A 57671-nucleotide genomic window follows, 5' to 3' on the forward strand; every position below is an offset into this window, starting at 1 on the left:
AGGACAAATGACAAAGGACAAAGGACTAACAACTAATTTAACTTTATTGTGCCATCCGATTAGTTTCGTTGCCCCAGTTTTGATTTGGAGAACCTGTAGGACGAGAGGGACGTACTGGTGGTTGCGGTACTTCATGAAGAACACCACCTTGAGTACTAACTTGGACACAGCTTGGCGTAAACAAGAATATGCTTTCACCAATGCGCTCTTGATGTCCATCTAGTGCGTAAGTACCACCTGCAACAAAATCTACTGCTCGTTGAGCTTGATCTGGATCCATTATTGTCAGATTTAATACCACTGACTTGCGTTCTCGCAACGCTTGAATTGCCTGGGGCATTTCTTCAAAAGTGCGTGGTTCGAGGACTAAAACTTCCGAAATTCCGTTAATTGCTCCTGGCATACCAATCACATTCCCCATTGGCTTTGAACCTGCTGCTATCTCATCTCCCATTGTAGGCACTGGTTCCCGCCAGCGTCGATTTTGAGCAGTTGCGCTCTCCTGTGGTGCAGGTGGTTGGGGATTTTCTTGCTGATACAGGTTTTGGTAATTATTATCTGTTTCTGGTTCTTCTTCGTAATATTCGTATTCCACTTGCTCATTTAGACCCACAAAGTCTCTGAGTTTGGAAAATATGTTGTTCATTGTGTGTGTACTCTCCTGGTGCGAATAGCCAGCATTGACTTGGCTTAGGATAAATTGAGCTAGGAGCGATGCCTACTTAAGTAAACTACGCTACATCCGTGGATACTTCAGCAAGCCTCTTGCTATTTGTAACCCATACTACTGCTTTTGGCGATGAACTAGCACTTCTTGGAAAGTTTTGTGCATCGTCTAAACCTAATAATGAGTCAAGATTATATCCTAAGGTTTGTCCGAAGGAAAGCTCCTTTTACCCCATTTTTCCTTGACGATTGCTCTTGTCAATACTATATCCTTTGTTTCCAATTGCACCAGTCTGTTACAAAATTGTTGTCATCAAATCCTGATCTGTATTAATACTGACCTACAAAGTTGATGAACAATAGGCTAAGAGCGATCGCCAAACAAAATTGTTCCTAATCGTACCATCGTTGCGCCTGCTTGCACTGCCAGTTCGTAGTCGCCTGACATACCCATAGACAAGTGCTGCATTTTAATGTGCGACCAGTTTTGCTGCTGGATTTCTTTTGCCAGTTCACGATTGAGATTAAACACATTTAGAATTTCGGGATCATTTAATCCTGAAGGCGGAATTGTCATCAAACCTTGAATTTGTAAATTTTTGTATTGATCGAGTGTGGGTAAATCAGCCAAAAGTTCTGGCACACTCCAACCAGACTTGTTGGGATCGGGGAGAATTTTCACTTGCAGGCAAACCTGGGGACTTACTCCTAGCTGTTGCGCCAATTGATCTAAGCGCTGTGCCAGCTTCAAATTATCCACGGAGTGAATCCAATGGAATTGTTCAATGGCTTTTTTGGCTTTATTGCTTTGCAAATGTCCAATAAAGTGCCAGGTAATATCCGGTAAGTCTTGCAACTCGGCTTGTTTGCTGGCGGCTTCTTGGATGCGACTCTCCCCAAAATCACGAATTCCTGCGGCATAGGCAGACCGAATGGCCTGGGCAGAAGCTTGCTTGCTAACAGCAATCAATCGGACTGAAGTTGGCAGTGAGGAGCGAATGGTAACAATACGTTCGGAAATCGAACTATTCATTGGAAGGTGCGTTGGAAAACACTCTGAAGCTGATCGTACTCCTGGGAATGTCCACTGCGCCGCAGGGTACGTAAGCGATTTTCCAACATCATTCTAGCCTCAGTACGTCCTAGAGACTGGAATCTAACACCTTTAACGTCATTTGCAACCAAAAAAAACAAGCGCTGGGCATAAAGTGTGGTGAACAAATCCTGGTTCTCATCAACCATACAGATTTTGTAAAGTAAACCCCAAGTTGGATGGTTTATGTAAGTTTCTGCGTTTTCTGGATTCATTTAAGAGTCAAGGTGTAGTCAAGGTGGGAGTATATATATCTTTTCGCAGTGAATTCCAAACATTCAGACGATAATACCAACATTCGCCAGAATATTTGCTTAAAATGCAAAACTGCGGTTGCGAAGACCTTGATCTAGTTTCTAATGGGCAGATGAAGCTAGTGGTAGTGAGGCGAAATGGTACAATATGACCCGCGAAGCGTAGACTCGAAGAGTAGAGGCTTATCGATAGATATCCCTATGTGCTTTGGTAACTCAAATTCACCAACTTGGCGGCACAAGGCATAAAACAGTCCTGATCCTCTTGTTGAAAGTTTGAAGCGGCAAGGGAAAACACCCTTTGAAGTTCCCAACGGCAACAGCCAACTTTTCAACTTCTTTCCATACTGCCACAACTGTGGCTGAATGGCACAAAATTGGGGATTGGGGAGTGGGGAGTGGGGAGATGAGGGAGCAGGGGGAGCAGGGCGAGCAGGGGGAGAAAGAATAACTAATAACCTATTCCCTACTCCCTACTCCCTATTGATTATCTAACATTTTCAGAGCTTCTAGTTGTGCCTGGGCTTTGTGCAGAGATTCATACCATTCTTTCTCAGGATCGCTGTCTGCGACAATTCCCGCGCCAACTTGTCCCCAGACGGTGTTGAGCGCTGAGTGGGGAGATGAGAAAGAATTTGCTCCCCCTGCTCCCCCTGCTCTTCCTGCTTTCCTTGCCTCTCCTTCTTCAGACACGGGAGCTAGTAGCAGGGTGCGGATTAAGATATTTAAATCTAAATGACCACGCCAATCTAAATAGCCACAAGAACCGTAGAATAAGCTGCGCCGCACGGGTTCTAGTTCTTCAATAATTTCCATGCAACGGACTTTGGGACAACCTGTGATTGTGCCACCTGGAAACGTGGCGCGGATTAAATCAATGGTGGTGTATTCGGCTTTTAAAGTCCCTTTGATGTTACTAACAAGATGCATCACATGGCTATATCGCTCAATTGTCAGCAATTCGTCAACAGTAACCGTTCCCCATTCACAGACTCGCCCTAAATCATTACGTTCCAAGTCCACCAGCATGATGTGTTCTGCACGTTCTTTGGTGTTGCTGAGTAAATCCTGTGCTAGTTGCATATCCTGTTCTGGAGTGACACCGCGCGATCGCGTCCCGGCGATCGGTCTGGTTTCGGCTTGTCGGTTTTGCAACATTACTAACCGTTCCGGCGAACAACTGCTCACTTCCCCCCAAGGCGTTTGCCAATAGCTGGCAAAAGGAGAAGGATTGATTTTTTGCAAAGCTTGATAAATTTCCCAACCAGAAGCGGATGTGGACGCTTGAAATCGCAATGAAAGATTTGCCTGAAAGATATCTCCAGCTTGAATATATTTTTTCGCTTGGTTTACTGCTGTTTCGTAATCTGCTTGCGATGTCAAAAAGAGAGGAAGCGAAGAAGACACGGGGACGCGGGGACTTTCCTTTGCGTCTTTCTTTACTAACTTCTTCTGTAACTCATCGAGTCCATTTGCATCACTGGCGGCTAGCCAAAGAGTTTGTTGCGCGTGATCCAAAACAGCAAAACAGTTTGGTTCATACCAAAAAGCTACGGGAAATGGCAGGGGATCAATTTTATGACGAGGTAGCTGTTCAATTTCCCATGCCACATCATAGCCTAGCCAACCCAACCAACCACCTGTGAAGGGGAGATGAGGAGGTGGGGGAGCAGAAGAAGCAGAGGAAGAAAATACTACCTCATCCTTCTCATCTTGGTATAACAACTTTTCTAGAAAGGGAAGAACCTCTCCTACTTCTGGTGTCCACATCTGGGGGATGCCATCGACTAGGCGAGGAGCGCCTGCACAGATAGAATATCGGCTGAGTTGGGGATGATCGATTGGCGTTGGGTAGGGGCTTTCCAGTAGGGTAGCAATTCCCGGTGCGGAGGTGGGGCGAAAAAGAGCAGCAAAAACTTCCGAGCCTGTGCGCTTTTCTAAGGGTAGCGATCGCCAATACCAAGCCTTGATCATACTGTTTAAAAGCGTTGTCAATAGTTAGTTAACAATTTTCAGCAGTGAGTAGAAATAACTACAACTACTGACCAATGACAAAATATAATTACCTCTTACCATTTTTTCGGTGCAAAATTAGACCTGAGTTCCTATAGCTATGCGTATTCCCCAGAATAAAATTAAACTAGCAATAGCAAGCCAGTCACGCCCTTTGAATCGTAAGTCGTGCCACTGCACTCGATGCTCGTTGGGACTGGTAAAACCCCGCACCATCATTGCATTTGCCATTTGATCGGCTCGTAAGAGCAGATTTTCCAAAAGTCTCTCTGCAACTGTCATCCAAACCTTGAACCCTCCTTTCAATCCCAGCTTTTTCCAATTTATTGCCCTTGTCATTACAGAGCGAAATAAGTTTTGCACTTCTTCTAAAACCAGGGGAATAAAGCGCAAGGACAAGGTTAAAGTTAAAGCAATTTCGGTGACAGGCCACTTGAAGCGTCGCAGGGGTTGCATCAGGCTTTCTATACCAGATGTAATTTCTTCTGGCGCGGTTGTCAGCAGATACAGGTTTGTGCTGTAAATTACGGTAAATATAATTGTACTCAGACGTACAGCTAAATCCAAGGAGCGGCGAGTTACTTTGACTGGGCCTTTGTGAAATAGCACGTAGCTATATTTGTTATTACTTGCTGGCTCTTGAACAATATTATTTGAGTTTGCTGGCTGGGTTAATATTTGTTCATTAGCTGGGAGGCGTGGCTGATAATCTACTCCCATTGCATCAGGGCTGATAGCTCCGATCGCTAAGACAAAAAATGATAGCATTAATAGCCAACCCATTTGCTGCTGCCATACTCGTCGGGGAATCCTAGCAATCAAGGTGGCAAGAATCAATACCACTACCAGCAGCACCCGCCAATAGTTGTTAGCTAAAACATAGCTTGTTAAAAAGCTCATCAACCAGGCGAACTTGACTCGCGGGTCGATTTTATGCAGCCAAGTTTGGGGTTGTTCTAAATAAAGTCCAAGTGGCAGCGATCGCAATAAATCCATTTGAAAGTTAAGAGTTAGGGGTTACGAGTTTTGGCTTGAAAAGGACTTACATATTGAAAAGCATCTGTCTAACCTACTATGTTGACATAGGCTTAAAAAAGGGCTTGGGGGATCTCTTCTGCGTAAGTCCTATTTAACTCATAACTTTTACCTTCTGCCGCTATCAAACTCAAGTCGATAGGGTTCTATAATTAGCAATTTTGGCTTTAACTCATAACAGACGCGATTAATCGCGTCTCTACTCCTAACTTATTTTGACGCGAGTTGCTCGATTAACATTGCCAATTTCGGCATCACGGACTTTTTTGCTCCGCCATAGCAAAATAATTGGCGTGCCTTTAAATCCTAGTTGTTGCCGGAATTGGCGTTCAATGTAGCGGCGGTAGTTGTCGTTGAATCGTTTGGAATCATTGACAAATAGTGCGATCGTTGGTGGTTGGCTACTTACTTGTGTTCCATAGTAAATCTTGCCCTGACGGCCACCACGGGATGCTGGCGGTGAATGCCAACTCACAGCGTCTGTTAAGACTTCGTTAATAACTGATGTACTGACACGGCGTTTGTGTGATTCAGCCGCAGTTTTCACCAATTCGAGAATCTTTTCTACCCGTTGCCCTGACAAGGCACTCACAAAAATTGTTTCTGCCCATTCGGTAAAATGTAACCGTGATTGCAGAGTTTTTTCATAGTCGTAGATTGTGTAAGAGTCTTTTTCGACAGCATCCCACTTATTAACGACGATGATGCAAGCTCGACCTTCTTCGATAATCCGCCCAGCTAATTTTTGGTCTTGCTCAGTGACTCCATCTACGGCATCTAGTACTAATAAAACCACGTCAGCACGGCGAATCGCTTTGAAAGCACGGTTAATACTAAAGAATTCTGTGCCGTATTCTATGTGTTTCTTTTTGCGAATACCGGCAGTGTCAATCAAACGGTAGGTTTGTCCTTCCCGTTCAATGACGGTATCAATAGCATCGCGGGTTGTGCCAGAAATTGGGCTGACAATTGCCCTTTCTTCCCCGACAAAAGAATTCAGTAAGCTCGATTTACCGACATTCGGCCGTCCCACAATTGCTACTTTGATTTCATTAGTTTCTGGGATGTCTTCAACAGCAGGGATGTGGTTAACTAACTCGTCGAGTAACTCTCCTGTGCCACTGCCATGAATTGCGGAGATGGGGTAAGGTTCGCCCAATCCCAATTCCCAAAACTCGGCAGCTTGCATTAAGCCTTGTTCTGGAGATTCACATTTATTTACAGCCAGTAGAACGGGTACGGTTTGTTGGCGCATCCATTCGGCGATTTCTAAATCTGCCGATGTGGGGCCTGTTTGACCATCTACGACAAAAATAGCGCTACATGCTTCTGCAAGGGCTGTCATTGCCTGTTGGCGAATCAGTGGCAAAAATTCGGTATCATCATTAAAAACTAAACCACCAGTGTCTACCACCAAAAATTCACGACCATTCCAGAAAGCTGGTAGATAAGTGCGATCGCGTGTCACTCCCGGTTCATCATGGACAATCGCCGTTTGTTCCCCGGCGAGTCGATTAACCAGGGTGGATTTGCCCACATTTGGGCGTCCGATAATTGCAACAATTGGCAGTGCCATAAAACCAGGGTAAGTGAGAGACGTAGTATATCACGTACTTACATTTTACTCGCTTTAAACTAGAAGTTTTAATAACTTTCTAATCATCTGAGGCGATGTCAAAGAAACCTCTCCCTGGTTTTACTACGTAAAACCGTCCCTCTCCGAATCTGAGAGGGAAAGACTTGAACTTTAGTTCAAGGCAGGGAGAGGTTTATTGAACTCACATTAATTTAAAAAATAAAAAAGGTAGGATTTCCTACCTTTTACCCAAAAAAAGCATTTTGTAACCAAATACCAAATTAAATATCACACAAGCTTTTGACGAATCTATTGCAAAGCTATGACGAAGCTATGAAGTTTAATTTATGATTGACTTCGCTATTGCTCCCAGTTGCAACCCAGGCGGATAGCTACCTTCTTCTTTGGCCCGCTTAATTTCATCATCTGCTACCCGCAAATTTAACTTTTGTACCAACGCCCGTACAATATCTCCCCGGTCAATTACACCAGCTACAGCGCCAGCCGGAGAAAGGACTGTAATTCGAGGTAACTGCTCATTTTCCAGTTTGTTAATTACCTCAGCTATCGTTGTAGCTTCAGAAACAGTCGGTATTTCTGTTAAGGGATGCACAATTCTGTGTAAGGTTTGGGTTTCCCATTCACTTCTTTGGGTTAAACGAAAATCGTCAATGGAAACTAGACCCCGGTAACGTCCATCAGATGCAGCAAAATAAATCTGTGAGGGAACGGTTTCCAACAGGTATAAATCGGCAAACGATCGCAATGTCTGATCAGCATCAATTACTCGAAAGTCACGAGTCATCGCATCAGCCGCCACAACTTTGAGTAGGCTTTCTTGCAACGTAGTCATGTTGTCATAGGTGTTAGCGTTGCGGACAGCAAACCAACCTAACAGCGCAATCCACAAACCAGCTACTAACTCCCTGGTCACAAAATCTACAACAAATCCTAAAGCGATCGCACTGTAACCCAAAATTTGCCCAGCCTTTGCAGCCCAGTGTACGGCTTGAAAACGATTACCTGTTATTTGCCATAGTGCTGCTTTTAACACTTGCCCTCCATCTAGAGGTAAGCCTGGAATCATGTTAAATAGAGCCACCACCAAGTTAATTCTCGCCAAATCTCCGACCATGACACTGAGTGGACTAGTATCAGGTATCACAATGCTTCCTAGACTTAGCAGGAAAAATAGTCCGATACTTACCAAAGGCCCAGCGATCGCTACTTGAAAGGCTTTGCCCGGAGTTTTAGATTCTTCTTCAATAGCAGCAATTCCGCCAAACAGAAATAGGGTAATTGAATTAACTTTAATGCCTTGCGATCGGGCTACCAAACTGTGACCCAACTCATGTAGCAACACTGAACCAAATAGCAACAGTGCCATAACTATTCCAGCACTCCAAGCTATAACAGGCCCCCATTCCTGATAAGCTACCCCAAAGTTGAGAGTTGCCAACCCTAAAATCACAAACCATAACGGGTCTAAAAACAGGGGAATTCCAAATAAAGACCCAATTTTCCAATTTGTTTGCATTACATTGTCCTAAAACTAGATATCGCCAATAGTTCCTCTACTGCAATATTTGCGTATATCCTTATACATATATTTCTGAGCATCAATTCGGTAATGCCGAGTTACAAGATGCTCTTATTTCTAGAATAGACAATTAGTGCCTGTGAGCAAAACTCTGAAGTGGGGGATTGGGCATTGGGCATTGGGCATTGGTTATTCTCCTGCTTCCCCTGCCCCTGCTCCTTGCCCCCTACCCCTTGCTTCTTCTCCCCCTGCCCGTCGTCTTGAGTGTGTTAGATAGAAATCAAATTTAGATAACGCCGAGATTACTCAATCCTAAAACGGTACCAGTACCGATTAGGTGACCAGCACTCATTGCAGCGAGGAATGTAGCGGCACTAGGATTATTGAACAGCGAGGGAAAGGGCAAAGGCATCTTAGGGCCAACGTGAGGATAGCGAATTGTCCGAGGAATAATCAAAAGACATAATAGACAAATGCCAGTAATAATTCCAGCTTCAGTCAAGCTCCACTCTGTGCCAGTTTTGGGTAAAGTGGCTTGGGCTGCTAATAAAATTGATGACATCATAGTTCTTTCTCCTGCATGAGTTAACTGAATAAGCTTTACAGAGGGGATTAATCCCGTCTCTAGAGCCATATAAATCCTCCGTTGATGAAGTAGTTAGAATCGTCCCTCAAGGGGAAGGTTAATCTCTCTCCCCTTAGTTAGACTTACTACACAGAGGCTGGCTGATGCTTATGAGTTTTCTTGCTGGAGAAAGAACTAAAATCCTTTTTAGGAGTTTTGTATGGATCGCGGCGTTACAAGCAATGCCTTTAGCGCCTTTATCATTGCAAAACTACAGACGACCGATGTTAGTCAGTCCTAAAACGATGCCAACGCCGATAATATGACCAAAAGCCATTGCTGCAACGAATGTTGGAATACTAATCGGCAGGATGGGGAACTTGGGGCCAACTAAGGGTTTTTCAATCCTAGTACTTAGCAAAACAATTACTAAGCTACTGATGCTGATGATGATGCCTACTGTAGGATTCCACGCAGGTGTTGTGGGAACAGTTGGGGCGGCTGCTAGTAAGATAGATGAAATCAAGCTTTTGTCTCCTAAATCGAAAAGTTAATGTAGACCTACAAAATTATAAAATTACCAAGGCACAAAAGTTTTTCGGATAGTTTAGACTTTTTTGATAATTATTTTAAATTTGCTAAATTTCCATGCGCGTTAAAATTTGCGGCATCACTCAGCCACAGCAGTCTATAGCGATCGCCTCTCTGGGCGCAACGGCACTAGGATTTATTTGTGTGCCAACCTCAACTCGCTATGTAACCACATCCCAAATTCAGGCAGCAGTAGCAGAACTCCCGGCTAATATTGACACAATTGGTGTTTTTGCCAACGCTAGTATCCCCGAAATCTGTCAGATAGTTGTTGATTCTGGGTTGACTGGTGTCCAGTTACACGGGGATGAATTACCAGATTTTTGCTACCAATTGCGTCAAGTTTTACCCAATGTCGAAATTATTAAAGCCCTAAGAATTCAGAGTATTGAGCATCTTGACACAGCAATTGATTACGTAGACTACGTAGACACTTTATTACTGGATGCCTACCATCCGCAACAACTGGGTGGTACAGGCAAAACCTTAGATTGGACAATGCTAGAGCAATTTAATCCCAATTGCCCTTGGTTTTTAGCTGGGGGATTAACAGCAGATAATATTGTGGAAGCTCTAAGTCAGGCTAATCCCAGTGGCGTTGATTTATCTAGTGGAGTGGAACGCGCACCTGGAAATAAAGATTTAGATAAAGTAGCCAAGTTGTTTGAGAAATTAGGGAGTAGGGAGTAGGGAGTGGAGAGTGGGGGAGACAAAGGGACAAGGGGACAAGGGGACAAAACGTGAGAACTTGAAACAAGTCTTTCTCCTTGTCCCCAAGTCCTCTTACCCATGCCCCATGCCCAATTTCTTAAAAGAATGCTGGTTGATGGCGAATCAAGTTAAAAAATTCTTCGCGGGTTTTGTGTTCGTCTTGGAACGCACCAACCATTGCACTAGTGACAGTCCAAGAGCCTGGTTTTTGAACGCCGCGCATCACCATACACATATGGCTAGCTTCCATCACAACGGCTACCCCTTGAGGTTCCAAAATGGTTTGGATTGCTTCGGCAATTTGGCGGGTTAATCTCTCCTGCACTTGCAAGCGACGGGAATACATCTCAACAATGCGGGCCAGCTTACTCAGTCCCACAACTTTTTGGTTGGGGATATAAGCAACGTGCGCTCTACCCATAAATGGCAGCATATGGTGTTCGCACAGACTAAAGAAATTAATATCTCGCACTAGTACCATCTCGTTATGCCCTTCATCAAAGATGGCATCGTTAACGAGTTCTTCAAGGGATTGGGTGTAGCCACTGGTAAGAAACCGCATTGCCTCAGCCACTCGCTTGGGTGTTTTGAGGAGTCCTTCGCGTTCGGGGTCTTCGCCGACTCCCAATATTAGTGTCCGCACGGCGTCCTTCATTTCCTCCAGATGTTCCTCTTTTGGGGGGGACACATCCGCTTGTCGCCCGTTGTGGGTGTTGCGATCGGGTCTAGGAGTTATGGCTTCTGCCAAATCAGGGATCAGAGGTGATTGAGAGAAATTGGAACCGTTGGAACTACCGGTAGTCATGATTCAATCTTGGTTATGGTTTTGTCATTAGTTATGAGTTATGAGTTATGAGTTATGAGTTAAAAATTCTAATTCCTAACTCCTAACTACTAACTCCTAACTTTGCAATTAGAGTGCGCCAGCACTGGGCATCAGGAGCAATTCATCAATAACTGCCTGTTGTGGTAATAGAACAGTGTGGAGAATTGACTGAGCCACAATTTCTGGGGTTAACATCTTGGAACGGTCTAAGTTGGCATGGACTGTTTCTGTGTCCCAAAGTTCGGTATTGACTGCGCCAGGACAAATAGTTGTGACACGAATGCCGTGGGTGCGTTCTTCTTGTGCCAGGGTTTGAGAAAGGGCAATCAAACCAGCTTTGCTGACGCTGTATGCTCCCCAACCGGGAAAGGGCTGCTTGGCGGCAATTGAGGCAACGTTAATAATTGTGCCTATGCCTCGATCGCGCATTGAAGGCAAAATTCCCACAATGCACTGAAACACGCTGGTAAGATTCAAGTCAATTACCTGCTGCCAGCCCTCTAGAGGGATTTCACTCAAAGTAGCTGTATAGGCCATGCCAGCATTGTTTACCAGAATGTCTATATCACCAAAGTCAAGAGCGATCGCTTGGATCTTTTCTTTTACTTCGGAGATCCGCGCTAAATCTACAGCGTAAGCTTTCGCTTCGACCCCAGTATGCTCTACAGCTTCTCTTACCGCCTCCAACTTATGCAAAGAACGGCTGACTAAAGCAACATCTATTCCTGCTTTCGCAAAGGCTAAAGCCGTTGCTTTCCCAATTCCACTACTTGCCCCAGTAATCAGGGCGCGTCGTTTTTGCTCAACACTCATGGTGTCTCCCAATTTTTTGGCAGTTCCCAAAGCCTATTACCACCCAATTATTTACACTTCTCGGTTTAGATAGATTAAAGGAATCTAAAAATCTGATGATTTCTATTAAACAACTGCTATGATGCAGTGCAATAGTGGCTGTATTTTGAGTTTTACCAGTGAAGACAACAAATCATCGCCTGGAAAACCATGCCGTACACTCAAATTAGATTACTTAGATAACATAAAACTTACTCAATAAAATTGAGTAGATTTACCAAACATGGAAATGCCTATGGCTAGATTGTTAAAAATCTTTAAGCACATAGGCAATTATAGCATTGCTGCTCGGCTAATCAATCACTATGTAGTGCTGTTAGTGGGCAACTTCTGTAAAAACACCAATTTTGCGGAATTTTTCGTAACGCAGTTGACGGCGTTCTGGAGCGGTTAAACGATTGAGTTCGTCTAAATTTTCCAATAGCACTTGCTTGAGAATGGTAGCGGCTTTTAAAGGATCGGAATGAGCGCCACCGGTGGGTTCAGGCAGTATTTGGTCGATAATTCCCAACTTTTTCAGGTCGTGGGAAATAATTTTTAGAGCAACAGCTGCTTGGGGAGCCTTAGCAGCATCTTTCCACAAAATAGCGGCACAGGCTTCGGGAGTAGCGACAGTATAAACTGAGTGTTCAAACATGAGTAGGCGATCGCCTACACCAATACCGAGTGCGCCACCCGAACCGCCTTCACCAATAACTGTGCAGATAATTGGTACATCTAAGCAAAACATTTCTCGCAAGTTGTAGGCGATCGCTTCTCCTTGACCTTGGTGTTCTGCTTCTACTCCAGACCAAGCTCCTGGTGTGTCGATAAAAGTTAGTATTGGCATACTAAACTTGTTGGCGTGTTCCATCAACCGCATTGCTTTGCGGTAGCCACCAGGGTAAGGCATTCCAAAGTTACGAGCAATATTATCTTTGGTATCACGGCCTTTTTGATGACCCAACATCACCACAGGTTGCCCACTTAGACGACCAACACCACCAACTAAAGCCGGATCGTCACCACCACAGCGATCGCCATGCAATTCCATCCATTCATCACTAATAGCCTGAATGTAATCGAGAGTACTGGGGCGACGCGGATGACGAGCGACTTGCAGTCGCTGAGACGGGGATAGACTACTGAAAATTTCCTCACGCAGTTGCATAGCGCGTGCTTCTAGTTGACGAATTTGACCAGAAACATCGACACCATTTTCTTCTGCAAGTTGCCGAATTTGATCAATCCGGGTTGCGAGTTCTGCTAAGGGCTTTTCAAAATCTAACAGTAGCGGTTTACGCTCGGTAGTTGCCATCGTAGGGGTTATCAATTACGAGTTATAGGTTTTTCAGAGTGAGGAGTGAGGAGTTAGGAGTGAGGAGTTAGGTATTAAAAGGAGTGTACTGGTGAAAGTTTTTAAATTTTAACTCTTAAACTTTTAACTCCTAACTTTTAACTCCTAACTCTTACAGTTAAACCAGCAGTGGTCTAAATCCATGTTTTACTGATACTCGACCAATCTGCTCCATTTTATCTACGGTAATCTGATTCCGTCCCCACGAAAAGTTCGTGTATAACTTCTCAAATTCCAGCAGCATTGATTCGGCAAAACAAGCAAACAACTGGCGGGCTGGAACGTCCATATTGACGATTTTCATAATTTTCCAGTCAATATCCAGGGAATGCTCGACAATCCCACCGTTTAATACGTGTACACCAGGATGCTGAATTTTAGTCCCTAAGTTTTTAGGATAACCTCCATCAATCAACAAACAGGGTTGTTTCAGAGTGGTGGGGTCAATTTCCACGCCTTTGGGCATACTAGCAACCCAAACCACAACATCGGCTAGGGGTAGTGCTTCTGTCAAACCCATGATTTTCCCTCGCCCTAGTTCGCCTTGCAACTCTTTGAGGCGTTCTTGATCACGGGCTATCAGCAGGAGTTCTTGGACATCTGTTTTCGCATCTAGCCAGCGTGTAACTGCACTACCAATATCGCCAGTTGCTCCACATATAGCGACAGTTGCTGTTGATAAATCAATGCCTAATTGTTTTGACGCTTCTTCCACCTGCTTACAAATAATGTACGCAGTATGCGTGTTTCCTGTGGTGAATCGTTCAAACTCTAGTTTAATGTTGCGGACTTGGCTAAACTGCTCTAACTTAAAGTTTTCAAAAATAATTGAGGAAAATCCGCCTAAAGCTGTGATGTTAATGCCATGCTTCTGTGCATGGGCCATGGCGTTGAGGATTTTGCGAGTTGCGGCTTTGATGCGGCGACTCGCTAGCATTTCTGGCAAAAAGCAAGATTCTACATACCTTCCTTCGATTTGTTGTCCAGTTACACTGGTGACAATAATGCTATCGACAATTTGCGGCGGGGCGCTACACCAAAAGTCTAGCCCTTGATCGGCATATTCTGGGTATCCCAATTCTTGAGCTACCGATTGAGCGTGTTCCAAACTAGTCAGATGTCCAATTAGACCAAACATGTAGTGATTATTAGGCTTATGCTGTCTTGAGGCGTGGAATTTAGGAGAGTTAGGAGTTAGGAGTTAGGAGTTCTGAGTTCTGAATTTAAACTACTCAGCACTCAGCACTCGTTACTCGGCACTTTGTTAGGCGGCTATGAGTCCGTAGGCTGACAAGCGCATAATATCGCGAGTCGTAAAACCGATGTTACTTAATGCTTCACCGTACTGAATCATAAAGTCTTCTACTAAAGCATCTTTTTCCATTGCCATTGTTTGGGCATCATCTGCTACTTGGTTAAGCATTTTCCAGACGATGGGTAGGTTCTGGCGATTTGCAAGTTCAAGTTCAGCTTTGGATTCTGCAAAGTGTTCTTTCAACCAAACTTCTCCAAAGTTGAGGTGGCTATACTCATCTTTTACTACTCCCTCAGTAATTTTGCGGGCAAAATCGTCGGCGACGGGGATGTAAATGTTGTATGCTGCGATCGCAAAACATTCAATAATCAAAGACTGAATTAACAAGCAAGTAACAACTTTTCCTTCTGCGGCGGCTGTTTGGAAATTTTGGTGTAGTCCAGAGAAAAACTCCTTGGCAAATTGCAAATCTGGGGTTACTTGCAAATTGCGTCCACAAGCTTCAAATCCTTTCTTGTGACGACTTTCCATCTTGGATAGGCGAATCAATTCATCATGAGATTCTGGCAGCAGTTGAGCTAGTGTGATGTAATTTTCATGGGCTTCTTGTTCCCCTTCAATCACGATCGCATTAATCCGGCTATAAGCATCTTTGTATGTTTCGCTCTTGAAATCTAATTCTTTAAATTCGTCTGTAAGCTGCTGCATGGTATCTTTACTCCTGTAAACCTGATTATTTGACACCAGGATTCAATTTACCCCATGAACTGAGGGTAATAATCACTGTGGTTTAATTTAACTTAACAAGTAACTATGTTTATAGATTAACTGTTGCTGGGTGAGATGCTCTAGTACTAGCGAAACAAATGCTTTGCAGCTCAAGTTATGTTTAAACTAAACCCGAATCTGAAATCTGGTGATTTTTTGAGCCTAGTAGTCTTACTGCTAGGGGCATTTATCGTTCTACTACCATTGTTTGTGGTCTTTCTCACCTCCTTTGAACCGACGGCCGCCAGCCCAGAAAATTTGTGCAAAAATAACTGGTCTTTAGCTAATTACCGGGTTGCATGGCAACAGGGAAAATTTTTACTGGCGTTTGCTAATTCTACCTTGGTAGCGATCGCTGTGACGGCGTTTCAGATTGTCACTTCCGCTTCAGCGGGTTACGCCTTAGCACGGCTGAAGTTTCGGGGACGTCAAGCACTGCTATTGGTCGTGTTAGCAACTTTAGTGATTCCTTTTCAGTTATTAGTGATTCCCATCTTTTTGGTTTTGAAATGGGGACACCTGATAAATACATACGGGGCGCTCATTTTACCTACTGCTGTCAACGGATTTGGGATTTTTTTGTTACGTCAATATTTCCAGACAATTCCCGTGGAGTTAGAGGAAGCCGCAGCCATAGATGGGGCGAACCGACTGCAAATTTTGTGGCGGGTAATGTTACCTTTAGCCCGTCCAGCGTTGGTGACGTTGTTTTTGTTCACCTTCATCGGCGAATGGAATGATTTATTTAAACCTCTGGTATTTACAACACGACCAGAATTAAGAACGGTGCAGCTAGCGTTGGCAGAGTTTCAAGAGCAATTTACGAATAATTGGCCCTTAATGATGGCAGCGGTAACAATAGCGACTGTGCCAGTGATGGTATTATTTCTCATCGGTCAACGTCAGTTTATCCAAGGTATTGCTGCGACGGGAATTAAGAATTAGCCAGAGAAGGTGTCAGAATTTTAGATTTTGGTGAGGTACACCCGTAGGGGCACGGCAGTGCCGTGCCCTTAGACTTCTCAGTATAATTTTATACCGAATTATGAATGAGAATCGCTATAGTTCATCAATGCTTAAAGTAAATCTAGCAGAAAAATATTAATTTTTATAACACTAGTCGTAATTATTACTAGCCAAGTTGAAGTAAAAATCATACATACCTTATAAGTAGTGGCAACAGTTATGGACTCTAAAACATTACAGCAGTTAAAAGATGAAATTCAACAGAAACTGCTTGAAAGTGTTCAAAATGCTGGCTTAGACAGCGTGCTTGAAAAGTACGGAGTATTAGATGATAAAACTCTGAAAGTTCAGTGGCAGTGCAATCTTGACCCAAATGAAATTAAATCTGGTGATGCAGTTGATGAACAGGGAATTGTGCTAACGCAAATGGCATGGTGTATCCCTTGCCCGTCAACTGGAAACCCTTTCGGCTGTAACTGCTAAATAATTTACTCTTCAGACTGCAAAGAGTTTATTCTAGTGAGTATAAAAAGGCTGAACCTTGAATTTACTAGTTAGGTTAAAAAGATAATCTCAAGTATCACTATACTTAACTTAATTAACAAGGAACAGTATTTCAATATACTCTTATTTTCTGGGTGTAAGTTAGTGATGTCTCGATACCAAAGCAGTTGGTGCTGGGAATTAGGGATAGTGAGTACTTTAGCAATTGCTGGAGTGCTCACTTTGTTTGAGAATTTTGCCTTAGCCCAAATACAAAAGGATGGCACACTTGGATCTGAAAGTTCAATCATTACACCAAAGCCAATTGATGGTCAGCCTATAGACCAGATTGATGGTGGGGCAGTTCGTGGGACAAACTTGTTCCACAGCTTTGAACAATTTTCCGTCCCTGCGGGAAGGACAGCCCACTTTAACAATGCAACAGATATTCAAAACATCATCAGTCGGGTGAGTGGGAATTCGATTTCTAATATAGATGGCATTCTGAAAGCTAACGGCACAGCCAACCTGTTTCTAATTAATCCTAACGGCATTGTTTTTGGGCCCAATGCTTCTTTAAATATCGGCGGTTCGTTTGTGGCTAGTACGGCGAGTAGCTTGAACTTTGCTGATGGTACAAAGTTTAGTGCTACATCTCCTCAAACTACACCTTTACTAACAGTAAGCGTTCCCATTGGTTTACAATTCGGAGCAACTGCGGCTCCCATCCGCAATCAATCCCAAGCAGCACCAGATGACGCAATTAATCTCTTTGGCCAAGGCGTTGGTCTACAGGTGCAGGAAGGCAAAACCTTGGCACTTATAGGCGGTGATATAACGCTAGAAGGGGGGAATATAACAGCCAAGGACGGAAGAGTTGAGTTAGGAAGCGTCGCTAGTAATAGTCTGGTCAGTTTAAGTCCAACGAACCAAGGTTGGGCATTTGGATATGAAGGTGTTCAAAATTTTCAAAATATCGAACTCATCCAGTTAAATGGAATTTCATCTACCGTAGATACTCATGGAGAGGGTGGCAGCAATATCTATACGCAAGGCAAGGTTGTGCGAATAGCTGGCAGTTTCCTAGTTCTAGTTAATCCTTTGGAAGAACAATCATCAGGGAATTTGACAGTGAACGCCTCAGAGTCTGTAGTAGTTGAACAAGATACGCAACTTTTTACTCAGAGTTTCTCCACTGCAAACCCTGGAAATATAAATATCACTACTAAGAAGTTAGTGGTCAGAGATGGAGCACAATTGCAGGGGCAATTGACCATAAACGCCTCAGATTCCGTGGAACTAATCGGTGGTACTCCCATTTCTACCCTCCAAGATGGTAGTGATTTAATATCCAGTGGATTATTTAGTGCAAGTTATGGCGATAAAAACGCTGGCGGTATAACAATTAATACTAAAAAGCTGCTTATCCAAGGAGGGGCAAGAATATCAACAAGTTCTGAGAGCATATATAGCTATATTTTTAACCAACTTATACCAGCTACAGGAAAAGCAGGAAACTTAACAGTGAACGCTTCTGAGTCGGTAGAACTAATTGGAACCTCACCAAATGGTTCTATACTCAGTGGCTTGTCTTCTGGAACTGAAGGGCCTGGAGATGGTGGAAACTTGAATCTAACTACAGGGCAATTGATTATCAAGGATGGGGCTGCAATAACTGTGAGCAGCCAAGCTCGAAAAAATGTAATCAATATCGGAGATTCAAATAAGTTAGGGGAAGCAGGCTATTTAAATATAATCGCTCGCTCCATACTTCTGGACAACAAAGGAAAACTTACATCTAATAGTGAGTCGGGTAAAGGCGGAGATATTACGCTACAGGTGCGAGAGTTATTATTGATGCGCAACCAAAGTATAATAACCGCTAATGCAGGTACGGCAGGGCTTAGTGGAAATGGCGGTAATATCATTATTAATGTACCTAACGGCTTCATTGTCACGCCTTCCTTAGAAAATAGCGATATCACTGCCAATGCCTTCTCTGGCTCAGGTGGTAAAATCACAATCAACGCTAAGAATATCTTTGGTTTTGTGCCCCGTACCCGTGCAGGCGTAGAGAAGCTTGACCCAGAAGAAATAAACCCGAAGAACTTGCAAACAAGTGACATCACGGCATTTTCTAACCAAAACGCTTCATTAAATGGCACTGTACAAATAAACATACCAGATGCTGACCCCAGTAAAAGCTTACTTGAACTGCCTGTAAATTTGGTTGAAGCTTCGCAGGAAATTGTTGCTGGTTGTGATTCTGGTGGAAACATAGGAAGGAGTTCATTTATTGCTACTGGGCGTGGAGGGCTAGCACCCGATCCCACAGAGCCATTGATGGCTGATGCGGTGCTAGCAGATTGGATCACACTTCCTCCAGAGAGTCAGGATCGTGCTGGCGGTATTCAGAAAAGAGCGGTTGTTCAGGCGCAGCAAGACACAGGAAAAAAATTACAGAAATTTAATTCTGTCAATGAACCTACTCAAATTGTGGAAGCCCAAGGGTGGGTAAGGGATGCCAATGGGAACGTGGTTTTGGTTGCTCAAGTACCCACTGCCTCGCCTCGTAGCTCCTCACTCGTCGCTTCATCTTGCACTGGTAATTAATAATCTAGATTCTCGTTTTGTTGGTGCGATCGCTCTTTTGGCTGAATTCAAATGTCAGGGCGTTGGCGTAGCCTGTCGTAGACATCCCTTTTTCGCAATGACCTTGATATAAGCGATCGCCTTTTGTACCGTGCTCTAAGGAAATTCCGCAAAAAAATATAAAGTTTAGTTACACAATGCGTAATTGTTACTAGCCAAGCTGAAGTCATAATTATGGGAGTTCGCAAGAGCTTTAGAAACTTAATGCTTTCGTGCCGTTTTAGACTATTTATTCTTGATTCCTTTGTTACCAAGCTGTACTAATCGAAGTCAGCTTAATTCACTACGTTACAAGATAAGTTCACACATCTACCAATCTGCAAGAAGAGCAAAATTATGAATTCTCAAAATACACAGCAGTTAACAAACGATATTCAAAACGAATCGAGTGAAGAACTGAAGAACTCTGAAGTGGGTATTGCAAGCGAAAATAACACTATATCAGAAGACAATTCCTTAGACTTGCAGAGCAGTATCGATCCTAATCAAATTGAATCTAATAATGCTGGTCTTTACCAGCAAGCTAAAGATTTGTCACAAGTAATGCCAGGTAACCGTAACTTGCTAGCCACTTGTTGGTCGGAGAAGCTACAAGATTGGGTTCGTTGTCCGTAATAGTTATACTCTTGTCAACGTAATGGCTATCTTTATTCTCAATCAAATGAGAATAAAAGTAATAGTTTACGATGCAAGGTTAATTATTTTTTATACCAATTTGCAATGAAGATGCACTTGACTATTAAACAAACCGCCAAGCGCGGCAAGAGAAAATGAGTAATAGTTGAGTGCGATTTTACGTAGAATTGGTATTAGCAATTTTAGATAAACTTACCCTTGTTTTCAATAGGCAAATTTAGCGGTAGTTAGTTTATAAATACGGATAATGATGTCATAGATTAGCAATATTTATGTAACATAATTAGAATTTTTGGAAAATAGGTGTGTCATCTATATGTATTATTTAAATATACAAAAATCTATAATTTTTTGTATAGCGTGAAACATAGATTACTAGTTGTAATTATAGATAACCTAATTAGCAATGACCAGTAATTTATTAAGGAATTGTTTTTTTTGTGTGAATTATTTAGCTCAAAGCCGAGGCATTTGGTACTGGAAGTTAATATTAGTGAGTGCTTTAGCAACTACTGGAGCACTCACCTTCCCGGGTAGTTCCGCCTTGGCCCAGATTATCAAAGATGACACTTTAGGAGCAGAAAATTCAGTTATCACAACCAAACAAATCAATGATCTGCTTACTGATCAAATTGATGGTGGGGCAATTCGTGGCACAAATCTGTTTCACAGCTTTGAACAGTTTTCTGTACTTCCTGGACATACAGCCTACTTTAACAATGCGGCAAACATTCAAAACATCATTAGCCGAGTAACAGGTAAGTCTATTTCTAATATTGATGGCATTATTAAAGCTAACAACAAAGCCAACCTGTTTCTGATTAATCCCAACGGGATTATTTTTGGTCGCAATGCTTCTTTAAACATTGGTGGTTCATTTATAGCAAGTACAGCGAGTAGTCTTAACTTTGCCGATGGTACTAAATTTAGCGCCACAGATTCCCAAACCCCACCACTACTGATAGTAAGTGCTCCTACTGGTTTACAATTCGGAGCAATTGCTGCTCCTATTCGTAATCAATCCCAAGCTAGTCCTAATGATGCAACTAATAGCTTCAATCAACCCGTAGGTCTACAAGTGCAACCAGGTAAAACCTTGGCACTTGTAGGTGGTGACATCACTCTAGAAGGCGGAAATTTAACAGCAGCGTCAGGACGAATTGAGCTAGGAAGCGTTGCTAGTAATAGTTTAGTTAGTCTGAAACCAACAGACCAAGCCTGGAGTGTGGGATATGAAGGTGTCCAAAATTTCCACAACATTCGACTAATCCAACGAATTGATAACGGTTCTGCAATTTCATCTACTGTAGATGCTAGTAGCAAAGTTGGCAGCGGCGGTCGTATCCAAGTGCAGAGCAATACTGTGGAACTAATTGGTCCTCGTGTGCGGTTGACAACTCGAACTGGAGGTGACGGAAATGGCGAAGACTTAACTATTACCACTAGAAAATTAATTGTTCAGGATGGCGCACAAGTATTCACTTCTACTATAGGTAAGGGAAGATCAGGAGATTTGATTGTGAACGCCTCCGAGTCCGTAGAGATAATTGGTAGCGTTACCTTACCAGATAGCATTACTGGATTGCTTAGTTCAACTGTTGATCAAGGAAATGCTGGTGATATTACAATCAATACTAAGATATTGCGTATCCAAGAGGGAGCAAAGGTATCAGCAGAGTCTGCGGGAAGAATATTACCAAACTCACAAGTTAGTGTAGCAGAAGGAAAAGGAGGAAATTTGACTGTGAATGCCTCCGAGTCAGTAGAGGTAATTGGAACTTCGGCAACAGGTAACCCCAGTGAATTGTCCGCTACGACTCTAACTTTTGGAAAGTCTGGAACAGTGACAATTACTACAGGGCAATTGATTGTTAGAGACGGTGCTGCAATAGTTGTGAATGTTGAGATTCCAGCAAATGCAATTTCCCCAGAAGATAAAAGCATCACACAAACACCAGGTGCATTAAATATAACTGCCCGCTCTATCCTGTTAGAAAACCAAGGAGAAATCACATCCAATAGTAAGTCAGGTCGAGGCGGTAATATTACACTCAACGTGCGGGACTTATTACTGATGCGGCGCAATAGTCAAATATCCACTAATGCAATAGGTGATGGAGATGGTGGTAATATCACCATCAAAGCACCTAATGGCTTCCTCGTCACCACTCCCTTTGGAAACAATGATATCACCGCCAACGGCTTCTCTGGCTCTGGTGGTAAAATCACAATCACCGCTAAGAGTATCTTTGGTTTTGTGCCGCGCACCCGTGCAGAGGTAGAAAGGCTGTTGAACCCTAAACAGCCACTAGATCCAAGTAGACTGCTAACAAGTGACATCACCGCCTTTTCTCAGCAAAACCCTACATTAAATGGCACTGTACAAATCAACTCACCAGATGTTGACCCCAGTAAAGGATTAGTTGAACTGCCGGTAAATCTGGTTGATGCTTCGCAGCAAATTGCTGCTGGTTGTTATTCTAGTGGAAAAATAGCCAGGAGTTCATTTATTGCTACCGGGCGCGGAGGGCTAGTAGCCGATCCTACACAGCCATTGATATCTGATGATGCGGTGCTGGCAGATTGGATCGCACTCTCTCCAGAGAGTCAGAATCTTGCTGGTGGTATTCAGAAAAGAGTAGCTGTTAAGGCGCAGCGAAACACAGAAGGAAAATTACAGAAAGTTAATTCTGTCAATGAACCTAATGAAATAGTGGAAGCCCAAGGATGGGTTATGGATGCCAATGGGAATGTGGTTTTAGTTGCTCAAGTTCCTACTGCCTCGCCCCATAACTCTGCGCTCACCGCTACATCTTGCGCTGCTAAATAAACAGTCAAACTAGAACCAAGGCAATGGAATTCGCTGCTACACAAACGTAGGCGTTCGCGTAGCGTCTCGTAGAGAAGCCTTCCCGTAAAGCCTGCGGCATAGCTACGCTTAGGGCGTAGCCTCTCAAAAAGAAGTGTAGTTCACCTCCGCAGACTAAGGAAAAATTAAGGTTTTGAAACCCACGGAGGTGAGTTTTGTCTGTATAGACGCGGTTTCTAACCGCCCGTTTGACTGTTTAATTCTCGTAACTTCGCGGCCATGGACGATGCCTATTCTTTAACTCGTTTCCTGAATTTGCAGACGTACAGTGTGTTCAGTCGCACCACTAAGTTGCAATTCCATGATTTCACCTCCTAGAGGTTCCAAGCAAGTGAGGAGCGATCGCAAGTTGGGTGTACTTGCGCCAGTATCTACATATAATCGATCTGCTAGATTACCGATTCGTTTCCAAGTCATATAGAGTTTAGCGATCGTTTGTTCAATCTGGGATGCTTGATTTACCAAATCAGCAGCAATACTCAAACAGCCGACTCTTTGCGCTTCTTCTAAGGCTGTTTCAATGTCAATATTTTCCTGCGTTAGCGCCTGAACTTGAGCTGCCCCTTTGAGATATTTGGCCAAGTTACGCGCTTCGGTAGTTACCTGTTTGAGGGTATCCATATCAGGATTAGCAGCAATTTCCTTTTGGATAAACTTTTGGTGCGATTCTGGCAGTTTTTCCATTTCCTTCACCAGTGGGGCAATGTAGCGCGGTGGAAGGGTGTTATCTGCTGCTTTTTCTTTGACTGCTTCAGGTAATAAATCTGAGGACATGGCTGTCCATTCATCGCTGAGTTGACGCACTTCCCGCCTAGTGATGCGATCGCCTTTTTGGGCGGCTTCACTCACCATCTGTTGCACTTCTGGGACTGCTTTGGAAGTTTCAACAAATGCCCGTTTGCTGAAGTTGTTCACAGTACCGGGATCAAGTTTACCGTCTTCGATGAGAGTATCGGCACTATTCGCCAGTTGAATCCAGGAATATGCTTGACTTTTGCTGATTTCCCGCTCTTTTAGCCATCGCAGAAAGCCAGTACCACGTCCGTCACCACCCACTTTCTCTCTGTCGCGGATAGCCCGTAAAATTCGCCCCCGCCAGATTTCAGTTTGCAAATCAAAGCGATCGCATACCTGCCAAGCTACTTCTAGCTGCTGTTGAAAATCTGACTCTAGAATCTGTTCATCTTCTGGATCGGGCAGTTCAAAGCTGATATCTGCTGGCTGTAGTAAAGCCGCAGCAAGGTCGTTTATGGAGTCGGTGTCTTGCACGATTGATGACTAACGAGTGGATGCGATCGGCTTATTATGCCACAATCTGTGGACCCTCACTTAAGGGGGAGTACGGTATCTTGAGCTACAACAAATATAGTAGGAAGAAATAAACCACCTTTGTAAAGTCTTTAATTAATCAGAGAGAATAAAAATAAAACGATGAACCAGGTAGACTACCTCCGCATTAGCTTAATCGATCGCTGCAATTTTCGTTGTCAATACTGTATGCCAGAGGGAGTAGAACTGGATTATATCCTCAAGCAACAGCTGTTGACTGATGAAGAACTGCTCACCCTAATTGAAGAGGTATTTATTCCGGTAGGCTTTAATCGGTTTCGGTTGACTGGGGGTGAACCCTTATTGCGTCCGCGTGTGGTAGATTTGGTAAGCGCGATCGCCTCTTTTCCTCAAACTCAAGACCTCTCAATGACCACCAACGGTTTTTTGCTAGCTCCGATGGCACAAAACCTTTACAATGCTGGTTTGCGACGAATTAATATTAGTCTGGACTCTCTTGATCCCGACATTTTTGATCAAATTATTGGTAATCAGGGCCGTTCTCGTTGGCAGCAAGTTTGGCATGGGATTCAAGCTGCCCATCAGGTCGGATTTGACCCCCTAAAGCTGAATGTAGTGGTGATTCCTGGCGTTAATGACCATGAAGTTCTAGATTTAGCTGCCTTGACCATTGACAAACAATGGCACGTTCGATTTATTGAATTCATGCCTATTGGTAATACGCATTTATTTGGCGATCGCGGTTGGGTATCTTCAGCCGATTTACGGCAACAAATCCGCGATCGCTGGGGCTTGACAGATTCACAAGTTCGTGGTGCAGGGCCTGCTGATGTCTTTCAAATTCCCGGTGCGAAAGGAACACTGGGATTTATTAGTCAGATGTCAGAATGTTTTTGCGATCGTTGTAACCGGATGCGTCTGAGTGCCGATGGCTGGCTGCGTCCCTGTTTATTGAATGAAACTGGTCAAATAGATTTAAAAACTGCTTTACGTTCTGGCACTACCACCGCTCAATTACAAGAGCAGGTAAGGCATTTACTGGGAATCAAGCCAGAAATTAACTTTAAAGGGCGCGATTCCGGCATTTTAGGTACATATACTCGCACCATGTCGCAAATTGGCGGATAAAAAATAGTGAGGAGTTAGGAATTATTGTCTTACAACTCATAACTCATAACTCCTAACTATTAACTGTTTAAGCTTGTCGTGAGTAGTATTCCACCACAAGTAGTTCATTAACTTGTAGTGCCACCCATTCGCGCTCAACAACGCTGTTGACTCTACCAACCAACTTATTTTTGTCAAACTCCAAATGACTGGGGAGGTTGGCCAAACCGGGATATTGTAAGTTAGCTTCCACCAACTTCCGTGATTGTGCCCGATCCCTGACGGCAATTTCTTCTCCAGGACGGCATTGATAGCTGGCAATATTAACCACACGACCGTTGACAGTTACGTGACCGTGATTTACCAGTTGACGAGCTGCTGGGATAGTCGGGGCTATACCTAAGCGGAAAACGGTATTATCTAGGCGCATTTCTAGCAATTGCAACAGTACTTGTCCGGTAGAACCAGTAACACGTCTGGCTTTTCGCACATAGCGCAGCAATTGCTTTTCAGTCAAACCGTAGTTGAAGCGGAGCTTTTGCTTTTCCTCTAGACGGATAGCATACTCAGAGCGCTTCTTGCGGTTCTGACCATGCTGCCCAGGTGGGTAAGCGCGTCTAGCGCTTTTACGAGTTAATCCTGGTAAATCGCCCAAGCGGCGTACAATTCTGAGGCGTGGCCCTCTGTATCGGGACATGAGTTTCCTTAATCTAATCCTGTTTAAACTTTAGCCAAACATATTTAGCCAAACATACTATGATGACATACTATGTTGACATATCTCTGATTTTTAATCAGAGCATTTTTCGTTCTTTGAGGATGCTTACCTTGGTATGACGTATCCTACCAATGTAGAGGCATCAACTGTTACGCCAGTTGCTTTAAGTCGGTAGAGCCGACATACTGGCTTTCAAGCCTGAATTCCGGCCTGTCACGCCGTACTCCTGCCAATAAGTTTTTTGTGTTTATTTAGTTTCGTAGGCTACTCAATCATCAGATTGGTTTACGCAGTATTCTTACTCTGAAATACTTTTTACGTTGCCTACTTATCTTTCAAACAGTTATATTAACACAATTTCCGACATAATTAATTATGTCTATACCTTGCTACCGCTAAAATTCTTTAATTGCAGAGGATTTTTAAAATATTTGAGTTAGCATAACTTTGGGTGTTTGGAGAATGGCAACGTCAATGAGCAATAAAGCGGTTAATAGAGGTAAGAACAAACAAGCCAGTTCCGCCTCTAGGATTTTAACAGTACCAGTGGCTATAGCTGGATGCTTGGCAACGATTTTACCGAATACAGCGATCGCTGCCTCTTACAGCAATGATTATAGTGTCTGTGCGGGTCGCCTTTTGAGCGTGGGTGTAACAGCAGAAGCGGCATCACAAGCTTGTGCAGCAGCACTGCGTCCAAGGGATTTGGCTGCTTGCGTGGTTAAAATTGATAAGCAAACCCAAATTGCCGCGACAGATGCGCTTTCTACTTGTGGGAATGCCCGACGTCCTGAGGAGTTAGCTACCTGTGTAGTTGGCGTTAGCTTAAGTACTAAGGAAGAAGCTAATCCGGCAGTTTTAGATTACTGTGGACGTAGTTTGTTGCCTGTGCGTTTTGGCCAGTGTGTGGTTGGCTTGCGTAGTCAAATCGACTTTCCCGCTACACAGGCATTAGATACTTGTATCAGTGCTGATGATAGTGTTATCGGTGCTTCATCTTCGTCTACACCACCAACTATAATACCTACGGGTTCAACTCCGAGTTTAGAGACTACCCCATTTCCAACACAACCGATTGTTCCAACACAACCGATTGTTCCAACACAACCCGTTATTCCAACGCAACCGATTGTTCCAACGCAACCCGGCACGACGAATTAATTACAGTCCTTTGTAATTGACTGAGAATACAGGTTAATTAGTAGGGTGGGCATTAAAATGTCCATCCTACTACGGTTTGAGCAAAAATAATATTTATATAAAACTTGCTATAATCATCCTCTGGTTGCAAATTATGCAAACTAAATATTTACAATACAAAAGTCACAAAATTGCTTGTGACTTTTGTACTACTAGTACAGTATTACAGTTTAAATAGACCAACGATCCCCCTACTACTAAGCAAGGGACAAAATCAGTAAAAAGCTTATAAAGTAAGCTTTTTGAATTTTGGGTAGTGGAACTCCAAAAAATAAATTATCTAATTTTTGGAATCAAAACGAATTTTCCTCCCCCAAGTAAAATATACCCTGGACTAAAAGCGTACCCCTTTGGGGATCTTGCTACGCGTAGCGTCCCGCAGGGATGGGATATTTTTTTATTTGAAAGCCCCTAGCGCGACTAGTCTTCTCTTTCGCCAAAAGCTGTCTGTAAAACCACTGCAATACCACCGTCTTGGTGATATTTATCTGCCCAAGCACGGATAACTTCATCCAATTCTTCCATAGCCTGCTCCATTTTTTCTGGGAGGATATCAAGTTCTTCCAGTAAGCGCATGGCATTTCGCCGCCGTTCTGCCCAATTCTTCATCATGCGGAAATACCGAGCGGTATCTTCTACCATGATGTAAGTGCGTTCTTGATCGTCTGCGGGAGCATAAAAAGGACGGGTAAGAGCGTAGAAGGGCATTCCCCAAGGAGAATCAATGCGTGTTACCGTTCCTGAGTAGAGCAGACGGCGCTTGATATGCTCACCCAAGGCTTCACTCAAAGGCATTTGGTGTTCAGGGGGCAAGTCTTCTTGCGATCGCCTGTGCAAAAACTCAATCAAATCCAGAAACTCAAAAGAGCTAACTAACTGGGCGTCAGGTAGATTGTTTGGAAGTTTTTGCTCAATTTGTTTTTTTTCTTCACTTGTGAGGCTAGTACCAGGAACGCGCGATCGCCCCGGTTGCCAAGGATACTTTTCTAGCCAGACATAAGGCAATTGAATCAAATAACGCGGTTCCTGAGAACCCAGCATCTTTAACAGTTTGCCTTCTGTTAGCGCCTGTCTGACTTCTTCTACAATAATTTTTACCCGTTTCGGCTCCAGGTGGTGCAGATGCCCTGTCATCCGCAGGTTTTGTCCCTGCTCCAGATAGGTCATGTAAATTGCACACTTTGCTGCTGTTGCGGCTGCGTCTAAAAATGCCCCATGCCTGTGCCCACTCGTCCGCATGGCACTAAAAGCCAGATAAAGCATGATCTGATCCATCGCACTGGGGTCAAGACGTTTGATCAGATCTATGTCGTTACTCATATTACAGACAATTGAATAGCACGTTTACACAACTTTTAATCGAGTGAAAATAGGTAGTATACCCCTGACTGAAGAGAATGTCTTTACTTCAGACTATATTAATATGCGATAACTCTGAAATCGGTGGTAGTCCAAACTACTATTTTCGCATATTTTTCTCGTATATAGGCAGATTCAGTTGTTATTACTATAACTATCGCTGTATCTGACCGGAAAATTACATAGATCACCAGGTTTAGCTTGAAGGCGGTTTAAATCCCAAAAGTCAACTGTGTGTGTTGCAACTAATCTACAAAGCCTTTAAGTTCTCTGGGGTTTTTCTTATCTTTTAAGAGCAACAACATCAAGCTGCTTACGCCTAATTATGGCACTATGCCGACTCGGAATAAAAAGTAATTGGCGCGGTTCATCTAGAATATGTGTTACTCAAAAAATATGATTTTAATTCAGCTTTGACGAATTATTTGTAGTACACAAATGGCTAGAGAGCATTGGGAATAGCCTAAAAATAAATCGCTTACCAGGTGTAGAAACATTCAGAGGTTGAGTCATACGACTCGTTGCGAACTATCATCTTGTTCACAACCTCCAGTGATGTCTCGCCACTATAAGCCGTTGGCTTGAGGGAAGATAGTAGACATCAATTAGAGCAATTAATTCCAATTTCAAAAATACCTGTTGTTTCACATATCGTTCCCTATCATATCATTATTTTTTTGGTTTGCAATAAATTGTGCTTTTTAAACTTTAAAAATTATGCTTGTTTAAATAATTTGTATTCTTGTTAAATCAACGTTTAATTATATTTTTATTCTTCGTCCTAAAACCTAAGTCGTAATTAGCTTTTTGTGCTGATAATTTGGCACAGAAAGCCCCAACTTAGTCTGAATTAACCTTATAACCATCAAGCTTTATTGATCATGCTAATAGCTTAATAATTAGTTATTAGCCAGAAATATCATAAAACGTATTAGATTCAATTTGATGATTATTTAAATGTTTTTTCCCAGTGAATTGGTATTGTTTGCATGATTTGACTAATTTCTTGGCTACTTTCAAGTATGTTTTTCCCTCGCTGTTTTATATATTTTCTTGGCTTGAATTGTGTAGAGAATTTTTTGCTAGAAAAGAAAGAGAATCCGCAGCAAGCTACGATATAACCTTCTTCCTCTAGGCATTTAGGCGATCGCCCAGATTGACTAGTACAGACTGACAGAAACAAATATACCATCTCAGCAAACACAATCAGCTAATAGGCGTGAATAATTAAATGTTATATTAAGCGGCTTCAGACCTTAGAATAGGCGTGAAACCCTTAGTAAGAGTGAATCTACTCAATTTTACATTCCGTAACATAGTTTAATTTATTCTTACCCACTTACTGAGTCTACCACGCTTCAAAACCGGGTTACTCTAAACATTCTGCTACTTTTTCATCTCCTAGTTCCAAAGGGTGCTGCAATGCTCTTAATTGTTTGCAAATCTCCTCCTTAAGCAAGTACTCGTACTCAATTGATTGAGTTGGTACTACTCATACTGCTTATATATACGTGTTTTCCCTGCCTGTATCAGGCTAAATTCCTAAAAATATATTACAAGTCTAGTTATTCTGATTACTGCTTGCTCATCTATTAAGCGTTAAGCTGTTAGGCATTTAACTTGAACATTTACATGAAGGCTGATGACCAATGACTGATAACCATCAACAGTTAACAGTTAACCACCGTAAAGAGTGTTTATACTTTTTTAGCGTGCATCAGCTTATCTCCACCTATATAGCAGTCCTAAATTATTCGTAAAAAATAAGATCCCTAGCTTCTCTAAGAAGTCGAGGATCTTATTTCTCACAAGGTGATTGAGAGAAGTTACAACTAAGCGTATTCATGTCAGGATTGGTGCTGAGAGTGATGGAAGGTAAAGTAGCTACCACCACACCTAAACTGATTGAACTCGTCATTTAATTGGTTGGACTAGAGGGTTTAACCTGATTTTTCATTGTTTCAAAACTGAAAGCAGCCGCGCCAAAGGTTACTAACAACACTCCCAAAATTTGCACAATATCTAAATTTTCTTGAATGATTAACCCAGCGAAAATCACGGTTAAAACTGGGATGCTACCACCGATGAGCGCTGACCGTGAGGCACCTAGTTTACTGATACCAATATTGTTTAGCAAATAGCCCGCAAGAGTCAATACACCCAAAATAAATGCGCTTAAAACCAGTTCCAGCATCTTAGAGGGGTCAACTACTAAGTTCCAGCTGCTTGGTAAAGGTAGCATCAAGCAGATAAAGCTCAACAGCAACATGGTAGCGAAGTTAATTAAAGTAAAAGTCACGGGATGCAGTTTGCTAGCACAAACCCGCGTCAAAATTATGTAGGCAGCAAAAGCCACCCCTGAAAGAATGGCGGTACTGCTTCCTAATGAAGTATTACCCATACCTGTGCTGGGAGAACCTGCCAAAACCAGCAATTCACCGCAGCATATCGCGGCGATCGCACCGATGCGGAATATGGTAGGGCGATCACGAAACAAAAACCACGAGAATAGACCACTAACCATTGGATAGATAAAGAACAGTGCGATCGCCATTCCAGTTGTGACTTGAGCGATCGCAGTGTATATGAGTACCTGAGACAAAAACAAAAAGCACCCGCTCATAATTGAATACAGCAAAATCCGCTTGCTAGCTGTATTAGCAGCTGTGGGATTTCCTCGGGCTGAGTTAGCCAAGTTTTCTAAGTCTTGCCACAATGTTGGATGCAGTATTGGAGATAACAGTACCATCAGTGGTACTACTACCATAAAGCGTAGGGTCAAAATTAACAGAGTATTGCCCAAAGTCGGCGGCAGCAAGCGCTCTACCTCTAATACTCCAAAAATCTGAGAACCTTCGTGGAAAATTATCTTAATGGCTACGTTGTAAATCGACGATAATACTGCCGATAAGACAATCAATAACAAACCGATTTGGAGCGACGATAAACCTGAAGAATTGCGCGATCGTGATTGTGGAGGTTTTGCTCCCGCCTGCGGCTCTAGCGCAGTAGAAGGCGGGGATTTAACTTTGCTCTGCGACACGTTCTTGCGGGTAACAGAAGTTGGTTCAGCAGCGTTTCTCCTCCGTAAACGTTGTATTGCTTCCGTCGGTGGCGCAGATACAATAGGAGGCTCTGATATAGTTTCGCTTTCTGATAAATCTTTATTGAGAACAGAAATTGGTTCAGTAGCGTTTTCTTTTGGTGGCGGAACTACAGTAGCATTTGGCTCTGATTTAGTTTCCCTTGGGGACAAGTCTTTGATAGGGACAGAAATCGGGTTCGCGGGATTTTCTCTAACAACAGTCGGCTCTGATTTAGTTTCCCTTTGGGACAAGTCTTGACTGGGGGCAGAAATTGGGTTTGCGGCGTTTTCTCTGACAACAGTCGGCTCTGATTTAGTTTCCCTTTGGGACAAGTCTTTGCTGGGAGCAGAAATTAGATTCGCAGGATTTTCTGTAACAACAGTCGGCTCTGATGTCGTTTCCCTTGGTGAAAATTTATTAGGGATCGGGGAAATTGGCTCAGAGAAATTTCTTGCTACTTCGCCAACTTGTGGCGAGGATGTCCCAAAAGAACTGTTTTTTTCTGGTTCCGTAAACTGCAAAACAGTAGGTGTACCTGTTGTTGCTGATTTACGTGAAGTTTCTTCTATAGTTTTTTCTAGTTCTCCATGCAGGCGATTAACAAACTCCGTCAAAATCGTTTCCCCTTGCTGCTGCTGGCTGTACATCCGTGACAACTGTTGGGAAAGATTACTTTGATAGTTCTTCAGTTCCTGTTGCAGCGAGTTAAAGGTAATAGTAACGGTGTCATCCAAGCTGTCAAACATATGTTCGACTTTTTCATTGATTTCACCTACTACATTGCTGCTTACTTCAGCAGATTTAAGCGCGGCTTGTTCATAAGACTTACCCTCTATGGTTTGGTTTGCTAAATTTGCCAGAGAGGATTGCAGTTGTGAAGATATATGCTTTGCTAGAACTTCTGCAAGCTGCCGAATTAACACTTGCTGCTCAGTAATTTGGCGCACTTGTTGTAAGTGCTCTTTTTCCTCTAGCAAGCTTTGAATGTCATCAGATAATCGGTTTTTTTCTGACTGAAGCCGCTTTACGTCTTCTTGTAACCCTCTGAGGACATTCTGCTGAAGATTTTCTAAATCTTCAACTACAGCCCAAAGAGCATTTTCTGCTGCTCTGGATAGTTCGCCCCTGACTCTCGGGTTTTCTGGTTGCTTCTCGAATCGCCCCATTAGCTTCTAACCTCTAACATCTTGACGATAAAGCTGCTTCCGGTACACTTTATTGGCGTTCATACTAATTTCTTGTATTTTGTCAGATAAATTAAAAATTCTAACAGCACTTCCGCATTTCAACGCAATTCTGTCATACTGAGCACAACTTGGCAAAGCATTAAATTTGCGCTACTGCTTAATACACAGTATTTTCTTCAGCATTGACAAGTATTTTGTCATTCAATTTTAGATTGTCCGTATACCTGTAAGTCCCTTGAAATAGAACCTTTTTTGTTTTTGGTCAGTTTAATTTACATCAACTATTTGCTAATGAGATTTTTACTTTTAAATAAATCTCACTCCAAATAAATATTTATTCTTTGCTGCCAATATTAGTTATCAAAGACTTGCAGATGCGTGTGCGTAGGTGCAAAGCGACTTGTCTTCAGACATCGCCACAAAATTGTCTGACTTGCAAAATGATCTGTAAATTTGTGTGGAATGTAACTTGTGTGACAGTTTATATCTCTAAATGGAGATTAAAGTATCTGGTTGTGGAAATTCAAAGTTACGTTATCCCCTGCACAACATTCTAATGAATGAACAGCAGTTCTGCAAAAACACGATTTTTTGGTGTTGTTGCAGTCTAGGTTCTACTTTGAGTAGATGCAGTAGAAGAAAAAGTTAGGAAAAGATTAATAATTCTTAGAGAAAGAAAATCCGGGCGATGCTAAAGATGGCAACGCTAAGGATAGCACTCACGGGGATTGTAATTAGCCATGCGGCGGCAATGCCTTGTAGTGTTTTAAACTTAATCGACTTGATATTTTGCACTAATCCAATACCTACAACACCGCCGACAAGAGCGTGGGAGGTGGAGGCTGGTAAACCTAGCCGGGAAGCAATGAGGATAGTGGTAGCAGTAGCAAGTTCGGCACAAAATCCACTACTAGGTTGCAAGGCAATAATATTTTCGCCAATAGTGGTGATGACTTTTTTACCCCAGACAGCTAAACCACCAACAATACCAGCACCACCAAGGATTAAAATCCAAATGGGGATGGTGATACCATCTGTAGGTACGCTACCAGTGCGATTGATGTAGACGATCGCAGCTAAAGGAGCGATCGCATTTCCTACATCATTAGAACCGTGAGCAAAGGCTACAAAGCAAGCACTCAGTAATTGGAATCGGGCGAATAATCTTTCTACGGGATTAGAAATTGGGGATTGGATAGACTCTTCTGTTTTCCCTAAATCTCCCAATTGTCGCCAACTAATGATTGTCAGTCCAACTGCTGCTACTGCACCGGTTAACAGCGGTATGTCGTAAGCAGGGATTGTAAAACCAATTTGCTCAATTACAAAATTGGTTAGCGGTTGAGTCAGCGATGGTAATACAATTACGCCGAATATCCCTAGCAGCGCAGCACTCAACCAGGGAATCCATTCTTGTAACTGCACTGCTTGATTGGGTTGATCCAAAATCCAGTGCTTGATTTGACTGTAAAATAAAGCAGCGATCGCACCACTAATTAATGGCGTTAAAACCCAGCCAATGGTGATCAAGCCAATTGATGACCAATCAATTGCACCTACTCCCAAAGCTACCCAACTAAATCCAGCGATCGCACCAACAACCGCATGAGAAGATGAGACTGGTAAACCTCGTGATGTAGCAATTTGTAACCACACACCACAGGATATTAGTACCGTTATCATCCCAGTAACAAATATTTGGGGTGTAGCAGCGAACAAGGCAGGATTAGCAATTTTCGTTGCGAGAGTTTCCGTTACCTCATGTCCAAACAACACAGCACCCGTAAACTCTAAAACCCCAGCAATTATCAGTGCTTGTTTGAGGGTAACAGCCTTGGAACCTACAGAGGTTCCCATCGCGTTAGCGACATCATTTGCTCCGAGATTCCAGGCGACGTAGAAAGCTAGTAGAGCAACTGCAACTAGGGTAATAAGCATTTTTTTGAGGCTAGCAAGGATATCAGGGAGCAGAGGGAGATCACAATTCAAAATTGAAGAGATCCCCCTGCTCTTTCTTTTAGGGATAAATTAAGATTTTATAAGTATCCGGTGTAGGTGCGATCGCAACTTCCACAGCTGCTGATAAATCTTTTAATGGATAGCGATCGCTAATCAATGCTTGCACGTCAATTTGCTGATTAAATACAATATCAGTTGATAAACTCTGAAGTCGATAAGATGAACTGTAGCTGCCTATTAAGTCAATTTCCCGACGATAGAGGATATTGGGATTAATCGGAATTTCCACCTCATCAGGGAATTCGGCAAAAAACAAGATTTTCCCACCTTTGCGGGTACAGTCAAGTGCTTGAAAGAAAGCTTTCTCGCTAGGTACAGCTAGTAAGCTAACATCAACACCCAGTCCACCAGTTAGGGCATGGATTTTTGCTGTTAAATCGGGATCACGGGCATCAAAAGCCGCCTCTGCGCCGACACTCAAGGCTTTTTCAATTCTAGAGGGTAGTAAATCGGTAGCGATCGCTTTTGCTCCGAAATACTTCACTAACATGATAAACATTAACCCAATTGGCCCAGCACCAGTAACTAATACAGTTTGTCCTGGCGCAATTTGGGCTTTTTTCACTGCCTTCAAACAGCAGTTAGTCGGTTCTACAAAACTCGCTTCTTCAAAACTGATATTATCAGGGATGGGAATTAGCCCGCCGTTTTGGACAATATGTCCGGGAACTTTGACATAATCAGCAAAACCGCCACCACTGGCGTTAAAGCCTGCGGTTGTGGAGATGTTTTTGTAAACATCACACATAGAGAAATTATCATTTAGGCAGTAAGCGCAACGCATACAGGGGATGTGGTGCATCACCGCTACTCGTTGTCCTACTTGCCAACCTTTAACATCATTGCCTAATGCTGCGATCGTGCCGGCAGTTTCATGTCCAAAAATGCGCGGTGGTTCATACAATGGATAACGAATTTTTTTAATATCTGACTGACATAACCCCACAACCTGCACCTGTACCAGTACTTCATCTGGTTCTAAGGTTGGAACTGGGATATCTTCGTAAGAAAGTTGATTAACGCCTCTAAATACCTGTGCTTTCACGTTGGTTTTTCCCGTTCAACGATACTAGATGTAACATTAGCAGTCAACGTTAAGCTATCAAATTTGTGATTTCTGTGTCTTAGCTTGTTCTAGTTATTTTTCTAAGCTTTGTTCAAATATTTGGAATGCCTTAATGTCCTCTGATAAAAGACTTCCCTGAATTTTCCCATTCTCAACTCGCAGGATTTCCCCTCGTTTGCCTTTAGGCGTAATTGTTAAAATTCCCGCTTTTTGCCAGAGTCGATACCGTTCACCCTCAAAGTATCGACGACCCTCTGGTGCTATTCTTGCAAACTTACCGATAATGTCTTACTTCTCTGTGGAGGAACTGCGGCTACTATCCAAGCGGATCTACCACTTCTTCTAAGATACAAAGGTGTGTTACCGCTTCCGTAACGCTGTATTATTTTTAAATATTTTCTCAAGATTTTTTCCGAGACGGTAGCAATGACTATTCGCCATGCCACTGAAACTGACTTGCCTGCAATTGTGGCAATTTATAATGCTGCAATTCCTAGCCGCATGGCAACTGCTGATTTAGAGCCAGTATCTGTGGAAAGTCGCCTTCCCTGGTTTAAGGGGCGATCGCCTTCACAACGCCCACTTTGGGTAATAGAAGTAGAAGGAGTAATCGCTGGATGGCTTAGTTTCCAATCCTTTTATGGACGACCCGCCTATAGTTCTACTGCCGAAATTAGTATTTATATCGCCCCTCGCTTTCAACGGTGTGGTTTGGGGCGACAACTATTAGCACAAGCAATTAGCGAAAGCCCTAGTTTGGGTTTAAAGACCCTAGTATGCTTCATTTTTGCTCACAATCAACCCAGTTTAAAACTTTTTGAAGCATTTGGTTTTCAACATTGGGGACATTTACCTAAAGTTGCCGAAATTGACAGCATTGAATGCGATTTGACCATCATGGGACTCCGAATTAGTCAACCTGTTGTTTGATTTGATGCCAATAGTATTAACAAGGCTGTAATTGCGTTAATAACACAACAATTTCATCAATTGCCTGCCGCAAAACCGTTGCAGATTGTTCTGATTGATTGACGATAATACTAAAAACTAACGGCTCATATTTAGGCGCATTCATATATCCAGATAAAGAAACTACACCCGTTAACGTACCTGTTTTTGCTTGCACAATGCCCTCAGCAGATGTGTCTTGAAAGCGGTTTTTCAAGGTTCCACTTTTACCCGCCACAGGTAAAGATGCGCGATACAGATATGCTGTTGGTGTTCTTGCTATTCCTCGCAAAGTTTGGACAAAAGCTTCTGGTGTCACTAAGTTTCGACGTGATAAACCCGAACCATCCACTAAAATATAATTTGCTGGGTCAACTCCCAATTGAGTTAAACTCGCTTTAACAACTTCCAAACCTAGATCAGCACTAGTTTGATTTTTCAGTCGGAGTTTTTTTACAGCTAATGCTCTCAGCAGTGCCTCAGCATAAAGATTATTACTATTTAGATTCGTTTCTGCTAATAATTCCGCTAAAGGTGGCGACTCTACAAATGCCATTTCTTGTTGATTAACACCACCACTTATTACTAATGTTTGCCCCAAAAAAATTTTTTCTGTTGCCAAAGCACTACGGAAGCGCCGTAAGAAGTAATAATTAGGGTCAACTACGGGCAAATCTATTAAAGACGGTTCAGAATTTGCTGTTAATTGTCCTTGAATCCGTAATACTGTTCCTGATAATTCGCGGGTAACATTAACATAGGTTGGTTGATTTTGTGCAACTGTTATAGACTGATTAATTATCCGCCACTGTCTCGCCTCGTTGATATCAGTCCACACTACTTGTAAAGATTTACCTACAGCCTGCGGTACAAGTTTTAAGCTAAAAATATTTTGATTTAGAATAAAGCTGCTGACTGGTGCGCCATAGTCTGACTGCACATCTTCCCATTGCCAGGTAGGATTAACAATATCACCTTGAATATAACTATCATCAGCTATCAAATGCTGAATTTGGGTAATACCTTTCTGTTTTAACTGCTGTGCCAATGTTTGCAGTTGAGTATCACTTAAGCTGGGATCTCCCCTACCGACAACACGTAAAACACCATTACCATTCTGATAAATAGAAGTGCGAATCCGAAAATTAGCACCCAATTGCTGCAATGCTGCTGCTGTTGTCAGCAATTTGATGTTAGAAGCGGGAGTAAAATATTTTTGAGCATCCCGGCTGTAAAGAATTGGCCCCGTTGACAGGGGTTGCACCAAAATTCCCCAGCGCACCCGACTGAATAATGGGCGATTGATTACAGCATCTATAGCTGTTCCCAGTTGGGTAGAGCAAATTGATTTTGTGGTAGTTGTTGGTACAACTGGGGTTTGTGCTTTAGCTGCTGGCTGGGTAACACCAACTTGAGTACCTAGAAACAGCAGCATCAAGCTAAGAGAGATTTTCCTGGTCATCACATAGTTCGTAAAACTACTTGATGATAATACCTTGGTGTGGCATTTTTTACGTCAATTCAAGAAGAGGAAATTAACACTCTTCTTCCTCTTCCTCTTCTTCCTCCGCCCCGAATAGTTCGTCTATAAGTTCTTGTGCTCGTTCGTCTGAAATCTTTAAGGCTTCTTGAAGCTCAGAGATATAATCTTGTTCAGCTTCAGGTACTTCCTCATCAATCCCCACAACTAAAATAGCTGTGATGTATGCAGCTTCACGATAACCTTTATTTGGTAAGGATGCGATCGCCTGTTCGATTAGAACTTCAGGTTCTTCTTCTTCTAGTAAGCTGACAACTTTTTGGGTCAACTCTTCAAAGTCTTCATCAGAGTAATCTTCAAATTGGGAAACAGCACCCAACATTTCACTCAACGCGTATTCTTCTTCTATGGTTATGCCTTCACCGTCAATAGCTGCGGAAAAGAGTCCAATAACTGCGATCGCAACTTCTGGTTCTAGAGCAACTGAACTGGTGCTACGGCCTTTGGGCAACTTGCGTTTAGACATAATTATCCTTTAAAAGTTACGTGATATTTCAGGAAGTCATATTTTGCGGTTTATAATGCTTCCTAAATTTAGGATTCCCAAAAAAATGCAGAAAAACACAAATGCTCTTGTTTTTTAGTTTGAATATTTTTTTCACAAAAAACGCAGAGGACTGATTTCTCCGCGTTTTTATTTACTTTTATAAACAAAAAGATGTACAACTTAGCGCCACATTTAAAGCATAAGTTGTTACCTCATTGAATAGTAATATTGTCTTCTTGAGGCAAACTGTTTATATCTAGCGTGTTGAAAAGCACGGATCATCGGTGCATTATTGATATCAGCATCAGTACGAATGCGTGCAGCACCGTTGGATTTGAGGGTCAGGGTTCCTTGATTTAACAAATCGTTGACGTAGCCTTTTCCTCGATGTTCTGGTATTACACCGATATACCCAATAGTTGCTCCACCATCATTCTCTATTGGCATAATCAAACCAACGAGAATTTCTTCATGAGTGTAAGCTAGTTGCCACCACGTCGGTTGATACTTAAAAGCTTTTAATAAATTGAAACGTTCTGTTGCCTCTTGCTGTGAACCCAGCCTCGCTTGATCGTGCAAGATTGAACTATCTAAAGTTTGCGACGATACTTGCGCGATCGCATTTATAAAAGCATCCTCGCCGACTTTATCCAAAGAACGGAAGTTTAACCGATTTGATGGTAGTGTCTGAGTTTGAATATCTTTCCACTCAAAACGAATTGTTTCTCTTTTAAGCAAAAATCCGAAGTGTTCAAACACCTCAATTCGTTTCTGTAGTGATGTAAAGTCTGAGGATGGGCTATCGAGTTCATACTCTATGCTGTCGGTACTTTGAAAGTGCAGCTGTGCCAAGCTGTATTTTAAAAGATTAGTACCAACCTCAAGATAGTTCTCACTCCACGAGACTTCCAAAATATCAACAATGACAGGCTTTTCAAGTAATGGTAATGACCAGTAAACGATGCGTCCGATAAACTTTCCTGCTTCCTCGGCAACAAAACACCACTCAAGGCGGACATAGCCTAATGCCAACATCTCTGTCAAATAACCGAGAAAATGCTTGTTTTGCTCAAAGCAATCGCTAAAATTAGCGAAAGTTCTCAGATCCTCGCGCCTAATAGGGCGAATAACCATGATGAATCTCCTAAGTATGTAGTGATAGTTACTTGCGGTTTAAAAGTCATCATAGGTATCACCCCCTGAATGCAAAATCTGCTTAGTGCCTAGTATTTTATCAAAATACGCAAAATAAAGCGTGCAACTTATGATTTTGTTGCACGCTTAAAGTTACAAGTTTTGAATTAAGAAAACAACTCAAAATTCTACAACTTTGTCCCACACTCAGCACAGAAGTTGTGAGTAGGAGCATTTTTTGCATCGCAGTTACTACAATAAACTGGCTCTGCTGCTGCTTTCGGCGGTTGCTTCTGCAAACCAACCATTTGAGCGTTGCTCTTGCCAGGAGCTACCATTGGATAGCAATTTTCGTCTCTGGTGACGTGGACATTCAAGATCACTGGGCCATTGTGTGCTAACATTTCGGCGATCGCATCTTTCAATTCACTGCGATCGCTGATTATCATGCCTTTAATGCCATAAGCTTTTGCCAATAACTCTACGTCTGGCATCCCTACTTCCATATTTGAGCATGAGTAACGCTCACCATAGAAGGCTTGCTGCCACTGGCGCACCATCCCTTGCCAGCCGTTATTGATAATTATTGTCTTGACATTTATCCCATACTGTGCTAAGGTCCCCAACTCTTGCAAACACATTTGGAAACTAGCATCGCCACTGATACAAATAACTTCTTCATCAGGAAACGCTACTTTAGCACCCATTGCCGCAGGTAAGCCAAAACCCATCGTTCCTAAACCAGCACTAGAAATCCAGCGTCTTGGCCCGTTCTTGAGGAATTGTGCTGCCCACATTTGATGTTGTCCCACATCTGTGGTGTAGAAAGCGTTGGGTGCTTGGCTATTGACTTCTACAATTACTTCTTGGGGTGAGATGCTGTCGGGATGATGCGGCACTATTAGAGGATACTCATCGCGCCAACGGTTAACTAAATTTAACCACTCTTGGTTTTGATTAGGTGTAGCCTTAACGCCTGTTTCTTTGCAGCGACGCAACAAGTCTACTAACACGTTCCGCACATCGCCGACAATGGGCACTTCGGGAATGCGGTTTTTGCCGACTTCTGCGGGATCGATGTCGATATGGATTACTTTAGCGCGAGAGGCGAATTCGTCTAACTTGCCTGTAACGCGATCATCAAATCTAGCGCCAACGCAAATTAGCAAGTCACAATCACTAACGGCAAAGTTAGCGTAAGCTGTGCCGTGCATTCCCAACATTCCCAAAGCTAGGGGATGATGTTCGTCAAATGCACCGATCCCCATTAAGGTTGTGGTGACAGGGATATTGAATAATTCAGCTAGTTCTTTGATTTCTTCATGAGCGCTAGCTGCGATCGCACCACCACCGACATACAGTAGAGGACGACGGCTTTCAGTAATTAACTGGATCGCGGCATGAATTTGGCGAGGATTTCCCTTTACGGTGGGACGATAACCGCGTAATTTTGCCGAACCTGGTTTCACAGGTACATAGTCAAATTCTTCTAAAGCTACATCTTTGGGGACATCAATCAAAACTGGCCCCGGACGCCCACTGCTAGCTATGTGGAAAGCTTCGGCGACAATTCGCGCCATATCTTTGGCATCACGCACTACATAGGAGTGCTTCACAATTGGTAGTGTAATCCCGTAAATATCGGTTTCCTGAAAGGCATCTGTGCCAATCGATGGACGTGCTACCTGTCCGGTGACTACAATCATGGGGATTGAATCCATGTAGGCAGTGGCGATCCCTGTCACCAAGTTAGTTGCTCCTGGACCAGATGTACCAAAGCATACTCCTACTTTGCCTGTGGCACGAGCGTAACCATCAGCCGCGTGGGCTGCGCCTTGTTCGTGTCTCACGAGAATGTGCTTCATAGCACCAGTTGCTTCCACCTTATACAGGTCGTCGTAAATTGGTAGAATTGCCCCACCAGGGTAACCAAAAATATAATCTACGCCGTGGCGACGAAGGCTGTCAAGCAGAGCAAAACCGCCAGATGCACGTTTGGGCACGACTGGTTGGCTAGAAATACGAGACTCATTGTGATTCTCGGTTTGTGGGAGACTGATTTGGGATAGCGATTCTCTTGCGGAGACACTTTGTGAACGCACGGTCAAACCTCAGACTATAGCTTAAGTTAATGCTGAAATTCTGTATTTAAGATTTCATTTTAATTGAAAACTTCAATCAAAATCTTATTAATTCTTATATTAAATATAAAGCTAGACTATTAGCCTACATTAATTAAATTACGTCTTGCAAGACATTGCGAGTATTTTTCCAAGCCCAAACACCGACAACTACCACAACAATACTCATTGTTACAAGCACAGTTCGCAAGCCGAGAACATCAGTTAATGGCCCAGTAATCGCCAGAGGTAAGGCCAGAGCAAGGTTGACGGCATGATTTTGAAAGCCAAACACTTTACCGTGCATGGTAGATGGTGTTTGCTGTTGAATTAAAGTTTGCATGGGTACGCCAATTAGGGAAGCACCTATACCCAAAACTCCACAGAGTCCTAGTGCCAGTAATAAGTTGTGCGTAAAAGTAAACACCCCTAAAACTAATGCGATCATCAAAAATCCAATTAAAGGTAAAGGTTTGTGATGCAATTTATCACCCCAGTGACCTAAAATCGCTGCGCCAAATACCATACCTACGCCTGCTGCTGCCAAGAAAAAGCCAAACTGTTTTTCTTTTAAGCCAAATTCCTCGGCTAGTTGAATTGTCAGCACCGTTAAGGCTGCAAACACACAATATAAGGTTGTCAGTTGCAGCATGGCATTCAAGATCAAACGGTTTTTCTTGAGATAGCGCAGACTCGCGGTGAATTCGGCCCAAGGGTGATTTGATGCCCTATCTTCCCCTTGAGGGTTGTGTTCTTTAAATTTAATTGGCTGCATGATCCCAGCCGATAATATGTATAATCCACCAACTATAGCCTCTTGACCGTATTCTGCTCCTATCAAGTCTTTCGCCAAACTCAAAATCGGCTCTCCTATAGCAAAGCCAACAATTAAAGCTGCCATCATCGTGCTGCTAAACAGCGCATTGGCTGCTAACAAATTCTCTCGCTTCACCAATAAGGGAATGGCTGCTTGTTCAGCTGGTGCAAAAAACTGCGTCACTGAGGAAATAGCAAAAGTCAAGATTAACAGAATTAGGAACTCCTTTGGCAAAAAGGGAAGGCACAGGGTTAACAGCCCACGCACGACATCTGAGCCGACCATAATCAGCTTTTTTGGCAAACGGTCAACAAAGATACCACCAGCAGAGCCGAACAAAATTGCTGGTATTGTAAACGAGAGCATCAAGGTTGAATACATCGAGTTTTGTGCCAACCCAGGAAGTGGTGAGTAGTTCTCCAGTAAAGCAATCATCAAAACGAAGAAGACTTTATCTGCTAACTGGGACACCAGTTGCCCAGTCCACAAAAGCATAAAACCACGGTTTTTTAGCAGTGCGCTAAACCCGTTATTAACAGCAGCCGGTTCAGTTGGAAACATTTAGACACTTTGGGTAGATGGGGCATGGGGCCATGGGGCATGGGGCATAGGGTATGTGGCATTGGGCATTGGGCATAGTTTTTTTGGCTATTCCCTGTACTCTGTCACCTGTAAGCTTCTCCCTTCCCCACTCCTAACTCCTAACTCATAATTCTATTGTCCGGACTAATTTGCTTCATACTGCTTTAACAGCATAAGCAAAAACTCAGTAGCTGTCAGATAACCTTTAGGTGGATAAATTCCAATAGATGAATCTACCCACCAGCCTTGTACAGTTTGGGGCGATTTCCAAATTGACAAGTGATCAACTGCTGGCTGTGCATAAAAGTTATTTTGCCCACTACCTAGCAAACATGAACTCCAATGAGTAAAATAATCATGGCTCATCCGATGAATAGGAAAATTACCCTGTAGAGGTACTCCCCATCCATCTATAGCAATAAACGCTTTGACACGACCACCCAAAAGTTGCCACAAATGCGCTGCTCCTATTGCCCCGACTACGCCAGCGCTAAAGCTAATAAATATAATTGGTGATTTTAAAGAGTCGCTCAAGCGATACCTGCTGTGAGCTACGCTAACGCGCAAAAACTCCAAGATATGAAATGCTGATAAAACTAAAATATCTTTACCAGGATAAACCAGTATATTTGCTGGATTTTGGCTGATAGTGCCATTAGCAACCATATCTAATAATCCGACTTTAAAGCTTTCACTTAAGTCTGGCTCATGGATTCCAGGGCAAATAATTATACTCATCTGTCTATTCTAAAAATTGGTTATTGGGTATTGGGCATGGAAAATTGAAGTTAAGTTGACACTAATGGGCGCTGCCGTGTTCTTACGGGTGTACCTCACGTAAACAAGAACCGCCGCTTTAACACGATATACACAACCGTGCAAGCCCAAAGATTTTTTTATGCCCAATCCTCCACGAAAGTCTTACTTTTGATGTATTGTTTTAATTTTCTCACCTATCCTATGCCCCTGGATGGGATAATAAGTTACAAGTAAGGGAAGGGAAATGTGTAAGCTATTCCCTTATTTTATATTTCTCTGCACTCTGGTTATATTGAGGAACTAATTGTGGTTGCCACGCCGGAAAAAGTACAACACACCCACGAGCATCTATCAGGTAAAGACCGTGTAGCCGTACTGCTTATGGGCTACGGCGAAGTCGAAAGCTACGAAGATTTCGCCAACTATAACGAACAGGCTTTAAATCTACTGACAGCAAAATTTGCACCAGTACCAACCTGGATTTATCCGCCCCTGGCAAAGCTTTTGGCGCTATTTGACCGCCATGAGTGGGGACACACACACCACGATTTTATCTCCCCACACAATGCCATATTTGAACAGCAGCGTGCTGGGATTGAGAAGAATTTACAAGAAAAATGGGGTGATAAGGTTCAAGTTTTCAAAGCTTTTAACTTCTGCGCTCCTTTCCTACCCAATCAGGTTTTAGCAGAAATCAAAAACCAAGGCTTCGAGAAGCTACTAATCTACCCATTGCTAGTTGTTGATTCTATCTTTACTAGTGGGATTGCGATCGAGCAAGTTAACAATGCTCTCGTTGAGTTGACTGATGGTGAAGAACACTGGATTAAAGCACAGCGTTACATTCCTTCTTTCTTCAACGAACCAGCTTACATCGATTTGATGGCTCATCTGGTTGAGGAGAAAATTGCTGAGTTAGGCGCAGCTTATCTACCTTCTCAAATCGGTATTGTGTTAATGAATCACGGCTGTCCCCACAAAGCTAAAGGCTTTACTTCTGGGATTGCCGAAAGTGAAGCAATGTACGATTTAATTCGGGATAAGTTAATTAACCGCTATCCGTTAATATCGGTGGGTTGGCTTAATCATGACACGCCTTTAATTGATTGGACACAGCCAAACGCCGAGCAAGCGGCAAATAACCTGATTCAGCTAGGCGCAAAAGTGGTAATTTTTATGCCAATTGGCTTTGCCACAGAAAACCACGAAACTTTATTGGATGTACACCACATCATCCATGCTTTGGAAAAACAGCATCCTGGTACGAACTACGTGCAAATGGCTTGCGTAAACGATCATCCAGAATTCTTGGCTATGGCGGCACAATGGGCTGATGCTCATATTGCAGAGTTGTTGTCAGAAGAAACTTTAGCAGTTAATCCCCAACTCGCTGGGGATAACCATCATCACCATCACCATCATCATTAGACATCTGGTGAAAAAGAATGTAGAGACGTTGTATTGCAACGTCTCTACAAGGGTTTTAGGTAACGCATAATTAATTTTGGAAATATTGATTGTAAGAGGATGTTTTAAGTCAGGTATATGATCACAAGAACACCCGTGTGTGGTCAAGAAAGGTAGTGTTGCAATGAGAATCTTGCTGATCGAAGATGACGAAGTTTTAGCAAGTGTTTTGTTGCAGTCTCTTAGCCAACAACATTATGCTGTTGAACTCGCACAAGACGGACAAATTGGCTGGGAATATTCTCAAGGTACTAACTACGACCTGATATTAACAGATGTGGGGCTGCCGAAAGTGGATGGCATTACTTTATGTCAGCGCTTACGTTCTAGTGGCTGTTCCACTCCTATTTTATTGATCACAGCAAAAGATGAAACTAGCGATCGCATTCGTGGACTCGATGCTGGAGCAGATGATTATCTAATTAAACCTTTAAATTTGGGAGAACTCCAAGCAAGGGTACGCGCTTTGTTACGTCGCAGCGATACTCCCCGTTCTCCAGTGCTAGAAGTTGGAGCATTGCGTTTAGATCCAAGCATTTGCGAGGTAACATACGATAATCAAGTTCTAGATTTGACACCCAAAGAATATAGTCTGCTGGAGCTATTACTGCGGAATCCATTGCGGGTTTTTAGTCGAGGAGATATTATCGAACATCTCTGGACTTTTGACGACCCACCCCAAGAGGAAACTGTTAAGTCCCATATTAAATGGTTGCGACACAAGTTGAAAGTAGTGGGAGCCGTAGACTGGATTGAAAACGTTTATGGTTTGGGATATCGCTTATCTCAAAAAGCTATTAGTAGTGGAAAGAGCGAAAAAAAAATAACTCAAAAAAATCCAGTTCAAAATTCCTCTATACCCGATACTTCCCCATCCGTTGAACAACAGTTTAAGCAAGCAATGGGTGGGTTGTGGAGTCAATATCAGGGGCTAATGATACAGCGAATGGAGGTACTGCAACAAGCAGCAACAGAACTCTCTAGCGGCACACTAACTACAGAATCACGTAAATCGGCTGGACAGGAAGCGCACAAGCTAGCTGGTGTTTTGGGAATGTTTGAGCAAGAAGCAGGAACTCAAATAGCACGAGAAATTGAACAGATTTTAGACAAAGATGGAGAGTTATTAGCAGCCCAAAAAAGCCAATTAATATCGCTGATACAAGAGTTAGGTAAATTATTAAACCTAATGGCGCAAAAGGTAGTTAATCAAAGTGCTACCTCAATTGAGGAAGAGATAAATCCTAAGTTACTGCTGATTGACCCTGATTTACAACTTGGTTCACAGTTGCAACAACTGGCATATTCTCTGGAAATGCGCTGGCAGCAAATAACAACGTTAGAAAGTGCAAAAAAGTTTTTGCAAACCACATCACCAGATTTAGTAGTGCTGAATGTAAATGAGATTGGGCTGCGAGAGGAAAGTTTGGCATTAATGTTGGACTTAGCAACACATACCCCTCCTGTACCTGTTCTGGCGCTCGCTGTCACTGATCAGCTAGTGGATCGTGTAACTCTGGCTCAGTCTGGGGCACGGGGTTTTCTCGTCAAGCCTGTCACAGCAAGCCAAGTTTGGGAAACTGCATCTCAAATATTAGAGTTTACCCGTTCTTTAACGGTAAATGTATTAGTAGTTGATGATGATCCACTAATTTTAGCAGCGCTAGGCCCAATGTTAGAACCTTGGGGAATGCGAATTACCGGATTGGACGATCCCCGACGTTTCTGGGAGGTATTGCAATCTACTGCACCAGATTTGTTGATTTTGGATGTGGAAATGCCAGAAATAAGTGGTATTGAACTTTGCCAAGCAGTTCGCACAGATCCTCAATGGCAGGAATTGCCAATTGTATTTCTGACGGCTCACCGAGAGATGGAAACTGTGCAGCAGGTGTTTGCTGCTGGAGGAGATGATTATGTAGTTAAACCCGTTGTAGGGGCAGAATTGCTGGCAAGGATTACCCATCGCTTAGAACGCAGTCGCCTACTCCAGTCACTTTCTAGCAAAGACCCCATAACCGGATTAGCAAATCAATTCCAGTCTAGCCGGGACTTACAGCACCTGATTGCTAAAGCCGAGAAAAATCAGCAATCGGTTTGCTTGGCGATCTTGAATTTCAATGATTTACGCCAAATTAATATCCAGTATGGCCATGAGGCTGGTAATCAAGTGTTGCAACGATGGAGTCGTCTATTCCAGTCGGTATTTTGCAGTGGTGAAATATTGGGCTATTGGGGTAACGGAGAATTTGTGGTGGGAATTTCTGGCTTTACCGAAACAGAACGGCTCGTCATCCAACATCGCCTCAATGACATTTTAACCAAGCTCCGCCAACAAGTATTTACAGCTGCCAATGGCGATCGCTTCCAGGCAACCTGCAATTTTGCTGTGGTTGAGTATCCTAATCATGGACTAAAGTTACAATCTCTGTACCAAGTTGCTAATTCTATGCTAAAGCAGAATTAAAGCTCACCTTCTAACTGTTGGGTTACCAGTTTGGCAAATAACCCTTCTTGGGCAATCAATGCTGCAAAATTACCTACTTGCACGACTTTACCAGCGTTAATAACATAGATGCGATCGGCATTACGAATTGTGCTGAGGCGATGGGCAATCACCACTCTGGTAGCATTTAATTTCGCTAAACTTTCAGTCACAATTGCCTGGGTGCGATTGTCCAAAGCACTGGTAGCCTCATCCATCAAGATAATTTTCGGCTTTGAAACAAGCGATCGCGCAATTAATAATCTTTGTCGTTGTCCACCAGAAAGATTAGTACCTCCCTCGCTAATTATGGTGTACATTCCCATTGGCATTTGCTCAATATCACCAGCCAAGCCTGCCATTCGTGCCGCTTCCCAGGCTTGTTCTTGCGTCACCAAAGCTCCAGCAGTAATATTCTCAAAAATTGAGCCTGTGCCGATTTTGCCATTTTGCAGCACCACTCCTAAATGTCTTCGCACAGCCTGAATATCTAACTCTGTCAAGTCTTTACCGTCATAGTAAATGCTACCTGTTAATGGAGTCTCAAACCCCAATAACAACCGTAATATTGTTGATTTTCCGCTTCCAGAAGGGCCAACGATCGCAATAAATTCTCCTGGTTCAGCATGGAGACTGACATCGTTAAGGATTAGACTTTTGTTTTGGGAGTAGTGAAAGCTGACACGATCTAGCGCAATGCGACCGCTTAACTCACCAGGATTTGTCTTAGTTGAGTCTGATTCTGGTTGCGATCGCCAAATCGGTTTGGCCCGTTCCCAAATTGGTACGATACCCAAGATGTCGGTTACGGTATTGCTCAGGTCAGTCACTCCCTTGATAAAAATTGTTAAAGCATAGTTAAAAGCAACAAATGTACCAATATTTAAGCGTGTCTGCATGAACAGCATGATAAACCCAAATAGCAGCAATGTACTGATTAAAGGCAGGGCTTCGTTAAATATAGAAACGCCATCTTTTATTTGTTGCCAACTTGCCTTCAAGCGGATCTGCTGGCTGTACTTTTTTGCCCAAGCTGCAAATGCTCGTTCTTCTGCCATTGCTACTCGCAGCTTGGCCACACCATTGATCAGTTGCACGGTGAGTCCTTGAATTACACCATCTAGTTCTTGCTGTTTTTGTGATTTCTTGACTAGGAGGAAGTTAGAAATAGTCGTTACTACAGCAGCAAGAATTGCTAAACTGACTCCCATAAGAGCAAGTTGCCAACTGTAAATAAACATCAGCGCTAAGTTGAATAAGGCAAAAACTCCACTCAACAAAGTCCTTTGAGTCGCACCACTGAGTTGTTCATGAATTTGCCTCACCGCCATGACGCGGTTGACCAAATCTCCAGAAGCGTATTGACGAAAAAAACCTGGACTTAATCTCAGCAGCCGATCCCAGATGGCTGGCTGCAATACGCTGTTAGTAGCACTTTCGACTCGTAGGGTGATAATACTTTGGGCAATCTGAAAAGCTAACTGCCCAAAAGCTGCTGCTAACAATACCAATCCTATCTGCCACAGTAAGGCGCGATCGCTATCAGGAATAGCATTGTTGATTAATATTATGGTTGCCTGGGGTACAATCATTCCCAGCAATGTCCCCATTATCCCCACAATCACAATATTAATAATGTCTTTTTCATAGCCCTTCACCCCAAACTGAAGTAGCTCAATGACATTGTTCACAACCCTGGGTAACGATCGATACAAAACGTAAGCTACATGTTTCAGTGTTTTTGCTATTGAAGCATTTACAGGTGTGAGAGTTTGTGCTAGAGGGTCAAATATGATATAACTCTTATTGTCTGTGGGTAACAAAGCTACTGGGCGATTTTCTAACTGGGTATAAGCTAACAGAGGGCCTTGATCTTGCTGCCACCAGCCATCTTTTAAAGTTATTCGCCGAATCCGAATTTGTGATGCTCTGGCGATCGCTGCTACAGGGTCTTTAATAGAATTCAAATCCTCTACTGGTGGACGAATCTCTATTCCCAGCGATCGCCCGACTGCCCCAAATGCTACCAGTAAGGGCGACCCCTCTTGAAAGAAAACTGCCTCCTGCTGCGGCTGCAAAACTGCTGCTAAATCAGAGAGTGCCGCCTCTATTACTTGCTGATTAAATTGTTCGCGTTCTTGAAACTGCCGGAATTCTGCTTCTGCTTCTTGGTTTGCCAACAAACTGAAGTAGTGAAAGAAATAAGTCTGCAAACTGGCTAAACCTGTCAGAAGTTCCTCAGAATTTTCTAAATCTGCCGTTGACAACATCTCTCCGATAACCGCATTTTCTGCCTCCAGCCACATCGCATTGGTGATTGGAAATGCTGGTGAGGTGGAATTCAACGTTAGTTCCTCAACTCCCATCCAGTGAGTATTGCCTTGCTGTAACTTCAGCCATCGGAGTGTTTGTTGCCTCCACTGTAGCGTTTCACCAGGCAATAATGAAAAATCCCGCTCAAATGCCGACACTTGGTTTAATGGTGTAGCCAAAACTGTTTGCTGGGCGTTAAGAGATTGCCCTAAATGATTTACCCAACCTTCTAAAAGTTCTATGGTTTGCGAGTCAGCCGCCGCAATTCCCTGAACCAAATCAACCATTGATATCTGGCATAATTGAGTGGGTTCAATTGCGATCGCTACAAAACTCCATTGGCTTTGTGCAACTACTTCCGGTAATAACACTGCATTAAACAAGGCTTCACCAGCGCTGACATGAAATAGATAGCGGCGATGTTCCTTTGGTAAACTGTTCTTAACTCTAGTCGCAAACACCGCCAATGTTCCAGACTGCACTATCCAGAATGTTTCGGAGTCATTCAACAGTACTGGTTGGTTTGCTTGAAAAGAGTAAAGTTTAGAAGAAGGATTCACCTGCGGGCTATTCATCACTCAACTATGCCTCTACCGCGTGAAGTAAGCGGACATAAGTTCCGCCTTGCTGCCATAATTCCTCATGAGTGCCACGCTGCACGATTTTACCTTGCTCTAGCACAATAATTTCATCACAATCGCGAATTGTGCTAAGGCGGTGGGCTACTACAATACAGGAACAACCACGCTGTTGTAAATTGCGATTAATAATCAGTTCTGTTTGGGCATCTAGAGCGCTTGTTGCTTCATCAAGTACTAATACTGCGGGATTTCTCACCAAAGCGCGGGCAATTTCTAAACGTTGGCGTTGCCCACCGCTAATATTCATGCCGCCCTCAATCAACTCAAAATCATATTTTCCAGGCATAGATGCGATCGCATCATGAATAGCTGCATCTTGGCAAGCCTGCACCAAATCAGCTTCTGGCATAGTAGAGTCCCAAAGAGTGATATTTTCTCGCACAGTCCCCGCAAATAAAAAGATATCCTGTTCAACCATTGCCAAACAATGAGCAAGGACAGAACGTTTAATCTGCGATCGCTCTACACCATCAAAGCAGATTTCCCCATCCCAAGGCTGATAAAGACCGCAAATTAATTTGGCAATTGTAGATTTACCAGAACCACTTCCCCCCACCAGCGCTATCCTTTGTCCTGGCTTGATACTCAAGCTCAAATTCTCAATTAACGGAGGTTCTACAGGACTGTAGCCAAAAGTGACATTCCGTAACTCAATGTTACCCTGTAATTGCCAGAGAGATGAAGAAGTAATTTCTCTCCTAGCTCCCCCTGCCCCCCTGCTCTCCTCCACTTCTGAATCAACGGAATTTTGAAGCACATCATCAAGACGGTTGAAGTCAGCTTCTAAATCTTGCAAAGTACTGCCAAAATTGACGAGGCTATTAACTGGTTCTAAGAAGCTCTGGGTTAAACTTTGGTAGGCAACCAGCATCCCAATACTAAGACTTCCATTCATTACCTGTAAACCACCAACTAGCAAGACAAAAGCTGTGGTCAGGGATGTTAAAATCGTCGGTAATGTAGTGATAATTTGAGTTTGTAAACCTAATTGCTGTTCGGCGTTAACTGCTTTAGCATAATAACCGGCAAACCGAGCAAATAAATCTGACTCCAGCCCAGAAGCTTTGACTGTTTCTATTGTTTGGATACCACTAACCGCCACCCCAGCTACCTTGCCATGTTCTTGAGCCAGCCGCATATTGGCATCGACGCGAGTTTGCGATAAAAATAGGAGAGCAAGAATGTTGATAGCAGCAAAGCTGACTGCGATCGCACTCAGCAAGCGATCGTATTGAATCATAATCAGCAGGTAGAAGACCATCATTACTGCATCGATTACAGTGGTTGCTAAACGCCCTGAAAGTATTTCCGCAACCTTGTCATTTAGTTGCATGCGATTACTGATTTCTCCAGCAAAGCGCTGGGCATAAAACCCGATGGGTAATCGCAAGATATGCCAAAGAAACTGTCCTGACATACTGACTGATAACTTCACCATTAATCGGCGCAGATAGGTAAGCCGCAGTCTAGCCAGAAACGCCCGCAATAAAGTAGTGATCAGCATTCCTAACAGTAAAGGTCGTAACCAATCTTGTCGGTCTTGGATTAAAATCTCATCGATAAATACCTGAGAAAATGCTGGCACAGCTAATCGAGGCAGTGTTAGCAATAACCCCGCTAGCAAACAAAATAAAATAGTACCCCATGAGTTTTGTAAGCGGTTACTTAAAGCTGAGACAATGTGATTTTTTTTGCCTCCCCTCTGAAAGTCCCCTCCTGGTTCCATCACCAGCGCAACACCCGTGTATGCGCGATCAAACTCTTCCCAACTCACTGTTCTTTTACCAGTGGCAGGATCGTTGAGGTAGACGCGTTTTTTGCTATATCCTTCTACCACGAGAAAATGGTTAAAATTCCAAAAGGCAATGTAGGGAAGACGGGTAGTTGTCACTTTTTCTAGAGATAGTTTTAAACCTTTAGCATTGAGTCCATAATTTTTAGCAGCTTTGAGGATATTAAAAGCTTTACTCCCATCCCGCGAAACACCGCATTCTTCACGCAGTTTAGCCAGTGGCACAATCCGACCGTAATAGCTCAGAATTATTCCTAAAGCAGCCGCACCACATTCCACCGCTTCCATTTGTAAAAGTGTAGAAGTGCGGACACGATTTGGTTTAAATTTTGGAATTGGGAATTGGGCATTAGGCATTGGTATTAGGACTTGAACGTTGGTTAAGCTTCTAAGGGTAAAAGTTGAGCTTCTGATGATGGTGAACCTTCAAGTTGTAACCATGCCCCATGCCCAATTTAATTACGAATTACGAATTACGAATTACGTTAGCGTAGCGGGGCGTAGCCCATTACGAATTATTTTAATAAATCCCCGTCCAAGAGCGTAGCATAGGAATAATATAAGAAATAGGTGCTTTTTCTCCGACTTTCACTTGAACAGAGGTAGTTGTGCCGGAAGATATTTTTAAGGCTGGGCCATCAGATGATGACCATTTGTAACCACTTATTGATGTAGGGTTTTCTTGGAGTTGGACAAAAGCTTGTACCTGACCTTCACCTTTACCCGCGAGACTGGCGGCTATTTCTTTGTTACCAACGATCGCTGTAATATCTTGTGTAGTTACCGGAAATGAAGAAATATCTGCGATTGTTCCGACAATGCCACCTTCGCGTTCACGTTTGGCAAAGCTGGGAGTCACTTGTACAGCCATTCCTGGCTTGATTTGCTTCCCATCTTTATTAGCAAAGTAAACAAGACTCACAAGTTTTGAATTTGGCTGTTCAGCTTCAATTGAACCCAAGCGAATACCCGGATTCATCATTTGACCAGGAACAACACTTACTTCTAGAATATGACCATTGTATTTGCTAATGATTCTACTTTCTTGAGATAGTTGCAGTTCTAATTGGGCAATACGGCGCTTTATTTCCTGAATTTGATTAGTTTTATCAATTGATTGCTTCAGGTCTTGTTCGCGTAGTTTAGTATTTTGAATATTGATATCTTTAATTTTGGTTTTAATTTCGTCAATTCTATTCAGATTTTCCAGATATTCTCGTTGCGTGGTGGTTTCTTGAATTTCAAGATCCTTCAGTTGCACGTCAATATTTGATAGTTCGCTTTGAGTATTAAAATATTCCTGTTCAGCTTGCACCAGCATATCTTGGCTGATGACATGCTGCTCAAAAAGCTGACGACGGTTATCAACCCGTCCTTTAAGAGTTTTGAGTAAGTAATTAATTTGTTGTTTGCGCGAATTAATGCTTTGACGTTTTTGAGCGATCGCTCTTTGTGTCTGATCGCGTAACTTGGGCGCACTTTGCTCTCGGTGCAGATTATTTTCTAAATCCAATTTTTGCTGTCCAAGAGTGATAATTTGTTGGTCAATCAGCAGCTTTTGTAGCCTATCCGTTTCTTGATTCTGGGTTTGCAACTGTTGCAACTTTACTTGCTCTTGTTGTAGTTGCTGCTTCAGTGCTGATTGGTCGATTATCCCTAGTACATCACCTTGTTTAATAATATCCCCCGCCTTGACCTTTAGAGTTAGTAATGGGCCAGAACTGGGTGCTTGAAATTCCACAACATGGTGCGGTTTAATCAAGATACCTTGACCTGTGAGGGTGAGAGGAATTCTACCAAATACACTCCAGATACCAGCCACAGCAACCACAAAACTCAAAGTAGATAGGGTTAACCAAGCTTGAGGTTTGACAACTTGGATTGCTTGATCTAGTTGTTCTGGTGAAGATAAGCGATCTAGGGCTTCTGGGCGAAAGATGTGGCTATGTTTTAGTTGCATTGTTCTCCTCTTTACTGAAAGCGCCTAGAACCTCAAGTCTTCTAGACTTCTAAGATTAAAGTGCGATCGGGGAGAACTAGGGGAGAATTAGAGTAAGCGATCGCTTTTGCTGTCTCAATTTGGGTAAGGGTTTGAGCCTCTCAAGATGTCAGAGAATAAGTATTTATTGGGATCTCAATCGCCCAAACCCTTGATTTCAATGGGTTTATTTATCCAACAAAGCCACACAACCGATAAAATCTTCTAGCGCAGATATGGCACAAAACCTGGTGAGAACAGAGAGAACAAGTTTGCAAGACATTCATCGTCAAACTTCAGCAGAAGGCTCGGACTTGAGCAGGGTTATTGATGCTTTCACAGCAGAATGCAAGAATGCCGCAACCTGCTGTTGTTGGGTTTGGGCATTAGCATTTTTAGTGAATTGAGAAGCTTGCAGCACAGCCCCAACCCAGTGTTGGGTATGCCAAAAAGCCTGACCATCAAGGGTAGGAAGATTGGCTGTGTCTGGATACGGATAAGGAGACACATACCAGTAAGGTTCTTGATAGCTAGTGTCTCCAGGCGATAATCCAACCCCGACTGTTGATGGACTCTCATTTTTGGAGTCAGAAAGTGTAATTAGTGTTGCCATATCAAAATGATGGGGCCAAATGTAAATCGCTGAGGCATTCTCGTTAGTCGTAACAATTTTCTGAAGTAGTCGATGTGCGGTAATGTAGTAATTTGCTAATTCACGCAATTCCACCTCTTGACTGGCATCAAAGGAGGCTCCGTGAGCAAGGGGATGATTGGGAAAGTCATCAGGTGGATAGTCTAAAAAGACAATTTTGCTGGCATCTATACCGAGTTTAGAAATCTCGTGCTGGAGCCAATCTAACCCTTCTAGCATTGTCTTTCCATGTAATGGCAAAGATGCGATCGTGTCATGCTGATCATCTATCAACAGTAATGTGAAACTGACTGGGTTGAGTGCTATTTGAAAGGGCTGGGCTGCTCGAATAGTCGATCCAACAAACGCTTCTAAAACCGGATTCCATACCATGCTGGTGTGGCTGTAATCTGGTAGAGGCTCTACCAATGCTGCACCCGTTGCGGCAATATATTGAACGGCATAATGCAATTGTAGTTTGCTTTGGGTCAGTTCTTGGGGGTTGATTTTTCCTGTCATTGTCTCTAGTGTTGTCATAATCATATCCATTGGCTAAAAAAGAAAATTTGGTAAGGAACGTGGGGGTAAAGTAGGCAGCTATTAATTTTTCAGATGGGGTAAAACACCTCTGGTGAAGACTTCGCTCGTCAAAATTACGATTTTGAACTTGCCAAGCGAATTCCTGTAAACTACCAGTGGGCATCAGTTGGGAAAAAGTTACGATAACTGGCGCACATATGGTTTTGAGGCGAGGCGATAGCGGTCTGCGGCATCTACCTGGTTGAAATTTGGGATCATGCTCTGGCGAGCAGCATCGAAGGTGTTCCACTGCTCCGCATCGAGAAGCGACGGGATGGTGACAGTTTCGCGGCGATCAAAGCCAACAAGGGCGGCGTCCACCAGTTCGTCAACTTTCATAGCAGGCGGTAGCGCATTCATATCCCAACCTGAGCGCTCCCAGATTTCCGTCTGCGTTGATGCCGGTAGCACAGCCTGAACATAGACACCTTTGGAACCAAGCTCGAAGTGGAGACCCTGGGTGAGGAAGAGGACAAAGGCTTTGGTTGCGCCATAGACAGTCAAACCGAATTCCGGTACTAAGGCAACCGCCGAACTGATGTTAATGATCGCGCCATCGCCCGCTCTGACGAACCGTGGAGCGACGGCGCTGGCAAGCCGCGTCAGCGCTATGGTGTTGAGGCTGATGATTTTAGCCACCTCATCCGGGCTTTGATCTATGAAACTGCTGGCAGCGCTGACACCAGCATTGTTAACCAGGATACTAATGTGCGTGTCAGTACGTAGCCGCTCCTCCACCTGGGCGAGTTCACCAGCATCGGTGAGATCGGCCTGAAGGATGTCAACCACCACCCCGGTTTCCCGGCGCAGTCTTTCGGCTAGAGCTTCCATTCGGGCGTGGTCACGCGCTACCAGCACGAGATCGTAACCACGCTTTGCGAAGCGATCAGCATAGACGGCACCGATTCCACTGGATGCTCCAGTAACGAGCGCGCTCTTATGTGTCATATTTTTACTGCTCACATTAATACTGCTCATCTTGTTCTCCGTTAGGTTGGTGAAGCTTGCTGCCCACCTGGTTACATTTCATTCTTCAGCGATCGCTCAATTTAGACCAGTCAAGTTAATTGAGTTAAAACGCATCTTAACTGTTCGCAGCCTCTTTGCTTGACGGACAGGGGTACTCCGACGATCAAACTATTGTACTGATTTCCAAGATCCGTCTATCCTTTGGGCGGCGTTTGATTGATTTGGGGAAAGAATTCGTCTTTTTCTAACAAAACGCTACGCGTTGGCGGAAGCCTCTCGCAGAGATGGTGGTTCGTTCTATTAGCTATATTTTTCACAACTCAGATAGGATTGCTATAACTGCGATCTCACTTTTAAAGTTGGCTTTCGTTCCTCAATCCAACAAATACTTACGTTCATCAAAGTCTTTAAATAGGATTGCTATATTCTGTTATAGCTTTTTCTTCCTACTTGACTTCTGCTCAAAAGCCAATACCCTAAACGAAATATTTATTCTGAAAAACATTTTGTATTTCAGATAACAAAAAAAGTTTATTTTTTATTTCTTAATAAAAAGCTTCTATTTTTAATAAAAAATATCCCTGATGGGGGGATTGTTAGCTATTAAATATTATGGTTTTAATTGTTTAACACCTGATTTAGGAATATTTAGATGTTTACCAAAAAATGGAAAGAATTGCTATTGGCACTGGCAATGTTACCTTTGTTTA

At 43.0% G+C, this 57671-nt stretch carries 43 protein-coding genes (1 of these 43 only partly in view); 12 read left to right on the plus strand and 31 right to left on the minus strand.

Annotated features, from left to right (window positions below; all coding sequences use genetic code 11):
- Positions 1-43: 43 nt before the first annotated feature.
- The 9 genes from H6G96_RS17515 to psaK (H6G96_RS17555) all read right to left on the minus strand — a co-directional run bounded on the left by H6G96_RS17515 (position 44) and on the right by psaK (H6G96_RS17555) (position 9268).
- Entirely contained in the window at positions 44-646 is a 603-nt protein-coding gene (locus tag H6G96_RS17515; RefSeq protein WP_190912634.1) for a cell division protein SepF, read from the minus strand.
- Between the two features lie 384 nt (positions 647-1030).
- A complete protein-coding gene (locus H6G96_RS17520; protein WP_190729024.1) occupies positions 1031-1699 on the minus strand; it encodes a YggS family pyridoxal phosphate-dependent enzyme in 669 nt (222 codons plus the stop codon).
- Complete coding sequence (gene pipX / locus H6G96_RS17525; RefSeq protein ID WP_190912635.1) at positions 1696-1974, minus strand: transcriptional coactivator PipX; 279 nt, start codon at positions 1972-1974, stop codon at positions 1696-1698. The genes H6G96_RS17520 and pipX overlap by 4 nt, the downstream gene beginning before the upstream one ends.
- A 519-nt stretch (positions 1975-2493) precedes the next feature.
- Positions 2494-3987, minus strand: a complete 1494-nt coding sequence (locus H6G96_RS17530) for an anthranilate synthase component I (RefSeq protein ID WP_190912636.1) — start codon at positions 3985-3987, stop codon at positions 2494-2496.
- A gap of 117 nt (positions 3988-4104) precedes the next feature.
- Positions 4105-5022, minus strand: a complete 918-nt coding sequence (locus H6G96_RS17535) for an energy-coupling factor transporter transmembrane protein EcfT (protein ID WP_190912637.1) — start codon at positions 5020-5022, stop codon at positions 4105-4107.
- 244 nt (positions 5023-5266) lie between these two features.
- Positions 5267-6637, minus strand: a complete 1371-nt coding sequence (gene der, locus H6G96_RS17540) for a ribosome biogenesis GTPase Der (RefSeq protein ID WP_190912638.1) — start codon at positions 6635-6637, stop codon at positions 5267-5269.
- Positions 6638-6977: 340 nt separating this feature from the next.
- A complete protein-coding gene (locus H6G96_RS17545) occupies positions 6978-8174 on the minus strand; it encodes a site-2 protease family protein (protein WP_190912639.1) in 1197 nt (398 codons plus the stop codon).
- Positions 8175-8463: 289 nt separating this feature from the next.
- A complete protein-coding gene (gene psaK / locus H6G96_RS17550; protein ID WP_190912640.1) occupies positions 8464-8742 on the minus strand; it encodes a photosystem I reaction center subunit PsaK in 279 nt (92 codons plus the stop codon).
- Between the two features lie 271 nt (positions 8743-9013).
- On the minus strand, positions 9014-9268 hold the full coding sequence (gene psaK / locus H6G96_RS17555) for a photosystem I reaction center subunit PsaK (RefSeq protein ID WP_190729018.1): 255 nt from the start codon (positions 9266-9268) through the stop codon (positions 9014-9016).
- 122 nt (positions 9269-9390) lie between these two features.
- Between psaK (H6G96_RS17555) and H6G96_RS17560 the strand changes: the two genes are divergently transcribed.
- Positions 9391-10023 (plus strand): phosphoribosylanthranilate isomerase, encoded by a 633-nt coding sequence (locus H6G96_RS17560; protein ID WP_190912641.1) that lies wholly within the window; start codon positions 9391-9393, stop codon positions 10021-10023.
- Between the two features lie 118 nt (positions 10024-10141).
- On the opposite strand, the gene folE is transcribed toward H6G96_RS17560, so the two are convergent.
- The 5 genes from folE to H6G96_RS17585 form a co-directional block, all read right to left on the minus strand.
- Entirely contained in the window at positions 10142-10849 is a 708-nt protein-coding gene (folE, locus tag H6G96_RS17565; RefSeq protein ID WP_190729016.1) for a GTP cyclohydrolase I FolE, read from the minus strand.
- 108 nt (positions 10850-10957) lie between these two features.
- Positions 10958-11683 (minus strand): SDR family oxidoreductase, encoded by a 726-nt coding sequence (locus tag H6G96_RS17570; RefSeq protein WP_190912642.1) that lies wholly within the window; start codon positions 11681-11683, stop codon positions 10958-10960.
- 355 nt (positions 11684-12038) lie between these two features.
- Positions 12039-13019: an acetyl-CoA carboxylase carboxyltransferase subunit alpha gene (locus H6G96_RS17575; protein ID WP_100898945.1), complete on the minus strand. Its 981-nt coding sequence runs from the start codon at positions 13017-13019 to the stop codon at positions 12039-12041.
- Between the two features lie 157 nt (positions 13020-13176).
- On the minus strand, positions 13177-14196 hold the full coding sequence (locus H6G96_RS17580) for a long-chain acyl-[acyl-carrier-protein] reductase (RefSeq protein ID WP_190912643.1): 1020 nt from the start codon (positions 14194-14196) through the stop codon (positions 13177-13179).
- A gap of 126 nt (positions 14197-14322) precedes the next feature.
- Positions 14323-15021 carry an aldehyde oxygenase (deformylating) gene (locus H6G96_RS17585; protein ID WP_190729013.1) on the minus strand — a complete coding sequence of 233 codons (699 nt, stop codon included), beginning with the start codon at positions 15019-15021 and terminating at the stop codon, positions 14323-14325.
- Between the two features lie 177 nt (positions 15022-15198).
- Between H6G96_RS17585 and H6G96_RS17590 the strand changes: the two genes are divergently transcribed.
- From H6G96_RS17590 to H6G96_RS17610, 5 genes are all read left to right on the plus strand, one after another.
- Positions 15199-16026, plus strand: a complete 828-nt coding sequence (locus H6G96_RS17590; protein ID WP_190912644.1) for a carbohydrate ABC transporter permease — start codon at positions 15199-15201, stop codon at positions 16024-16026.
- 240 nt (positions 16027-16266) lie between these two features.
- The gene (locus H6G96_RS17595; RefSeq protein ID WP_190912645.1) at positions 16267-16530 is read left to right on the plus strand and encodes a hypothetical protein; all 264 of its coding nucleotides are present in this window, start codon (positions 16267-16269) and stop codon (positions 16528-16530) included.
- Between the two features lie 168 nt (positions 16531-16698).
- Positions 16699-19143 (plus strand): filamentous hemagglutinin N-terminal domain-containing protein, encoded by a 2445-nt coding sequence (locus tag H6G96_RS17600; RefSeq protein WP_190912646.1) that lies wholly within the window; start codon positions 16699-16701, stop codon positions 19141-19143.
- A 375-nt stretch (positions 19144-19518) separates the two neighbouring features.
- Positions 19519-19797 (plus strand): hypothetical protein, encoded by a 279-nt coding sequence (locus H6G96_RS17605; protein ID WP_190912647.1) that lies wholly within the window; start codon positions 19519-19521, stop codon positions 19795-19797.
- A 463-nt stretch (positions 19798-20260) separates the two neighbouring features.
- Positions 20261-22648: a filamentous hemagglutinin N-terminal domain-containing protein gene (locus H6G96_RS17610; protein WP_347242247.1), complete on the plus strand. Its 2388-nt coding sequence runs from the start codon at positions 20261-20263 to the stop codon at positions 22646-22648.
- Between the two features lie 276 nt (positions 22649-22924).
- On the opposite strand, the gene H6G96_RS17615 is transcribed toward H6G96_RS17610, so the two are convergent.
- Complete coding sequence (locus H6G96_RS17615; protein ID WP_190912649.1) at positions 22925-23956, minus strand: hypothetical protein; 1032 nt, start codon at positions 23954-23956, stop codon at positions 22925-22927.
- Between the two features lie 162 nt (positions 23957-24118).
- Between H6G96_RS17615 and moaA the strand changes: the two genes are divergently transcribed.
- A complete protein-coding gene (gene moaA / locus H6G96_RS17620) occupies positions 24119-25105 on the plus strand; it encodes a GTP 3',8-cyclase MoaA (RefSeq protein ID WP_190912650.1) in 987 nt (328 codons plus the stop codon).
- Between the two features lie 67 nt (positions 25106-25172).
- Here the strand turns inward: moaA and rpsD are convergent, their stop codons facing one another.
- Positions 25173-25781, minus strand: coding sequence for a 30S ribosomal protein S4 (gene rpsD / locus H6G96_RS17625; RefSeq protein WP_190912651.1), 609 nt, complete (start codon positions 25779-25781; stop codon positions 25173-25175).
- A gap of 483 nt (positions 25782-26264) precedes the next feature.
- Here rpsD and H6G96_RS17630 point away from each other — a divergent pair, with 483 nt between their 5' ends.
- On the plus strand, positions 26265-26963 hold the full coding sequence (locus H6G96_RS17630) for a hypothetical protein (protein ID WP_190912652.1): 699 nt from the start codon (positions 26265-26267) through the stop codon (positions 26961-26963).
- Between the two features lie 459 nt (positions 26964-27422).
- Here H6G96_RS17630 and hetR read toward each other — a convergent pair whose 3' ends face one another.
- The 4 genes from hetR to H6G96_RS17650 form a co-directional block, all read right to left on the minus strand.
- On the minus strand, positions 27423-28322 hold the full coding sequence (gene hetR, locus H6G96_RS17635) for a heterocyst differentiation master regulator HetR (protein ID WP_190729002.1): 900 nt from the start codon (positions 28320-28322) through the stop codon (positions 27423-27425).
- 1957 nt (positions 28323-30279) lie between these two features.
- Positions 30280-32613, minus strand: coding sequence for an EamA family transporter (locus tag H6G96_RS17640; RefSeq protein WP_190912653.1), 2334 nt, complete (start codon positions 32611-32613; stop codon positions 30280-30282).
- A gap of 687 nt (positions 32614-33300) precedes the next feature.
- Positions 33301-34572 carry an inorganic phosphate transporter gene (locus H6G96_RS17645; RefSeq protein ID WP_190912654.1) on the minus strand — a complete coding sequence of 424 codons (1272 nt, stop codon included), beginning with the start codon at positions 34570-34572 and terminating at the stop codon, positions 33301-33303.
- Positions 34573-34651: 79 nt separating this feature from the next.
- Positions 34652-35698: an alcohol dehydrogenase catalytic domain-containing protein gene (locus tag H6G96_RS17650; RefSeq protein WP_190912655.1), complete on the minus strand. Its 1047-nt coding sequence runs from the start codon at positions 35696-35698 to the stop codon at positions 34652-34654.
- Positions 35699-36145: 447 nt separating this feature from the next.
- Between H6G96_RS17650 and H6G96_RS17655 the strand changes: the two genes are divergently transcribed.
- Complete coding sequence (locus tag H6G96_RS17655) at positions 36146-36649, plus strand: GNAT family N-acetyltransferase (RefSeq protein WP_190912656.1); 504 nt, start codon at positions 36146-36148, stop codon at positions 36647-36649.
- Between the two features lie 16 nt (positions 36650-36665).
- Here H6G96_RS17655 and dacB read toward each other — a convergent pair whose 3' ends face one another.
- The 6 genes from dacB to H6G96_RS17685 form a co-directional block, all read right to left on the minus strand.
- A complete protein-coding gene (gene dacB, locus H6G96_RS17660) occupies positions 36666-38129 on the minus strand; it encodes a D-alanyl-D-alanine carboxypeptidase/D-alanyl-D-alanine-endopeptidase (protein ID WP_190912657.1) in 1464 nt (487 codons plus the stop codon).
- 73 nt (positions 38130-38202) lie between these two features.
- Entirely contained in the window at positions 38203-38673 is a 471-nt protein-coding gene (locus tag H6G96_RS17665; RefSeq protein ID WP_190912658.1) for a tellurite resistance TerB family protein, read from the minus strand.
- 228 nt (positions 38674-38901) lie between these two features.
- A complete protein-coding gene (locus H6G96_RS17670; protein ID WP_190912659.1) occupies positions 38902-39828 on the minus strand; it encodes a GNAT family N-acetyltransferase in 927 nt (308 codons plus the stop codon).
- Between the two features lie 188 nt (positions 39829-40016).
- On the minus strand, positions 40017-41930 hold the full coding sequence (gene ilvB / locus H6G96_RS17675) for a biosynthetic-type acetolactate synthase large subunit (protein WP_190912660.1): 1914 nt from the start codon (positions 41928-41930) through the stop codon (positions 40017-40019).
- A gap of 133 nt (positions 41931-42063) precedes the next feature.
- Positions 42064-43326, minus strand: coding sequence for an MFS transporter (locus H6G96_RS17680; RefSeq protein ID WP_190912661.1), 1263 nt, complete (start codon positions 43324-43326; stop codon positions 42064-42066).
- A gap of 165 nt (positions 43327-43491) precedes the next feature.
- Positions 43492-44085 carry a hypothetical protein gene (locus H6G96_RS17685; protein WP_190912662.1) on the minus strand — a complete coding sequence of 198 codons (594 nt, stop codon included), beginning with the start codon at positions 44083-44085 and terminating at the stop codon, positions 43492-43494.
- 327 nt (positions 44086-44412) lie between these two features.
- On the opposite strand from H6G96_RS17685, the gene H6G96_RS17690 reads away from it, so the two are divergent.
- Positions 44413-45534 (plus strand): ferrochelatase, encoded by a 1122-nt coding sequence (locus H6G96_RS17690; protein ID WP_190912663.1) that lies wholly within the window; start codon positions 44413-44415, stop codon positions 45532-45534.
- 163 nt (positions 45535-45697) lie between these two features.
- Positions 45698-48040, plus strand: coding sequence for a response regulator (locus H6G96_RS17695; protein ID WP_190912664.1), 2343 nt, complete (start codon positions 45698-45700; stop codon positions 48038-48040).
- Here H6G96_RS17695 and H6G96_RS17700 read toward each other — a convergent pair.
- From H6G96_RS17700 to H6G96_RS17720, 5 genes are all read right to left on the minus strand, one after another.
- Entirely contained in the window at positions 48037-50946 is a 2910-nt protein-coding gene (locus H6G96_RS17700) for an NHLP bacteriocin export ABC transporter permease/ATPase subunit (RefSeq protein WP_190912665.1), read from the minus strand. The genes H6G96_RS17695 and H6G96_RS17700 overlap by 4 nt on opposite strands.
- A gap of 7 nt (positions 50947-50953) precedes the next feature.
- Positions 50954-53161: an NHLP family bacteriocin export ABC transporter peptidase/permease/ATPase subunit gene (locus H6G96_RS17705; protein WP_190912666.1), complete on the minus strand. Its 2208-nt coding sequence runs from the start codon at positions 53159-53161 to the stop codon at positions 50954-50956.
- 163 nt (positions 53162-53324) lie between these two features.
- Positions 53325-54764: an NHLP bacteriocin system secretion protein gene (locus tag H6G96_RS17710; protein ID WP_190912667.1), complete on the minus strand. Its 1440-nt coding sequence runs from the start codon at positions 54762-54764 to the stop codon at positions 53325-53327.
- 307 nt (positions 54765-55071) lie between these two features.
- Positions 55072-55950, minus strand: a complete 879-nt coding sequence (locus H6G96_RS17715; RefSeq protein WP_190912668.1) for a hypothetical protein — start codon at positions 55948-55950, stop codon at positions 55072-55074.
- 180 nt (positions 55951-56130) lie between these two features.
- Positions 56131-56970: an SDR family oxidoreductase gene (locus H6G96_RS17720; protein ID WP_199339585.1), complete on the minus strand. Its 840-nt coding sequence runs from the start codon at positions 56968-56970 to the stop codon at positions 56131-56133.
- A 643-nt stretch (positions 56971-57613) separates the two neighbouring features.
- On the opposite strand from H6G96_RS17720, the gene H6G96_RS17725 reads away from it, so the two are divergent.
- Positions 57614-57671, plus strand: the beginning of a protein-coding gene (locus H6G96_RS17725) for a DUF4198 domain-containing protein (protein ID WP_190912669.1). Its footprint extends 722 nt past the window's final position; only the first 58 of its 780 coding nucleotides appear in the window; its start codon is at positions 57614-57616; the stop codon falls past the right edge of the window.

It is taken from the genome of Nostoc sp. FACHB-892, from assembly GCF_014698795.1.
Classification (GTDB): domain Bacteria; phylum Cyanobacteriota; class Cyanobacteriia; order Cyanobacteriales; family Nostocaceae; genus Nostoc.

What these genes read in the sequence shown, in the direction of transcription:
- H6G96_RS17715 (WP_190912668.1), bottom strand. Translation starts at nt 55,950, where the DNA reads ATGACAACACTAGAGACAATGACAGGAAAAATCAACCCCCAAGAACTG.
- H6G96_RS17705 (WP_190912666.1), bottom strand. Translation starts at nt 53,161, where the DNA reads ATGCCTAATGCCCAATTCCCAATTCCAAAATTTAAACCAAATCGTGTC.
- folE (WP_190729016.1), bottom strand. Translation starts at nt 10,849, where the DNA reads ATGACTACCGGTAGTTCCAACGGTTCCAATTTCTCTCAATCACCTCTG.
- H6G96_RS17695 (WP_190912664.1), top strand. Translation starts at nt 45,698, where the DNA reads ATGAGAATCTTGCTGATCGAAGATGACGAAGTTTTAGCAAGTGTTTTG.
- H6G96_RS17670 (WP_190912659.1), bottom strand. Translation starts at nt 39,828, where the DNA reads ATGGTTATTCGCCCTATTAGGCGCGAGGATCTGAGAACTTTCGCTAAT.
- H6G96_RS17645 (WP_190912654.1), bottom strand. Translation starts at nt 34,572, where the DNA reads ATGCTTATTACCCTAGTTGCAGTTGCTCTACTAGCTTTCTACGTCGCC.
- H6G96_RS17595 (WP_190912645.1), top strand. Translation starts at nt 16,267, where the DNA reads ATGGACTCTAAAACATTACAGCAGTTAAAAGATGAAATTCAACAGAAA.
- H6G96_RS17535 (WP_190912637.1), bottom strand. Translation starts at nt 5,022, where the DNA reads ATGGATTTATTGCGATCGCTGCCACTTGGACTTTATTTAGAACAACCC.
- H6G96_RS17560 (WP_190912641.1), top strand. Translation starts at nt 9,391, where the DNA reads ATGCGCGTTAAAATTTGCGGCATCACTCAGCCACAGCAGTCTATAGCG.
- der (WP_190912638.1), bottom strand. Translation starts at nt 6,637, where the DNA reads ATGGCACTGCCAATTGTTGCAATTATCGGACGCCCAAATGTGGGCAAA.
- H6G96_RS17590 (WP_190912644.1), top strand. Translation starts at nt 15,199, where the DNA reads ATGTTTAAACTAAACCCGAATCTGAAATCTGGTGATTTTTTGAGCCTA.
- H6G96_RS17600 (WP_190912646.1), top strand. Translation starts at nt 16,699, where the DNA reads ATGTCTCGATACCAAAGCAGTTGGTGCTGGGAATTAGGGATAGTGAGT.
- hetR (WP_190729002.1), bottom strand. Translation starts at nt 28,322, where the DNA reads ATGAGTAACGACATAGATCTGATCAAACGTCTTGACCCCAGTGCGATG.
- dacB (WP_190912657.1), bottom strand. Translation starts at nt 38,129, where the DNA reads ATGACCAGGAAAATCTCTCTTAGCTTGATGCTGCTGTTTCTAGGTACT.
- H6G96_RS17530 (WP_190912636.1), bottom strand. Translation starts at nt 3,987, where the DNA reads ATGATCAAGGCTTGGTATTGGCGATCGCTACCCTTAGAAAAGCGCACA.
- H6G96_RS17640 (WP_190912653.1), bottom strand. Translation starts at nt 32,613, where the DNA reads ATGGGGCGATTCGAGAAGCAACCAGAAAACCCGAGAGTCAGGGGCGAA.
- rpsD (WP_190912651.1), bottom strand. Translation starts at nt 25,781, where the DNA reads ATGTCCCGATACAGAGGGCCACGCCTCAGAATTGTACGCCGCTTGGGC.
- H6G96_RS17700 (WP_190912665.1), bottom strand. Translation starts at nt 50,946, where the DNA reads ATGAATAGCCCGCAGGTGAATCCTTCTTCTAAACTTTACTCTTTTCAA.
- H6G96_RS17680 (WP_190912661.1), bottom strand. Translation starts at nt 43,326, where the DNA reads ATGTTTCCAACTGAACCGGCTGCTGTTAATAACGGGTTTAGCGCACTG.
- H6G96_RS17545 (WP_190912639.1), bottom strand. Translation starts at nt 8,174, where the DNA reads ATGCAAACAAATTGGAAAATTGGGTCTTTATTTGGAATTCCCCTGTTT.
- H6G96_RS17605 (WP_190912647.1), top strand. Translation starts at nt 19,519, where the DNA reads ATGAATTCTCAAAATACACAGCAGTTAACAAACGATATTCAAAACGAA.
- H6G96_RS17580 (WP_190912643.1), bottom strand. Translation starts at nt 14,196, where the DNA reads ATGTTTGGTCTAATTGGACATCTGACTAGTTTGGAACACGCTCAATCG.
- pipX (WP_190912635.1), bottom strand. Translation starts at nt 1,974, where the DNA reads ATGAATCCAGAAAACGCAGAAACTTACATAAACCATCCAACTTGGGGT.
- H6G96_RS17575 (WP_100898945.1), bottom strand. Translation starts at nt 13,019, where the DNA reads ATGGCAACTACCGAGCGTAAACCGCTACTGTTAGATTTTGAAAAGCCC.
- H6G96_RS17570 (WP_190912642.1), bottom strand. Translation starts at nt 11,683, where the DNA reads ATGAGTGTTGAGCAAAAACGACGCGCCCTGATTACTGGGGCAAGTAGT.
- H6G96_RS17655 (WP_190912656.1), top strand. Translation starts at nt 36,146, where the DNA reads ATGACTATTCGCCATGCCACTGAAACTGACTTGCCTGCAATTGTGGCA.
- moaA (WP_190912650.1), top strand. Translation starts at nt 24,119, where the DNA reads ATGAACCAGGTAGACTACCTCCGCATTAGCTTAATCGATCGCTGCAAT.
- H6G96_RS17515 (WP_190912634.1), bottom strand. Translation starts at nt 646, where the DNA reads ATGAACAACATATTTTCCAAACTCAGAGACTTTGTGGGTCTAAATGAG.
- H6G96_RS17665 (WP_190912658.1), bottom strand. Translation starts at nt 38,673, where the DNA reads ATGTCTAAACGCAAGTTGCCCAAAGGCCGTAGCACCAGTTCAGTTGCT.
- H6G96_RS17710 (WP_190912667.1), bottom strand. Translation starts at nt 54,764, where the DNA reads ATGCAACTAAAACATAGCCACATCTTTCGCCCAGAAGCCCTAGATCGC.
- H6G96_RS17630 (WP_190912652.1), top strand. Translation starts at nt 26,265, where the DNA reads ATGGCAACGTCAATGAGCAATAAAGCGGTTAATAGAGGTAAGAACAAA.
- H6G96_RS17720 (WP_199339585.1), bottom strand. Translation starts at nt 56,970, where the DNA reads ATGAGCAGTATTAATGTGAGCAGTAAAAATATGACACATAAGAGCGCG.
- H6G96_RS17685 (WP_190912662.1), bottom strand. Translation starts at nt 44,085, where the DNA reads ATGAGTATAATTATTTGCCCTGGAATCCATGAGCCAGACTTAAGTGAA.
- psaK (WP_190912640.1), bottom strand. Translation starts at nt 8,742, where the DNA reads ATGATGTCATCAATTTTATTAGCAGCCCAAGCCACTTTACCCAAAACT.
- H6G96_RS17520 (WP_190729024.1), bottom strand. Translation starts at nt 1,699, where the DNA reads ATGAATAGTTCGATTTCCGAACGTATTGTTACCATTCGCTCCTCACTG.
- H6G96_RS17585 (WP_190729013.1), bottom strand. Translation starts at nt 15,021, where the DNA reads ATGCAGCAGCTTACAGACGAATTTAAAGAATTAGATTTCAAGAGCGAA.